Origin of the sequence: Brunnivagina elsteri CCALA 953 (assembly GCF_002289455.1) — a bacterium.
GTDB lineage: Bacteria > Cyanobacteriota > Cyanobacteriia > Cyanobacteriales > Nostocaceae > Brunnivagina > Brunnivagina elsteri.
Genome location: NZ_NTFS01000001.1, coordinates 1 through 57,671, shown reverse-complemented (window position 1 = coordinate 57,671; position 57,671 = coordinate 1). Strand labels below are relative to the sequence as shown.

Below are 57,671 nucleotides of genomic sequence, written 5' to 3'. Positions count from 1 at the left end.
GACCAAAAAACCTATCAGATGACCCACTTGGCGGATTATTTGCGGGCAGAACCAAATCAGCAAGTTTGTCGTCCATCCCAATCAAGTTGGGGTTACAAGGGATTTCATGAGTATTGGTTAAACGATACAAATGCGTGGATTTACCCACACTTGCATAAAGCTGCGGAACGAATGATTGAGATTTCGACCATTGAAGCGGCTGATGAATTGGAATTGCGAGGATTGAATCAAGCGGCACGGGAGTTACTTTTAGCACAATCTTCCGACTGGGCTTTTATTATGCGGACGGGGACAATGGTACCTTATGCAGTGCGAAGAACGCGATCGCATTTGATGCGGTTTAATAAGCTTTATGAAGATATCAAAATTGGTAAAATCGATAGCGGTTGGTTGGAAAAGGTTGAACTGATGGATAATATTTTCCCGAATGTCAACTATCGTTCTTATCGTCCTTTATAGGGAATTAAACAAGGACAAATAATAAGGGCAAACAACCGTTTGCCCCTACGATTTGGCTTCAGAATATTACTCGGTAATTTAAAATTTTAATTGGCGTTACGAATTTCATCGTATTTGGCGCGTACAGCTTGTATATCTTGCCACATCAGCCATTTTGGACCACCGCGATCGCGTGTGGGATTTCGTAACAAATAGGAAGGGTGAAAAATTGGCATACATAATTTACCTTCCCACTCGATCCATTTACCACGAATACTTGTCATCGAACCGCGATCGCCAATTAAACCTTTTACTGCTGTTGCCCCTGTCAAAAGGATTATTTTTGGGTTCACAAGACGAATTTGTTCAAATATGTAAGGTTTGCAAGCTGCCATTTCCTTAGCTGTGGGGGTGCGGTTTTCCGGTGGTCGGCATTTCGCAATATTACCGATATAGACATCATTCTCTGTATTTAATCGAACTGATGCCAAGATTTTCTCTAGAAGTTGACCAGAACGACCAACAAAAGGTAAACCAGTTTGGTCTTCGTGCTGTCCTGGAGCTTCTCCAACAACCATAATGAGAGCTTTTGGATTTCCGCGTCCGATGACAGCGTGGGTACGGGTTTCTCCCAATCCACAACGGTGACACTGATTACAATGTTGTGTTAATTCCATCATACTGGGATAAGTTCCCAAAGGAATGGGAATTTTTGCATCTGTGGGAATCAGTTCGTTTAATTGTGGTTTGAGACTGGGTTCGTTTAAATCAAACAAATCGAGTTGACTATCGCTACTCATGAAACTTTTTTATTAATTAGAAGCATCAGGTATCAAAATTTTCGTTACATAACTTGTGATTTAAGCAAGTGTTCACTAATATATTCTGCTGCGTTCTATTTTGGTTTTACTAGTATTTATACTTTCACTATTTTAGCAGGGAGCTGAAAAATAAATTACCCAAAATTAGCGAATACGATTACTTATCACTCTTCTATCAGTGATTTATACTCTCATTCTGGTAAGTTTTAATGGCAAAACTTACCTCAGTAATCTAGCTATACTTAGTTTTTTGCTTCGACATCAAACCGTACCTGCCGATATAACTTATCTACAGCAATAGAAAACCCAATACTTTCCAAATTCAAAGTATCCCCACTACCATAGGTATGTAATACCCACAAACCTTCATCATTCCGACGAAAACATTCCACCCCAACTTCATCAGATTCAATTAAAACATATTCTTTCAAACTACTTAATTGTCGGTAGCGAGTAAATTTTTTACCTCGGTCGAATGCTTCAGTTGAAGGTGATAAAACCTCAACAATCAAACAAGGAAATCGGACTAAATCAATTGATTCCTTATCTCTCTCGTCGCAAGTGACCACCACATCCGGATAATGATAAGGTCCTGATGGAAATAATTCTACTTTCACATCGTTCATATATATATCACAGCCTTTTTCCCCCAGGAAACCATCTACGGCTGTGGTAAAGTTTATCGCAATGCGGTTATGGGGTTTGGTTCCCCCTGTCATTGCGAATACTTCTCCATCAATGTACTCATAGCGTAGTTCCTGGGTTTTTTCCCATACCAGGAATTCTTCAGGTGTCATGTATTTAAATTGAGGATTGGCAACCATAAGATGAGTTTGTGTTGTTGGTATTAGTAAGTTTAAAATTATAAAATTTATAAAGTATTGTTCTTTTTAGTTCTGACTCCTATAAGTTCATAGGCATTTTACTATAAAAAAGGTGAGCAATGCCCACCCTAATATTATCTCATCCTCTCTGCGCCTCCCCGTCTCTGCGTGAGGAAATTATTCTAATTAATTCTAATCAATTTGGAGGGTCAATTTTATTCACAAATGCAGCCCAAATAATCATCGGGGAACCAACACCTAAACAAAATAACCACTGCTGAAAACTTAATGGAGCAGTCTCAAACACCTGATTAATCAACGGTACATGAGCAAAGACAATCTGTAATAATATTGCCCCAATTATCCCAAATCCAATAGCAGGAACATCAACATTTTCTTCAATTGTGCCATCTAACTTGGCAATCAAATTTGGAATTAATTGACTAATACTCAACATGTAGAAAATCCGTCCAGCAATCAAAGCATTTATCGCCATTGTTCTGGCAAGGGCAATATTCCCTGTGGAAACGCGAATATATTCAAATACTCCAAATATCACAATCCAATTAAACAGAGAAATTGCTAATATTCGCTTCATTCGACTTCCCGAAATTAATGGTTCATTCGGGTCACGTGGCACTTGCTTCATCACATCTAATCCCTTTGGTTCAAAAGCTAAAGGAACAGTCATCGTGATGGAATTCAACATATTCAACCACAGTACTTGTAGTGATAAAATCGGCAAATCATTTCCTAACAAAGTGCTTAATAAAATCGTCATTGATTCCCCACCATTTACGGGAAGAATAAAACAAATTGCTTTCAAAAGATTTTTATAAACTGCTCGTCCTTCCTCCACAGCAGCTTCAATTGAAGCAAAATTATCATCAGTAAGCAACATATCAGATGCTTCTTTCGCTACTTCTGTACCAGCACCACCCATTGCAATACCGATGTCAGCTTGTTTAAGTGCAGGGGCATCATTGACACCATCCCCCGTCATCGCGACAACTTCACCCTCCGACTGTAGCGCTTCCACCAAACGCAGCTTTTGTTCCGGGGCAACACGGGCAAATACCACACCTTCTTCAGCCACATGGGCAAGTTCAGTTTTATCCATCTTGGCTAATTCCGTACCCGTAAATGCCAGTACAGAACCATTTTTATTTATACCCATACGTCGCGCGATCGCTTGCGCTGTAACAGCATGGTCGCCTGTAATCATTTTTACTTGGATTCCCGCATCTTGACAGGCTTTGACAGCTGCGATCGCACTTTCGCGGGGTGGATCGATCATTCCCTGTAAACCCAGGAAAATCAAGTCTTTCTCAATATCCGTATGGTCTACGGTAGTTTGGTTATCAGGTACGGCTTTTTTTGCCAATGCCAATACCCGCAAACCTTGTCGTGCCATGATATTGACTTCGCGCTCGATGGTTGTCTGACGCAGGGTTTCCACACAATCGATAGGGCGTGAGTCACCTTTAGTATTCAACAGCAACTGGCAGCGTTTGAGAATCGATTCAGCAGAACCTTTGACATAGATAATTTTGCCTCTGGATGTTTGATGCAGGGTTGCCATGTATTGATAGTCAGACTCGAAGGGAATCACATCAAGTCGAGGCATTTGTCTAGAAATAACCTTTTGATTAAAGCCTGCTTTGGCTGCTGAAGCTATTAAAGCACCTTCCGTGGGGTCCCCCAATACAGTCCATCGACCATCTTTATGCTCCAGTTGGGAATCGTTACATAACACACCAGCTAATAGACACTCTTGCAAACCTTTATCGCTGTTTAAGTCAATTGCTCGTTCGTCGCGAATCACATCACCTTCGGGTATGTATCCAACTCCCGTCAATGCATACTGATGTCCACTAGCATAGATTGCCTGAACAGTCATCTGGTTTTCAGTCAAAGTTCCTGTCTTATCAGAACAGATGACTGTGGCACTTCCGAGGGTTTCGACAGCAGGTAATTTACGAATAATCGCATTCCTCTTTGCCATTCGAGAAACACCAATTGCTAGAGTTACAGTTACGACTGCTGGCAAACCTTCGGGAATGGCACTTACTGTTAGGGTTACAGCAGCTTCGAGAGCATCATTGAAGTCTCTAGTACTCAATCCCACAACAAAGGTGAGAGTGGCTAATCCGAGAACTATTCGCAACCAATTCTGACTGAATTTATCGAATTTCCGAGTTAGTGGTGTAGCTAGATGGGAATGCTGTTGCATTAACTGAGAAATCTTCCCAGTTTCGGTTTCATTTCCCGTCGCAACGACAATTCCCGTACCTTGTCCAAAGGTGACAAAACCACCCGCATATGCCATGTTTTTGCGATCGCCAATTGAAGTGTCTGGATGCAGTATCTTGAGATTCTTTTCCACTGCCACCGATTCACCTGTCAATCCCGATTCATCAACTTGAAAATTTTTGACTTGTATCAACCGTAAATCTGCTGGGACTTTATCACCGGAAATTAGAAATACCAAATCTCCTGGCACTAACTCACGGGAGGGAATGCGAACTTTTTGACCATCGCGAATGACTGTAGTCTCAGTAGTGATTGCCTGTGCGAGTGCCGCGATCGCACCTTCTGCTTTTGACTCTTGGATAAATCCAATGATGGCATTGGTAGTCGTAACACCCCAAATTACCCCCGCATTCACAAAACTACCTGAGAGCGCTTTCACCAAACCCGCACACAACAAAATAATTAGTAACGGTTGGTTAAATTGCAACAGAAACTTTAACCACCAAGATTGTCCTTTCTTTGCTGTCAGTTCGTTTGCACCATACCTACTGACTCGCTCCTTCACTTCAAAGCCATTTAAACCCTTGTCAGAATTAGTTTGCAGTAATGCGATCGCTTCCCCAATTTCCATTGAATGCCAAACCTGACTTTGCTTACTCGGCAAATCTACGGTTGATACAACCTGCACCATAATTATTTCCCTGCGAACAAATATTCAACGAATAGTCAAAACTCTGTGTTAAATAATTAATAGCACGACTTATTAGTGCTGTAATCTAGATGACACTTCTTAATTCTGATAATTTGCATAAATTATCTCAATGGTTATTGCAGATAAACTAGTGGAGTTAGTATGCTTTGCGTTACAACTTGGGTGAAATTAAAAGGCAAAAGGCTGGTGTACTTAGACTTGTCAACTCCATTAGAATTAATTGGGCGATCGCGGGAATTTCAAGAAATAGTTGAAGTTTTGGCAAAGGATGGTGACTTGCTAATTGCAGGAGTACCTGGTAGCGGTAGACGTACCCTAGTACGTGCAGCAGCCAAAGAAGTAAATGCTGTAGTGATGGAAATAGACTGTATTCGCGCTACCGATGGTGAGCGGTTTGTGCAATTACTGGCAGAAACGATTAGTCAAAACTTTGACAATCAACCAATTCAAAATTGGGTGACAACAAGCACTAGTGAATATTTTGTTTTTGAAAATGAAGCCAGCAGCAAGTTGAAATTACTACGGGGTTTAAATCAAAAACAACTATGGCAAGCGTTTGAATTTTTGCTCAAGCTACCGCAACGACTAGCCGAAGATGACGACAAGCGGGGAGTATTGATTTTGTATGCATTTCCACATATTCGTTCGTGGGATCGTGGTGGATTATGGGAAGCGACATTTAGGCGGGAAATTAAAGTACAAACTCGTATCAGCTATGTTTTAATTGCAACTATTGCCGAGACAAATAACCATGTCGAAGAAAGCAATTATCCCCTGGAAGTTTTGGAATTAGCACCTTTAGCAAAAGATATCATCGCAGTTTGGGCAAGGGGAATTTTACATACTCAAGGATTAACATTTGACCCCCGTTCCAAAGCATTACAGCTATTTTTAGACGCAGTACAAGGGCACATTGGCGATGCAATGGCATTAATTCGCCGCTTGCAGGGGATACATCGTCCCAATGATTTAATCACCGAGCAGGCAGTTCAAGAGGCGATCGACGGATTGCTCAAAGATTTATCGATGACCTTTGAATCACTTTTAATGCTGCTACCACCCAACCAAGTACACTTGCTAGAATCATTAGCCTGCGACCCTACGGAAAAACCGCAGAGTCGTGAGTATATTCAAAAACATGTGTTGTCTCGTGGTGGCAGTTTACAGGGAGCGTTGATAGGACTCCAACACAAAGGTTTAATTTATAGTGCCGAACAGCGATATCAACTAGCATTACCCTTGCTGGCACTGTGGTTGAGGCAACGCTTGGTTTAAGTTTTATTTTATCCTTCAATTTAGCTGCATCAAATTGATTTATGAACAATTAGAAACAAAATGCGGACTTTTTTCAAACTTGGTATAAAATGCTTGTACTCTATTATTTGGCAGTAAATTTTATTCAATGACTAATTAATTAGCAATTCATCATAAAAAAAATAATGTGATAAAAGTTAAAGAAATAAGTGGTGTTGCAACTAAAAGCATGGTTTTATCGTCTTCAAAGCAAAAATGCATATTTTTCAGAGGATAGTTAGAGATACAATAATCCCATTCTTGCCTTATCATTACTATCTAGATCGTAAAATACTCGCTTCCCACATGTATCTACTTCTACCAAAAATTATAAAAAGCAAACTAAATTTTGACTTTTAGTGCTGAATGATTAGGTGAATCGTCTAGACTCATCTAGAATCAAATAAATTAGACTGCTCGAACCGAAACAAACTCAAAAAGCAAACCTCGAACCAAAAATTATTATGGTAGCTGCTGGTACAACATTACAGGGTGGCAAATATACTCTAGACCGCGAAATCGGTCGGGGAGGCTTTGGTATTACATTCAAAGCGAATCATCACTTTTTGCATCAGGTAGTGGTGATTAAAACCCTGAATGAAAAGCTGCGGCAACATGCTGATTTTGCCAAATTTGAGCGTCAATTTCAGGATGAAGCGCGACGTTTAGCTACTTGCGTACACCCAAATATTGTCAGAGTTAGCGACTTTTTTATTGAAGATGGCTTGCCATACATGGTAATGGAGTACATCCCTGGGGAAACCTTGGGAGAAGCTTATGTGATGGCAGGGATACCCCTGACTGAAGCTACAGCCATTCACTACATTCGCCAAATTGGAGCGGCTTTAGAGGTAGTCCACAAAAACGGGTTATTGCACCGCGATATCAAACCCGATAATATTATCCTCCGTCGAGGCACTCAAGAAGTAGTACTGATTGACTTTGGCATTGCCCGCGAATTTAATGGTGGAGTTCGCCAAACCCATACAGGGATGGTTTCCGAGGGCTATTCACCAATCGAGCAATATCTCTCGCAAGCACCTCGCACTCCAGCAACTGACATTTATGGTTTAGCAGCGACGCTATATACGCTGCTAACAGGACAATTACCGATGCCAGCATTGTTACGCGATCGCGAAAAAATGCCATCTCCCCGCGAACTACAACCCCATCTCAGTGCCGCAGTTAACCAAGCTATTATGCGTGGGATGGCTGTTGATGCCAGATTTCGCCCGACAACAGTAGCAGAATGGTTAAAACTGCTACCGAGTCCCCTAACCGTAGCAGCACCACAACCCATTCGCACCAACGCAGTTCAAACCATAGATTTATCAACCCAAGAACCTCCAAAAGTGGAAGCAGCAGTTGCAGCAACCCACATCGGCAACCATATCGGTAGCAGAGTCAAAAACAAACCTCCATCGGCACTTCCAAAAGGAACAAACGTCAAAGCCATTGCTAGTAAAATTTTGACACCTAAGGTTTTTATTGCTACGGGAATATCAATGCTCGCAGCTGCCGCAGGTTTTAGCGCTATACGAGCTGGTTCAAACTCCGTAACCAAAGCTCCATCACCAGCAGTAGTCGAACAACCAAGCAATATTATTCCCACTCCTTTTGCTGGTGCTTCAACTGTACCCGAAACTACATCTTCACCAACCAAAGAAACCACAACCTCAGAAGCTAATAATTCGGCAAATAAATCTTCGACAACTTCTCGTGTCGAATCATCCACAACACCAACCTCACCACGACGTAAACGTCGTCGAGTTGACAGTGATGAGAATTCAACTAACAATAGCTCAAGGAAAAATAGAACTTACCAGCGTAATTCCGAAAATTCTGATAATTCCGACACAAAGCTGAGAAATTCCAATAACAACGATAGCAATAACAGCAACGGCAACGAAGAAACACCAAAAAATTCTAATTCAACAACGCGTCGCAATAGTTCAGATGATTCAAGCGGTTCCTCCTCAAATACTCCCAAAACACCTGCCTCTCCCTCTTTAGTGGACAGGTTACGAGGTGTACGTGATTCGCGCACCACACCAGTCGAAAAGAAAAAATCATCAGAAACGTCACGTCCTGCTAATTCCGTCGTTGTACCTACAGAACCATCATCTAATTCTTCCAAGCGATCGGGTTCTGATGTTGTTGTTCCTACTCAGGAAGTGCAGGAACGCAGTTCTGTAGATAGTAATTAAATGAGTTAGGAATTAGGAATTAGGAGTTAGGAATTAGGAATTAGGAATCAGGAATCAGGAGTTGAATAAAATACTGACTCCTGCCCACTGCACTACTGACTCCTTCCTGCCCAATCCCCTATTCCCTAATTTTCCAATCAATTTCTGGTTGATTATGTTTAAGCAATGCTGAATTAATTGCTGAAAATGGTTTGCTACCAAAAAAACCATTCCTTGCCGAAAGCGGTGATGGATGTGCGGATTGAATTACTGCGTGCTTAGTCGTATCAATTAATTTGAGCTTTTTTTGTGCATACCCACCCCACAATACAAATATGACTGGGTGGGATTTGTCATTAACTTTACTAATTACTGCATCAGTAAATATTTCCCAACCTTTATTTTTATGGGAATTTGCCTCATGCGATCGCACTGTTAAAACTGCGTTAAGCATCAGTATTCCTTGCTTTGCCCAGTTAACTAAATAACCGCTCTCAGGAATCTCTAAGCCAATATCATCCTTGAGTTCTTTGTATATATTCCCAAGCGACCGAGGTAGTTTTATCCCTGGTTTTACTGAGAAACACAAACCATGTGCTTGATTGCGATCGTGATATGGGTCTTGTCCAAGTAGTAAAACTCTCACTTTGTCGTAAGATGTTAATTCAAATGCTGAAAATACATCGGTTTCTGGTGGATAAATAGTTTGGGTTTGCCGTTCTTCAATCAGAAAATCTTCGAGTTGACGAAAATAGGGTTTATCCAATTCCTCTGCAAGTACTGAATGCCAAGAAGCAGGAAGTTTTAAATGCAACATTGAGATTTTGGATTTTAGATTGTTGTAGGGGTGGGGTCTCCCCACCCTTTCAGATAATATGGTGATACGTAGGGTCTGCTGAAAAACTCCACAAAGGGAATCTAGATGCCACACAGCTTGAATAATGGTGGTTTTGGAGGTCAAATCCAAAATTCACCCCGCGATTTTCCGCCAAAGTGCATGGATTTTGAGCCTTTAAATCCCATAACCTTGCACTTGTTTACCTTCAAAATGGTTAAAACTCATATTTGGCAAAGGTTATAGCTTTATTCAGCAAGCCCTACGTAGGTGATTAGGATATTTTATTTTCTGGAAATCCCCAATTACCCAAATTAACAGCGATCGCAAATTCCTTTTACTGTCACCTCGTAGCTTTCTGCTTTCAACCCCTCACGCAAAACACTTAAATCAAGATAGGGAAAGGCATTCCAAGAAATATCCTCTATAGCTCCACAACAAGTACAACGAAAATGATGATGCTGGGATATATTGGCATCGTAACGACAAATACCTTCATCTAACAACACTTCTCTCACCAAACCCACATCCCGCAATGCCTGAAGTGCAGCATATACAGTTGCCTGGGAAGAAGTCGGTACATCCCTATTCAAATCTGTCAAAATTTGCTCAACGGTAGGATGATCTGTTCTTGCAAGTAAATTTGCATACACAGCAAACCTTTGCGGAGTTACTCGCAGTTGTTTACTTTTTAGAACTTGAATAATCTCATTCACTTGTTGCTGCATACCAATACTATGTGTTTGGCTTGAAGTATAGAATTAATCGTACAAACGTTCTACTGAAGCATCTCTACTGAGAAAAACATCATAACACATATTGTTTAGGAGCTTATCTTAACTAAGAGTACATTAATTATCATGATAACTACTAGTATTGACACATTCTTAAATCAGAACTATTCTGATTTAGATGCGATAAGCAAAGGTTAATACAAAAGCTTAACGGCAAGGGCATATCGCATCCGAGAATCAACCCTTCAAAAATATTATGAGGTATCTATGACAGCTATTTCCCGTGTTCCTGATGTCGTCTTCAAAACTCGTGTTCGTGATGAATCTGTCACTCCTAATCCATTTCGTTGGCAAGATCGCACAACCCAAGAGATTTTTGCAGGTAAAAGAATAGTTTTGTTTGCACTTCCTGGTGCATTTACCCCGACTTGTTCTTCAACACACCTACCACGTTATGAAGAATTGTACGATCAATTTAAAGCCCAAGGTATCGATCAGATTATTTGTTTGTCAGTAAATGATGCCTTTGTAATGTTTCAATGGGGCAAGCAAGTAGGGGCAAACAATGTCTTTTTACTGCCAGATGGAAGCGGAGAATTTACCCGTAAAATGGGAATGTTGGTAGACAAATCCAATATTGGTTTTGGGATGCGTTCTTGGCGATATGCAATGGTTGTTAACGATTGCAATATTGAAAAAATCTTTGCAGAAGCAGGATATGAAGATAACTGTGCGATCGACCCATTTGAAGTATCTGATGCAGACACTGTACTAGCTTATCTTAAAGGTGTAGAACGTTCCCAAGAAGTTGCTCCTCGCATGTCATTTATTGGCTAATCCCTCGGATTCGGACTATTTACAACAAACCATACCAACATCCCCGATTTTTTTCAGTCGGGGATATTAGTATGTGTCTATAAATTTATCTTATTTTTATACAAACACTAAATCTTCTCTTTCTCCGCAAAGATGTATCTAAAAGAACATCGCTACCATCTTCTTCTTGAGATTCACCGTTAAATGCTAGCGCGATACTTGTACCATAAGTATCTGCCGAGCGAGTTAAGATACAACCAGGAAACGGCTTTGGAGTGGAAGAGGTAATTTTTTCATTGCGATCGCGAATATAGCGGTTCTCAGTTGATTTAAATACAGTTTGTGATTAAGAGTGTTGTAGGGGAACCGACGGTTGTTTGCCCTGGATTGTATTTCATTCAAACAAGAAGCGCTATAAATTTTTTTAATCCCACAACCAAAAAATAACACGAATAATTTTCCGCAAAATCTCCTAAAAACCAACAACATTTTCCAGAGAAAATAAGTTTAGCACACGGTATGAGGGGCAGGGAGACCCTGCCCCTACGACTAACCTAAATTCAAACGAAAAAATAAGACTTCCAGATTTTTCTATAAAGAATGAAACAGCCCTGCCGCAAGCGGGATAGGAGGTAGGGGGTGGGGTTCTTTCTATGCGTCTTCATATTAAATTGGTATTAGGCTTTGTCTGGTTCAAGTTAAATAATTTGAATATTATTTTCTCCAACTAAAGTTAAAAATAGTTTAAAAGCAAATAAACAAAACTATCTTTTAATTCTACATACTTGTACTAACTTGATATTTGCTACTTATTCCATATTATCGAAATAAAGAATAATGTTTACGGCGATAAAAAGAATTATCCGGAAAGTTTATCCAATAATTATATGAATTATGAAAATTTGAATAAGCAGAAGTGAAACTTTGTAAAGATTGCAATAATTTTTACATAAAAGAAAGGTGAAGAAGGAGATTTTTATTAGTAAAGTTACTTACAATAGTATATAAATTATAGTACTCATAGAAAACTCGTAGAAGAATTAAAGATGGGTAATCTCGTAAAGCAAACAAGTAACAAAATATTGAAGCGTATCTACAGGATACCGCCTTTACAACGGCAAGTGGAGTTGAGTTATCAAGCTGCTGTAAAGCAACATGTAGAACATTTGCCAATGCTTTCTCCAAAAGATTTAAATTTAGTAGAAACAGTTAAGCGTGAAGGGGTAGCAATCACTTCATTAGATGCATTGTCAATTCCTTCATCAAAGAAAATGTTTGAGGTGTCACAAAATTTGATGTCGCAAATACCAAAGAGTATTCCAGGCACAAAAAATGAATATGTGGTTCATGCCAGTTCTCGGCAAATGATGGAAAATTCCGAGATTTGCCTTTGGGGACTCGATCAACGTATACTCAACATTGCGGAAAATTATTTGGGTTTACCTGTTGCTTTTCATGGAGCTTATTTTCGTCGGGATATTGCCAATAATATTGAGGATATGTCTAGGTTATGGCATATCGATATCGAAGATTTGAGGGTTTTCAAAGTAATTATTTATCTCCAAGATGTGAATGAGGAAAATGGTCCATTTGAGTACATACCCTTATCTTTAAGCAAACAGGTAGCAGAAAAACTTAAATACAGACATGGATATGTCAAAAGTCAAAGAATGGAACAGGCTTTATCAGACTCCCATTATCAATCTTGTACGGGGAAAGCTGGTACAGTAGTGATTGCGGCAACTGGCAGTGTTTTCCATCGGGGAAAAAAACCTATCGCATCAGATAGATTTGCATTATTTTTTGATTACACATCACGCTTGCCGAAATTATCGTTTTTAAATCAATATTCAATGACGCAAGAAAATTTACATTTGCTTTCAAGTAAAGTTTCTGAATCCCAGCGTCAAAGTTTGTTATGGCAAGAAAATGGATTTTATCCCGAATCTAACTGAGATTTTAGGTTTGGATTTTAGATTTGGATTTTAGGCTTGCAACTTGCAATCTGCGTCAAATATTTTTTAACATGTATTTTTTAACTTGTGTTTCCGAATTTATGATGCTGAATTTGTGCTTTTTAACTTGTGAATAATGATACTGGTATATCAGGTGTGCGTTAACCGTTGATAATCTATGAAAATATTCAGTTCTATATCCTCAGCTTCTTCTCAAGTTGCGGTTACTTCAGATAGAACAGTAATGCAATCCCTGCGATCGCAACCAAAACCCCTGCGATCGCTCTCAAACTAACCTTCTCCCCCATCCACATCGACAAGGGTAGTATAAACACTGGACTCGTTTGCAATAAAGTCGAAGCAATCCCCACCGCAGTAAGTTTAATTGCCACTTGTTGGAACCAAATACCTAAGTAGGTTCCGCAGAAGGCAGCAAAGCAAGTTGCCATAATGACTTTTCTCGATTTCCAATAGGCAAAAACAGGAGTTGTTCTTGATTGCTGCTGCCAAATAATCCAAGGTAGCAGTAAAAATATGGCAGCACCTAACCTAATTAAAGCTGCCCATAACGGGTTAATATTAGTCCCAGCAAGCGCCGCCCTTGAGAGAACAGCCCCCGAAGCATTAGCAACAGCAGCAAGCAGCGCAAACCCAATTCCACGCCATCTGGGAGCCAATCTTTCGTCTCTCTTCCCATCCACCTCCGCAGTGCGTTCGCTAATTACCCAAGCAACACCCAAAATAGTTAATAGAACACCACACCAAGCGCTGATATTTAAGCTTTCTTGGAGAAATATCAAAGCCAGCAAAGCCGTTATTGGTGGTGCTAGGGTTTCCATTAATAATACCCGTCTAGCACCCATACTATTGATGGCAGCCAAAAATGCCGTATCTCCCAATCCAATGCCAATAACACCGCTTAACAGCAGCAAACAGAAGGGAATTGGAGGTAGTACGGGGAAAAAGTCTCCTGTAATTGCGATTGTCACCAGTAGGAATGCGATCGCAACTATTCCTTTAATCAAATTTAGGTGCAATGGTGGAATCGTAGCTCCGACACGTCCATAAACCACTGATGATACACACCATAAAATTGCTGCAACTAAAGCGGCAATCTCACCAGCAAATTTTGTCTCTAATGGCACAAATAATAAGTTTGTTCAAAATAATATATTAAAAATAATACATCCAAAATAATATATTAAAAATAGTACATATCTATTTGCAATCTTTGAAAATATTGATTAATCTAAGAGAAAGACAGGAATAACTATTAGCACTCTCATCTATTAACTGCTAATTTACTATTTACTATTTTTAGCACTCGCAGTCATCAACTGCTAATCGGTGAAGCTAATTATCGGTAGTTATTCTTTTTTTGAGAGGTTTATAGCTATCAAAAAAAGAATAACTATTGATGGGGTCATATAGAGATACAGATTATTTTTTGCTAATACCAAAACCAACCGATTAACTAATTGGAGGATTGGAATGAAATATGCATTCGATATTATAGGGGTATCTCCAGTTTTGCACTTTTTTAATCAGCAGTTGCAAAGTGGTCAAAGTCAGCCAAATCAAGGTGTAGAATACTTGGGAACCCACACTTGTACTCTTGATGCTTTCCTGGAGACAGCAGAATCTGTAACACCAAAAATGTCTTGGAATAGCGATGAAGTAGTTGAAACTGTAATTAGTTTTTGGATGAATAATTCTGATAGTATTTGCTACTGGAAATCTCGCTTAAAAGATGCAGGGAAAGATAACTTAATTGTTGCCAGATTAGCTGATATAAAAGCTCTGCAATCTGAGTTTGAATTATTGCTGAATCAAGATTTTTAAGTAAAATTCAGTTAGCCTTATTACTGGGGGTTTTAAGAGATGTTGTACTTGAACGTCTTTACGGTTCCAAAAATATCATTCTTACAAAAATTGTGTGATAGATTTTAGGTTAATTTGCCACAAAATTAACACCTTACCAAGTTGGATCGCTAAACAAATGAATAATTAACTCATTCCGTCCAGGGGGAACTGCGGAAATACAAGCACGGACAACATCTCCATGTTCGTATTCCACTGTACAAGCGTGACAAGAACCCATTAAACAACCTGTAGGAATAGATACCCCAGCGCGATCGGCTACATCAAGCAGGGGTTCGCCAATTATGGCATCGACGGTAATATCGTCGGGTAAAAAGCGGATACGAACACTCATTTGATTTTGGATTTATTAATATGCGATTTTACAATTTTAATTGCTATTTGGACGACCCATCGGGTCGTCTCTACGGGGGAATGTTACAAAAATGTCGATAAATCTAGGTGACGTTCGACTTCGGTGGCAAGGGAATCTAAGAGATTTTCCCGTTGTTCGCGATAATTCGCAACACCCGTAGGTAATGACTTTAAACCGCGTTGTTGACGTAGGCGATTTAACCAAGCACGTCTCCAGGGTCCATTATCAAAAATACCATGTAAATAAGTACCCCAAACCGATTGACAACCATCGACTAAACCTAAATTGGGGTCATCGAATAATGTTTGGAAACCTTGAGTATCATTCGGTGGAATTTCAGTACGCGATCGCCCTTGGTGAATCTCAAATCCGGTTACGGGTAAACCAGCTTGGGGGAAGTTGGAACTGACTTGACGCTGACGGGCAATTTTTTGTCCAGTAATTACAGTTTTTATTGGTAATAATCCTAACCCTTGGAATCTACCCGCTTGACCTTCGACACCTTCTGGATCGGCAATCATATGTCCCAAGATTTGATACCCACCACAAATCCCTAAAACCGTGCCACCAGAAGCTGCATAATGCTGAATTGCCTCAGCCATCCCTGTTTTTTGCATCATCAATAGGTCAGGAATTGTCGTCTTTGTACCGGGAATAATTACGGCATCAGGATGTCCCAAATCTTGCTTGGGACTGAGGAATTTGATGTTAACACTGGGTTCGGATTCGAGGGGGTCAAAATCAGTAAAGTTGGAAATACGAGGTAATCTAATTACCGCAATATTCAATTCACTACCTTGCTTGTGGGATTTGCGCTCTAATAAATCAAGGGAATCCTCCGCCGGAAATACTTGATCGAGGTAAGGAATTACACCTATTACCGGGATACCAGTACGTTCTTCGAGCCATTTAATCCCGGAATCGAGGAGCGATCGCTGTCCTCGAAATTTATTAATCACAATACCTTTAATTAAAGCGCGTTCGTCGGGTTCCAGTAATTCCAGTGTTCCGATAACATGGGCAAAAGCACCACCTCTATCAATGTCAACGACTAATATTGTCGATGCATTCAGATGTTTTGCGACTCGCATATTCGTCAAGTCGCGGTGTTTGAGATTGATTTCTGCTGGACTTCCCGCACCTTCACAAATCAACAAATCAAATTCGGTTTGCAAATGCTGTAGGGATTCTTCAATCGCTTTCCAACCGATATCAAAATATTGTTCGTAATAATCAGATGCCGTAACTTTACCAACAGGTTTACCCTTAATAATCACCTGGGAAGTCATATCACCTTGAGGTTTGAGCAAAATCGGGTTCATTTCCACCCAAGGAACGACTCCAGCAGCCCAAGCTTGAACTGCTTGAGCATAGCCCATTTCGCCACCACTCGCAGTCACATAGGCATTATTAGCCATATTTTGACCTTTAAAGGGAGCAACTCGCCAGCCTCTACGGGACAAAATTCGACAAATCGCTGCTGTTATCAGTGATTTTCCCGCGCTGGATGTAGTTCCCACCACCATAATTGCTTTCATAATTTTTCTATTTTTAGATTGAGTCGGAGTCTTAGGGAAAAATCGGATGTAGTAAATGTGATATGAATGGTCAAAACTTAGTAGTTATATTTGACTGGTTTATAGCTAGTAGTTACGGAAAACACAAGCACAAACCAATCACCACTAAGCAAAAACCCCTAATCATTAACCAACACTACATTAAAGTTTTCATAAATGGGATTGACGTTTCCGTATTTATTGTTCCCTTTTATCCTTTATTGATAACTCATTACCATCTAATTCTAGAAGGGTAGTCTCAACCAGCGAGTTATAGTTTCGTAAATGCGATCGCTCCATGAGGGATTTCGCCAAGATTTGGTTTGATATGTTTCGACTATTTTACGACCAAGGGGTGTGAGGCGAAAACTATCTGTAATCCCCTGTCCATCGACTTCGCGACGTAATATCCCCACCTGAATTAACCACACAAGTTCGTTATCGGTGACTAATTCTGACAAAGAACGCTTGGTATAACTCTTAACAACGCCAACATTACCAGCAATTTCTGCGATCGCAACTCTGTTTTTACCCATTGTCTCAAATAAGGCATATTTAAATGGCGAACAAATCAGCGAGCGATCGGCACGTGTCAGGGTTTGAGTTGAATATATAAAAGGTGTGGGATTAGAAAAATTTGCAGCAGACATAGTTTATTTGGGGAATTGGGCAATGGGGATTGGGGATTGGGGATATTAATGAATTTTTCTGCTTTCCCTTTTTTCCCTTCTCTTGTCTTAACTATTGTAAATTATTGTAAAATTACGGTGCATTAACATTCGCCACACAGGGAGAGTTAATTATGGCTTTAACAATTGGTTCTGATGCACCTGCATTTACTGTCAAAGATACAAACGGTAACACCGTTTCATTATCCGATTTCCAGGGTAAAACTGTAGTCCTATATTTTTACCCCAAAGATGACACTCCAGGTTGCACCAAGCAAGCTTGTAGTTTTCGAGATGCTCAACCCAATTATCAAAACAAAGATGTGGTTGTGTTGGGAGTCAGCGCTGATAATGAAGCTTCTCACCAAGCGTTTACCCAAAAGTACAATTTAAATTTTCCACTTTTGGCAGACACTAATCAAAGCTTGATTAAAGCCTACGATGTTGATGGTGGTGGTTATGCCAAGCGTGTCACCTATGTCATCGATGGTAACGGCAAAATTATTCACGTTGATGGAACTGTGAATACTACTACTCACGCAAGTGATGTTTTGGCAGCGCTAGGGTTGTAATTTTTTACACATGGCTTAGATAGGGGTGTTAATGCAAGCTATCTTTAGTAGTGCAATTATACTACTAAAACAGAAGCGAACTACACCCCTACTTGAAAACAATCACTTATAACGAAAAATTTAAATTCTTTTTCTATCCAGTTGGATTTTTTAGGTGCGATTTTGGTAAGCTGTTCCGCATTTAAATCATATAATCTAAATTATTATAATTATTGTGGGGTGGGCATCCCTGCCTGCCCTAATATATGATTTAGGTGCTTTTTAGCTTATTAAGCTTCGCGATCGTGATCGTCCATTAAATACGCCACTTACCAATAATTGCAGTACATAGTACAAATACACTAAGTAAAGTGGTCGATTTAACGTTCCGGTTGAGCGGCTGTTAGTGACCTTTGGTACAACACGACCAACTTTGCCAGTCCGCTCCAACCGGTTTGTTAGACAGCAGGGACGCATTACTATACATTAGTATATCAGATATGATATAAATGCAGGATGGGTGATCAAAGCAAACCTTTGGCTTGGCTGCATGGTGAGGTTAAAACTCCACCTTTCAGTTTAGAAGCACGGATAGAGGCAGGTGTCTTACTCAGAAAACTACAGGAAGGCGAAACCCTTGGTTTACCACATTCGCGTCCTATGCCAAGTATAGGATATCATTGTCATTCATGAGCTACGTATTAGAGACGTGGATAAAAATTGGAGGATTATTTATCGAATCGATGAAGATGCAATCTTGATTATTGAGGTATTTAATAAGACAACAAGAGCAACACCTAAAAGTGTAATTGAGGTTTGTAAGAAACGCTTGAGTAAATACGATACTGACCAGCAGGAATAAGATGATGGAGCAGACGAAACAAGAGCTTTTGGAATCAAAAGGCTGGAAAATTGGAACTGTTTCAGACTTTTTAGAATTAACACCTGAAGAGATTATCTTTGTTGAAATCAAGCTAGCTCTTAGCAAGAGTTTGAAAAGTCAGCGGCAGAAGATAATGACTCAAAGTGAACTTGCCACTAAAATTGGCTCTAGCCAACCTCGGATTGCCAAAGCTGAAAATGGCGATCCATCAGTTTCACTTGAATTGCTGATCCGAGCAATGTTGGCAACAGGTGCGACTCCCCAAGACATCGGACAAATCATTGCTGGTGTAGGCTAGCTATGACTTAGCCTACAAAGGAAGCCTAAATGAAAATCGCAAATATTGCGTCCAAATCGTAGTTGAAAGACTTCGCATACTCTTCGCGAATGCGGTGGATTTCTTCGACAATTTTATCTATCCACATGACCTAATCTCCCATTAGTTCGTTGGGCGTACAAAGGATAGGCAGCACATAGCCGAAGTCGAGACTTATCTCCGCCAACTTCCCCTGGATTTGAACTGTATCTCCTTTAGTCTGACTTAACTGAAATATCTACGCTATCTGAATCAATTGAGAGCGATCGCAGTTTTTCCTTTTTATAACGCGATCGCATTTGGTATTAAATTTATAACGCTCCCAATCACCCGCCGCTAGCGACCTTGAATACTCACAGATAACCTTGTGTACGGTCTGTGTGCATTGGGGTTGTTATGCGGCGATCGCATATGGACTGTTACTACAGCAATGGGATCTCACTCTCCATTCTTATGAATTTGATCGCCCTAGATCGAACGAGAACATAACATGGTCAGTTGGTGATTCTGGATTGCCAACAACTGAGTAAAGGCTAATCGCGGCTGTATTTTCGCGATCTGTCAACACCCAAGCAGACTCACAATCCAACTCCCGCCCCACCGCAAATATCGCATTCATCAATTGCTTCCCTATGCCTTGCCGCTGATGGCTTGCTGCGACACCAATTTCATTAATCCACAGTTCTGGACAAGGCTTATCAGGATGAACGTAATGAACGGCTGAGACAAATCCGACGACAAGATCGCCATCAATCGCAACACCTAAGTGATGGCGAGGATCGCCGAGGAACTCAATAGCTCGTGCGATATTAATGGGATCATCGAATACATCTGGATCGACATTTTTGAGAATATCCAAGTCGCCGTGGTTGAGAATTTTGATTTCGATCGCCATAATATCTTCTCTGTAAATTCACCTCACTCTAATGGACTATTGCTAATTCTCTGGCTCAGTCATCTATTCCATTGGACGAGCCGCATAACTATTTATTATACCGAAAGTTTCCATATAATCTCCTTCCACAAGGTACTTATACCGAACTATTCTGTTTAATCCCCCCAATCACTGTATTATTCCGAATCTTTCCTCATAAGTAACCTTTTTAAGCGGGTTATACGGAAAATATTCCGTATAAATCCCCATGCAGGGTTATTCAAAAGAACTATTCCGTATAAACCCCCCATTTGCTTGGTTAAACAGAATTTTCAGTGTAAGTATCGGGGTTATCCCAATGTTGTCCGGATAACATGATTTATCGGGATACAAGAAGCTATATCTACCAACAAATGTACTATGGAACAACGTCCAAAAAAGCTAATGGAGCAGGTACAAGATGCCATTCGAGTGAAACATTATTCATATCAAACAGAGAAAACTTATGTTTACTGGATTCGACGGTACATATTTTTTCATGATAAAAAACACCCCAAGGAGATGGGGAGTGCTGAGATTGAAGCGTTTTTGACAGATTTGGCTGTTAATCAGAAAGTTGCTGCATCTACTCAAAATCAAGCACTTCATGCAGTTCTATTTCTCTACAAGCATGTATTAAAACAAGATTTAGATTTAAAAGTAGATGCAGTTAGAGCAAAAAAATCTAAATATTTACCAACTGTCCTGGTAAAAGAAGAAGTCTTAGAGGGTGTTTGAAAAGTCTCCTTCTATGTCATGCTGAGGAACGTTCGCGTAGCGTGTCCCCTTGGGACTCAGCATCTCAGTACGTAGGCTAAACTCTAGATTCTAGCCTGCGGCAACGCGTAGCGCGTACGTTCCGCAAAGCTCCACTCAGAATGACAATTTATACATCCTAAAACTTTTCAAACATGCTCTTAGCAATTATTGATAATTTATCAGGAGTACACAAGCTTCTAATCAAATTACTATACGGTACTGGTTTAAGGTTAACTGAAGGACTAAGTTTACGGGTTAAAGATATTGATTTTGAGCAAAATCAAATTACAGTACGCGATACAAAGGGTAATGAAAGTAGGGTGACAATGTTACCTGAAAGCATCGCAGAAGAGTTAAAAATGCATTTACAGGGTGTTAAGCTGCTGCACCTACAAGACTTAGAAAAAGGCTACGGCTCGGTTTATTTAGCCTATGCCTTGGAAAGAAAATATGTGAGGCAAAATACGATTGGATTTGGCAATTTGTCTTTCCTTCCGGTAGTATATCCAAAGACCCCCGTAGCGGCGAAATGCGTAGCCATCACTTACACGAAAGTAGCCTACAAAAAGCCTTAAAACAAGCTGTTCGATCCGCAAATATTCAAAAAAAGGTGGGTTGTCATACGTTTCGCCATAGTTTTGCTACACATTTGCTCCAAAATGGTTACGATATCCGTACGGTGCAGGAATTACTCGGACACAAAGATGTCAAAACCACCATGATTTATACCCATGTACTTAACCGTGGTGGAAAAGGTGTCCGTAGTCCCCTGGATTAATCAAAAAAAGTTAATAAAATGGGCGGACAAGAAATGCCCATCCATAAGATGAAATCAACAAAATACTACTTGTTTGATGCAGGTTCTAACTTAAAAATTGTCGAACCTGGTTGATTACTGGGTTGCACATTTCCTTGTTGCATTCGCTGCCGTTGTCTGGCAAAAAATGATGTTGCTGCTTCGTCAAGTTGCTGACGCTGTTCGTTTGCTGCATCTGGATTGTAACTACCAATGCCTAGTTGGGCATTGTGCAGTAGTTGAAACATGTTGAACCCATTTTGTTGACCACCTTGGTTATTAAATGGATCGTTGGCGTTGGGTTGGTCGTAGTTTTGCGAGTTTGTCAGTTGTGCCATGCTTTTTTGTGGCACTACAGCAGTTGCTAAACTCAACCCGATAATACTTGCTAATGCTAATGCACGGATTTTCATACAGTTTGCCCCTCAAATATTCTAAATTGAAATTGTTTACTATTCTAAGTAATAATGATTGTTTCTAGTCTAAGAAAGTGTCTTGCGTAAGCGTGGTTGAATACTAATTAATGCTACAGCAGCAAAACCAACCAGCACTAATAACGCACCACCAAAGCTGACATCACCCCAAAACGATCGCATGACAATACTATTCAAATTCCAATCGCTGTGGGTATATAAGTAGCGAATCGGTTCGATCGCATAGCTAAGGGGGTTAATTGTGGCGATGACTTGCAACCAATCGGGCATAAATGCTAAAGGTGCTAATGCGGTACTGGCAAAGAGCATTGGTAAGGTACTCACGAAAATCACGGCAATGAGTTCGATATGTCCCGGTAAGGTAAAGGCTAAACCCAAGCTCAAGGCTGTTACACCTAAAGCTAGTGTAAACACAATCAGGGTAATAGTAGCCAATCCAGCGACATCGGGTAAACCTGCACCAAGGAATGCGGCAGCACCGACGATTACGGCAGCTTGTAGTAAACTTTGGCTAATAATAAAGATTGCTGAGGCAAATACAATCGAAAACCGTGATGCTAAGGGTGCGACTAATAGTCGATTGAGGAAACCAAATTCGCGATCGAACATGATCGGTAATCCAGCGTTTAATGCTCCGGCAAAGGCTGTAAATACTATTACACCAGCCGCTAAGAATTGTCCGTAATTTGTGGTATTGCCAAAAATACCTTTTGGTGCATTCTGGAATAAAGCCCCGAATAATACTAACCACATTACAGGTTGAATTATTCCCGCAAGTAAACTTGAAGGACGACGCTGTAACTGGATGAAAAGCCGTTTTGTGAGTGCTAGGGTTTCTTGAATGGTTTCACTCAAAAAATTAGATGGTGCAGCATTTTTGTAAAGCTGTGGGGATGCTACTTGTTGCCAGTTTGGGTCTGATTTGGGAGGTGTTAAGGTATTACTCATAGTTATTTTTAGGTTAATGGGGATTGAGGATTGAAAATATACTGAAAAGGCTTTGGGGTTTGGCTTTTAAACGCGGAGAGAAGTTGGCGGTGTCGGTTTCCGTCCCGCCAAACTTCGGTGGGTACGCAGTGGTAAGCGCAGAGTTACGCGGAGAATATTTGCAATTTTGTACTGAGGTCAAAGTTTAATTATTAGCCTTATCTCATATTCTGCTTTTTCTCGGCTTTGGTGTCGCGGTTTGCGACTGCTGCCATTTCTGCATCCATGAGAGTGCTTCCTGTGGCTGCTAAATATACATCATCTAGACTTGGACGGGATTGGGCAATGCCAAACATCGGTAAACCAGCGTTATTTAAGGCTTGCTGAATGGTAATTAAGGTGTCATTTTGTGGTGTGACAACTAAGTTGAGGGAGTTTCCTTGAGCGCTATTAATAATTACTTCTTGCACGAATGGCAAGGATTTCAGCAAATCTTTAGCTTTTTCGGCTTCGTCTGGAGGAGAAAATTCGCGAATCCGAAGTGTAACGCGATCGCCCCCAACTCTATCCTTTAATTGGGATGGTGTACCTGCTGCGATGACTACACCACGGTCAATTATGGCAACGCGATCGGCAAGTGCGTCCACTTCTTCTAAATAATGGCTGGTAATTAATACTGTGGTTCCAGCTTCCCGCAGTTTTCGCAAAAATTCCCAAACTACAAACCGACTCTCAATATCAAGTCCAACTGTTGGTTCGTCGAGAACTAATACATCCGGTGCGTGGAGCAATCCCGCAGCTAAATCTAAACGCTTGCGTATCCCACCTGAATAAGTTCCTGTTTTTATATCGGCATATTCCTGCAACCCCAGTAACTCGATTACTGTATTAATGCGTTGCTTTGTCACTGCCGCAGGTAAATGATATAGTGCTGCTTGCAATTGCAGCATCTCCCTACCTGTAAGTATTTTATCTAGAGCGACTTCCTGCGCCACATAACCCAAGCGTTGTCTTGCTGCTTTGGGATTTTCGACTACAGAAATACCAGATACTTCGATTTTGCCTGCGTCAGGTGTAGTTAGAGTACACAAAGCACGCAAAGTTGTTGTTTTCCCCGCACCATTGGGACCAAGTAAACCAAAAATTTCTCCTGGTTCTATCTCAAAAGAGACATCCTTGACAGCCTCAACCGTCCCATAGCGCTTTTTTAGATTTTGAATCGAAACTGCGGCAGCCATGACAACGTAATCCTAACTATACAAATCTAAACACAGACTATCTTTATCTTAGCGGTGATGTCCCAAGTGCGATCGCGCTTTTTTGGGTAATTCGGCTTTTTCGATAATGTATTCGTCTGTCCTAGATATATCAGCTTATTTTGTATAAATTAATATATGAAAACTATCAAATTACTGAGGTAGCCCTTGATAGATAGAAGCCGTCTCCGGGCATATATGTCCCTAATTCGGGAACTGCTACGTTGTCCGAGTGGAGATGAGTTGGCTCTCCTGCAAGCAAATTTGGAATTGGTAGATACAAATTTAGTCCAATTGATGGAACAGGTAGCAACTAGAGCAACAGAAAAGGGTGCAAATGCCACAGCCGATTTTTTGCGGGATTTGGCAGAGCAACTCAAGGAAATACTCTCACCAGAAGGGATTGAATATTCTCAGGATGGGGAAATATTCTCGGCACATCTGGAATTGATTGAGGCACTGTTAAATTGTCCTAGTGGTGCGGAGACAGGAATTTTACGGGCAAATCAAGAATTAATCGATGCTGGATTTGTATTGTCTTTGCAGCGATTTGCCAAGATGCTGACTGAAATTGGAGAAGAGCGGGCTGCTGAGTTTTTGCAAAATATTGCAGAACCATTGACTCAAGCGTTAAGTGGTGATTCTGTTGCCATATCTAGAGATTACTTAGATTTGCTTGGTGATATTTTGCGGGTAGTTGCTAGTGGTGACATACAAGCTCTTTATCTTTTACTTGAGGATAATTTAGACAACCTAGATACTGGTTTTGCTGAAGCTTTAGAGGATTGGGCTACAAGTACCCTGGCTGTGGTTAAGCCTGATATTGCCCACAACATTGCCGCAGATATTGTTAAATTTGCTACTTTAATTCAAGACTTTTCATATGGGGAAGCAACAGATAATTTAGAAATTGCGATCGCAGGTTATGAAGTCGCACTCAGAGCATATCGACGCGATCGCTTTCCCCAACAATGGGCAGAGGTTCAAAATTTTCTCGGCAATGCTTACTTAAAGCGCATTATTGGTGAAAAAGCGACAAATATTGAAGTTGCAATTGAATGTCACAAGGCAGCATTAGAGATATTTCAACGCGATCAATTTCCCGAAAAATGGGCTAATACTCAATATTATCTGGGTACTGCTTACCAAAAGCGTATTTACGGAAATAAGACGGAAAACTCGCAAATATCCTCAGATTATTTTCAAGCTGCATCGGAGATATCAGAAGAAGAAAATCCTGAGTAATTTATATTGTCCAAACATTGTAGGGGCAAACGGCTGTTTGCCCTTATTTTTACTGGTATTTAGAGTTTTATCGTTGTGGGAGAAACCGGGTTTCTGAATTATACTAAAAACGGTTAGAAAATAGACTTTGACTAGTATACAAATTCAATTTCTTAAGCCTCTCCCCTTGGTAAGGGGAGAGGTTGGAGAGGGGTTCTATATTAGTAAAGTTTTAAGCCGTTCGCAGTATAACTATTAACTATTAACCAAATCTGGGAATACCTCTTGTACTGCGGGATGTACCAAACGATGATTCTGTACATTGACACCTTTAGCGAGAGAAGGGTTAATTTCCAAAGCTTTCAAGCCAGAATTAGCCAACTGCTGTACAAAAGGTAAAGTACTATTATTTAATGCTTGCGTCGCTGTCCAAGGTACTGCACCAGGCATATTCGGCACACCATAATGAACCACACCTTCTTCGATATAAACTGGATTTGTATGCGATGTTGGATGTAAAGTTTCCACACATCCACCTTGGTCAACAGCAACGTCAACAATTACCGAACCTGGATGCATTGTTGCTACCAATTCACGAGATACTAATATTGGTGCCCTTCTTCCCAACAGTAATACCGCACCAATCAGCAAATCGGCTTCTTTAACAGCAGCTTCAATATGAACGGAGTTGCTGTAAAGTAGTTCGACACGGGAACCAAACAAAGTCTCCAAATAACTCAAGCGATCGACATTAACATCTAATATCTGTACCGCAGCACCCATTCCCACAGCAATCCTGGCTGCTTCCGTTCCGACAACTCCACCACCTAAAATTACGACTTTGCCCGGTTTGACACCAGGTATACCACCTAATAATACACCTCTACCACCTTGCTGACTTTCTAAATACCTTGCCCCAAACTGTACCGATAAGCGTCCAGCGATAATACTCATTGGTGTTAGCAACGGTAAGCGATTTGTTCCCGGTTGTTCGACTGTTTCGTATGCAACTGCTGTAACACCAGAGTCAATCAAATGCTCGGTTAATTTTCTATCGGCAGCTAAATGTAAATATGTAAATAAAATTTGACCTTTCTGCAATAAATTATACTCAGATACCAGAGGCTCTTTGACCTTAACAACCAACTCGCGATTCCATGCTAATTCTGCTGTTGAAACAATTTCCGCACCAGAAATACGGTAATCATCATCGTTAAATCCAGCACCATTACCAGCTTGTGTTTCCACGAAAACTTGATGACCACTTTCCTTTAACACACGCACACTAGAAGGACTCAACCCCACTCGAAACTCTTGGTCTTTCGATTCCTTGGGAACACCAATTTCCATTGACTGCCTCTGATTTATTTTTACTTAGTCTATTTTTGGTAGTCGCTCAATAAATCGGGGCGGACTACCAGTTCAGGAACGATTTTACGCCATTTGAGGCTTGTCACTGAGCGATTTACCCCGGATTATTGAGCGGTTACTATTTTTGCTTAAGTTTAGTGTCTCTTAGACGAGCTTGCCAATTTGAAATTAAAGATACTTAATTGGAAAATAGGCAATGGGTAATCAATTGGTTACTCCCAATACCAGATTTTCCAAATTTTTTATTGACTATTGCCCAAGTATTACTAAAATATATAAAGAAAAATAACTTTTCATAACTTGAGCGATCGCATTATATTTTGCCGATCGCACCAACGAATTAAAGGTTTTATGCGTTAGCTTTCAATAGCAGTAGGATTTTTAGTAATGATTCCCTGCCACAAAGAGCTTTAAGTTTAAGTGTTTTAAGTTTAAGTTTGCCAAAAAGAGGTTTGAAAATCATGACTCAACCACAGCCCAGTGTTAACCCAAAGTTGGAAGAACCGAAGCTTGGATTTAATGGATATGCAGAACGTTTAAATGGTCGAGCGGCAATGGTAGGCTTTCTCCTAATCGTGGTGATTGAATATGTCACCAATAAAGGAGTACTATCGTGGTTAGGTTTACGGTAAGATTGCCGGAAATTACAATCTTTAAGTTGTAATCTAGTAATTAGAGGCTCTAGAATCATCTAGATTTTTTAGATGATTCTGGGCTATATTGCGATTATTATCAAGGCTTAAAGGGTAATAATGGATTAATTTCTATCACCTAGATTCTTCCACAAACCCCAAAGTCTACTTATATACAGCCTGAATCCATATATAAAAATTATAATAATAGATGTTGATAGAGTTTCATCTGAAACATCACAAGTCAGTTTATTCAAGTCAGTCAAGTCAGTTTATTCAAAAGGTTAAAAGAACCAACTGTGATGAATGTTGCGTTACCTCGTTTATTAAAATCAGCATACCGTAAAGACCCCATTGTGAGCTTACTAATTACGGTAGGTATCATTGATGCATTGATTGGTGGATTTGATGATAGTTGGTCTTTGTTCGCATTTGGTTTGGGAACGGCAGGTTTGACTTTAGCATGGAGATTTTGGAAAATCCAACAAAATCGTCCTTTACCAAAAGAGGAAAAAGCGACAACACAGCTTTATCTACCCTCACGTTCTTCAAGTTCTGCATTGCCAATGTTAAGCATTCAAAAGAAACAACCCCCCCAATAGTCATATTTAGACGACCAGATGGGTCTAAAATCCGAACATGCTTTTTCTCATCGAGGTGAATATGGGAAATATGCTTGTATAGTATGTTGCCCTGATTTAATTGAGTGAGGAGCGATCGCAATGAGAATGAGCAAAGTGAGGGTCAATATTTTGGTGAGTATGAATAATATTTTAATTCGCTCGTCTTTTCTGTTGACTTGTTTAACAGTTTTCAACCTATGCATAATGGAATACCCTGGGTTAGCTGTTCCTAAGTCTGTTCCAAAGATAAGTGCCGCGAAAAATGGGGATATACCCGACACAAGCCAACCCGCTACAAGAAGCAGATTTTCCAACCCACAATTACTTTACAGCCTCAAGGGACATTTGGGTACTATCAAATCCCTTGCTTTTAGTCCAGATGGTTTAACTGTGGCAAGTGGTGGTTCTGACAATGATGGTTATATTCTGTTGTGGGATGTGGTCAAAGGTCGAAAAAAAGGCATTATTAATAGAGCGCAAAAAACTGCGGTACAGTCGTTATTAATTTCACCAGATGGGCAAAACCTGATTAGTTGTGGCAGTGACAGCACTATTAATATTTGGAACCTGAAGGATAATAGCTTTTTACGTTCTTTAGTCACCCATAGCAGTAATGTGATGTCTTTAGCGGTGACTCCCGATAGTAAAATACTCGTTAGTGGTGCTGTTGATGGCATTAGGATGTGGGATTTGCTCCAACGTCGTCCGCTTGCGACTTTAGCAAAGTTCGATAACTTAGTTTACACTGTGGCGATTAGTCCTGACGGTCAAATTTTGGCGAGTGGTGATAGTTCCGGCACCATTAAGTTGTGGAATTTGTCAAGTGGTAAAATAATTCGTACATTTGTAGCCCATTCAAGTACGGTTAGTAGCCTTAATTTTACCCGTAATGGTGACACCTTAATTAGTGCAAGTCGCGATCGCACAATCAAGCTGTGGAATCTCAACAGTGGAAAAGTTGAACGCACTTTAACAGGACATACTGATTGGGTAAATGCGATCGCGCTACATCCCGATGGTGATATTTTAGCTAGTGCTGGACGTGATGGTGTCAGACTTTGGAATATTAATACTGGTGAATTAATTACTAGTTTGTACGCTCATAGTGATTGGGTAAGTGCGATCGCATTTAGTCCAGATGGTCAAACCCTTGCTACAGGTGGCTTTGATAAGAGAGTTTATCTTTGGCGTAGTATGTAATAGAAGAGAACAGTAATTATACTAAAATTAATTACTTTTTAATTACTTTTTAATCACATCAGATATTCAAATATACTTATTTCCAAATAATTAGGAGATAAGTATCTTTTAGTATATAAACGAACTTAATCGGTGTATGACATGCCATATCCGACTTCTAGTAATTACAATTTTACAAGATTAAAAAAATATGAACCAAAATAACCACAAATAGAAAATACACTTTCTTAATAGTGAAATTTTCAGTTCTAATTGAGGCAATTTAAATTACTACGTTTTTTTTACTTAATTTTCAAATCTCCATCAATTATCTTGTTACTTCTTTGTAATTAAATACTGAAAAATAAGGGCATGATATTAATTACTTTTTAACTAATATCATGCCCCTACGAATATTTACAATTCACTAGTACAGCTTGGCATAAATAAATCCACTACTTCAAAGCTTCTATTACAAGTAATATTCCTTCTGCCTTCTGCTTTCTGAATCCTTACAACAAATACAGTAGACCAAATAGAATAATCCAAACAACATCGACGAAGTGCCAGTATAATTCAGCAGCTTCGATACCAAAATGATGCTCGTTACTGTAATGGTTAGAAGTACGCGATCGCCACAAAACGGATAAAATTGCCAAGACTCCAATTGTGACGTGCAAACCGTGAAATCCTGTCAACACGTAGAATGCACTGGCAAATAGATTAGTGGTTAAACCAAATTCGAGGTGTGTATACTCGTAAACCTGACCACATAGGAATAAAATTCCCATTGCAGCTGTAATTGCAAACCAAAATTGCATTCCCCGGACATTATTCTTCTTAATTGCAGTGTCAGCATTGTGAATCACAAAACTGCTAGAAATGAGGATAAAAGTATTAACCCCAGGTAATAATAATTCTAATTCTGGAGTACCTTCAGGGGGGAAAACAGGTAAGGTTGCCCGGAATACTAAAAAAGCACCGAACAAACCCATAAAAATCATCCCTTCCGCAACCAAGAATAAAACCAACCCAAACATCCGATGATCGGGATGTTCTTCATGATGTGCGGTTTCGGCAATGTGGTGATGGTTGAGTTCAGTTTTTGCTGAGTCGATTGTTGGACTTTGCATGAAGCTACATTAGATAAATTGAAGATTTGCAATTTTTAGATTTTGTAAAGGATTTGAGATTTTATGCTCAATATCAAATCAGTAAAAAACCTTAATGATAGAAATTGGGAAACGCGATCGCAGAGCAGATTGTAGGTAAATGAAATACATAACGACAATCTGAAACCCCTTGTAGAGAAGCGATACATCACGTCTCTCTGTATTCAATAAAAACGCACGCTGCTGTATCGCGATCGCATTACCTACCCAACGACATCAACAAAAATCAACCAACAGGAGTCAATGTTGGTTCTGGTTGAGATGGTGGTGGGGCTTCAGTCGTATTATGTACACCATATGCGTATGGACCAGTCACCAATACTGGTAAAGGATCGAAATTCTCAATTGCAGGTGGTGAGGTTGTCATCCACTCCAGGGTTAAAGCTTTCCAGGGATTATCACCAGCTTTTTCACCGTAAAACCAACTCCAAACCATATTGATGATAAATGGGAAGGTAGAAACGGCGAGAATGTAAGAACCGTAAGTACAAATTTCATTGATGAGTGTAAATTTGGGGTCATACTGAGCAATGCGTCGATTCATCCCCATCAAACCTAGCTTGTGCATTGGTAAGAAGGTCATATTCAAACCCACAACTGTGAGTATGCAGTGAAATCGCCCCCAAAATTCGCTGTACATCCTTCCCGTCATCTTCGGGAACCAGTGGTAAATTGCAGCAAAAATACCGAGAACACTACCACCAAATAATACATAATGCAGGTGAGCGACAACAAAATAGGTATCATGAACATGGATATCAAATGGTACAGCCGCCAACATGACACCACTGATACCACCGATAACAAATGTTCCCAAAAAACTTACAGCAAAAAGCATCGGACTATTGAGGCTAATCTTTCCACCCCACATAGTTGCCAGCCATCCAAAAATTTTAATCCCAGTAGGCACGGCAATAATCATGGTGGTAATCATGAAAAACATCCGTAACCAGCCAGGAACACCACTGGTAAACATGTGATGTGCCCATACAATTAGTCCCAGAAAACTAATCGCTAAAGAAGAGTATGCGATCGCTTTATAACCAAAAATTGGTTTGCGGGAATGAATCGGTAATATTTCGGAAATACAACCAAAAAACGGCAGAATCATAATATAAACCGCCGGATGGGAGTAAAACCAAAACATGTGTTGGTAAACTACCGGATCACCACCTCCAGAGGGGTTAAAAAATGCCGTTCCCGCAATCAAATCAAACGACAGCAAAATCAAACCTGCTGCCAATACTGGAGTTGAGACTAAAGCTAATGCGGAAGTTGCTAGCATTGCCCAACAAAACAGAGGCATATCGTGAATACCCATGCTAGGAACACGCATTTTCAGGATAGTGGTGAGAAAGTTAATTGCTCCCAAAATCGACGATGTACCCAGCAGAAGGACACTCATAATCCAGATGCCTTCCCCAACTTTACCCGTAACTAAACTCAAAGGTGGGTAAGAAGTCCAACCAGCATCAGGTGCATCCCCTATAGCCAAACTCGCAATCAACAATATACCTGCTGGGGGAATCATCCAAAAAGCCACAGCATTCAGTTTCGGGAAAGCCATATCCCTTGCCCCAATCATCAAGGGAATCAGGTAATTGGCAAAACCCGCACCAGTAGGTACAATCCACAAAAAAATCATGATTGTGGCATGGAGCGTAAACAAGCTGTTATATACTTCCGGGGTGACAAAATCGGTTTCTGGTGTCCGCAACTCGGTACGCACCAATTCAGCCATCAACCCACCGATACAGTAGAAGATGAAACTGGTGACAAGATATTGAATCCCAATTACTTTATGGTCGGTGCTAAAGGTGAAAAAATGCCACCATTTTCTCTCACCATGACCGTGAATTTGCGCTGAAGTCTCAGATATTTGTTGAGTTGGTGTTTGTGTCATAGGATTTTTTTGTTATTGGTTATTAGTTATTAGTTGGTTACTAGCTATTAGTTTCTGATTGAAAATTATTAATTCCCAACCACTAACCACTAACAATTGACCATTAACCATTGACAATTAGCAAATAATTACTAACTACTTGTGAACTTGATGTAATACTTCCGGCTGAATCCCCATTTCTCGAACGTAGGGAGTAAGAAATTCATCTGTAGATTTATTTACGGGATTATAAGCAACCGCTTGATTTAAAGTTTCAGCTTGTGCAACTAATTGCTCCTGCGTCCATTTGTCGTATGCTTCTTGAGGTTCCACAATCACATGGGTTCGCATTGCCCCGTGGTATGGTCCGCATAACTCAGCACAAATCAGGGCATAATCACCCTCGACTTTTGGTGTGAAACTGAGTTTTGTTTCCCTTCCAGGAATTATATCTTGCTTAATTCGGAACTCAGGAACCCAAAATGCATGAATGACATCACTTCCAGTCATTGTCACCTCAGTTTTCTTGCCTATGGGTACATGCAACTCACCAGAGGAAACCCCAGTGTCTGGATAGCTAAAAATAAAAGCATATTGGATACCCATGATATTTACATGCACATCGGCTGGTTTTACTTTGGTGTCCGCTTCTATCCCAGTATCATTTAATTGGGCAATTTGCTTACCCATTTGATGTCCCATTTTACTATGGTCATCTGCCAAGGTCGCAGCAAATGCAATTCCTTTGGGGTTGACTTTTGAGCTAACGCTGGAGCTAACGTTTACCAAGGGTGCATCATGACCACCATGAGGGTCAAAGCCGCCAATGTCATTGTATACCTCAAAACTGTATACAGATATACCAAGAACGATAATTGCTGGGACTGCTGTCCAGAGAATTTCTAATGGCACGTTACCATGCACTGGAGGTCCATCGGTGTCATCACCAGCACGACGACGGTATTTGATGATGCTGTAGATTAAAACACCTTGTACTAGTAGGAAAATGCCTACGGAGATGACCATCATTGTGTTGAACAAGCCGTCTATTAAAGAGGCTTCATCAGTGGCTGCTACTGGTAACAAGCCATTATTTTGACCATACCAGAGGCTGACTAGGGTCAGCACGATGCCAATGAGTAAGGTCCAGATTGAACTTGGAATTTTCACGGGTCAATAAATGTAAACGACATTACTACTTTGGATAAAACTACTTACTTACTAAGTTAGTCGAGCCTATCAGAGATAGCTGGAAACAAGTTGAATAAATTATTAATTTTTTAGATGCTGATACCCATCTTGAGTAGAGAGGATTAGCTAGATATGTCAAGGGATAGATGTCAATTAAGGTAAACATTGTAATGGGATAGGATTAGAGCCGTTACTCCCTAACTAATTAAAAATCTGTAAAGCTTTAGGCTGGTAGATATGACATCAAGTCAAAGTATAACTGAGACCGAACATTAATGAAGGAATCTATGAGCTAGGGTGGAATAGGAAAAGAGTAAAAAAGAAAGGGAAAGGAATAATTTTTGATTCCCAATGACCAATAACCAATCCCCAATACCCAAATGACTATTTTAAAAATTGTTCGTGACAGACCAGGCAAAAGGTATCTTGAAACATGAGCGAATTTATTCTTATTCAACAGAATAGTGAAGCCGAAACACAACCAAAGGATAAAATTCGTCGCTTGGTTTGGAAGATGTGTATTGCCACATTGATTTTGATGGCGATTGGCAGTGCTACCCGCGTGATGAATGCTGGACTCGCTTGTCCTGACTGGCCTTTGTGTTACGGTGAACTTATACCAACGAAACAAATGAACCTCCAAGTGTTTTTGGAATGGTTCCATCGGCTAGATGCTTCGTTAATTGGAATCAGCGCGATCGCACTTGCTTCCATTAGTCTCTGGTATCGTCGTCATTTACCCGCTTGGGTACCTTGGGCATGTGCTTTTGCTTTATCTTTGATTGTTTTCCAAGGTATACTCGGTGGCTTGACCGTAACTCAACTGTTACGTTTTGATATCGTCACGGCTCACTTGGGAACGGCATTATTGTTCTTTACAACCCTGTTAATTATTGGAACAGCGTTGACTCCCTATCAAGGAACTGGAACGGCAGGGAAACTACCTTGGATTGGTTTAAGTGCCGCTATTCTGGTATACATACAAAGTCTTCTAGGTGCGGTAGTTGGTTCCCGTTGGGCACTTCACCAATGTTTTGCCGGATATCAACTCTGTGCTGTTATGTACAGTCATATTTTTGGACTAGTACCTCCCACCGTAGCAACTCTAACAGTCGCCTTCATCGCATGGCGAACTCCCGCTTTACACCCAGCGCTACGAAGATTAGCAAATATGGCATTTAGTTTGCTAATTCTTCAGATTTTCTTAGGAATTGCAACTTTTAGATTGCACTTACAAGTCGAGCTATTAACTGTTTCCCATCAAGCAATTGGAGCAACCCTGCTGGGAATATTGACTGTGTTTACCGTTCTCGCTATCCGAGACTCAAGTCTAAAGAGCGACGTGTATAGTAATGAGAATATACGTTCTGGTGACACCTTGTTAAATTCGACAAGTTCGCAGCCAGCAGAATCAAATTAATGAAAAGGGTTAGGAATTAGGTAGAGACGACTCGTCAGGTCGTCTCTACAGGAGTTAGAAGTTAATGATTTCTAAAATGACTTTTCTCTTGGACATACCTTGCCTAACTCGTAAAACATAACTGTATAAAAAGGAACCAGTGCCAAAATGATTGAGACTAATGTCTCTCGCCACCACCAAACTTTTCTGGAAGTGGTTCAGAGCTACTACCAACTTACGAAACCTCGAATTATTCCATTACTGCTAATCACAACCGCAGGTAGCATGTGGATTGCTGCTAAAGGAGAAGTTGACCCTTTATTGTTGTTAGTAACTCTAACTGGTGGTACTTTGGCGGCTGCTAGTGCCCAGACAATTAATTGTGTCTACGATCGCGATATTGATTATGATATGGAGCGAACCCGTCACCGTCCTTTGCCTTCGGGTAAAGTTCAACCTCGCGATGCTCTGGTTTTTGCCGTTGTCCTTGCTGTTCTTTCTTTTGCCCTTTTATCTATCTTTGCCAATTTGTTAGCCGCTTCTCTAGCAATGTCTGGCATCGTATTTTACGTCCTAATTTATACTCATCTTCTCAAGCGTCATAGTACCCAAAATATTGTAATTGGTGGCGCTGCTGGGGCTGTTCCCGCTTTAGTGGGTTGGGCTGCGGTGACTGGTGGTTTAAGCTGGGCTGCTTGGTTGATTTTTGCGATCGTCTTTGTTTGGACTCCTCCCCATTTCTGGGCTTTGGCGTTGATGATTCGGGATGATTACGCAAAAGTTGGGATACCAATGTTACCAGTGATTGCTGGAGCAAAGGCAACAGTATGGCAAATTTGGTGGTATACCTTAATAACTGTATTGACCAGCTTTTTGTTGATTTACCCGTTACATGAAAGCGGTTTTTTGTATGGTGCGATCGCATTGCCTCTGGGTATTGTTTTTATTCGCAAAGCATGGCAATTGTTGCAAAATCCAGAGGATAAACCGACAGCTAAAGGTTTGTTTCTCTATTCGATTTCCTACATGATGCTGTTGTGTTTGGGTATGGTGGTTGATAGTCTGCCTTTTACCCATAATGTTGTTAATCTTGCAGTTGCTCAAATTCATCTATTCCTAGCTGCTCTGTAAGTTGAAATTTGGCTGGACAATTAAGCTGGAAAATTAAGCTGGGAAATAAAATGGTAATACAGTTCCTCCGCAGATAATATCAGGTTTGCGGAGGAATAATGTCTTGATTGGATATAATACAGTTAACAAAGATATAGCTGTCAATAACTCAGCCCTAAAGGGACTGAGCTTGTAATTAACAAAGATTACGTGTTTGACTAGCTCACTGAGACTAATCCTGATACGCACTTCCAAATACTTCCCCAGTTTGGATTATCTGCAAGACTGTTTGTTCAGTCGTTGGTTAAAGACAAGACATTTTGGATTAGTTGAGCGAGGGGACTTAAACTTTACTCCAAGGATTATCTCTTTATGCGAGTACCAGTAATTTTAGCAGACAATACACCATTAATGCCAACAAAGCCTAGCCGCGCTAGACGTTGGATTAAAGAAGGGAAGGCAATTGGTAATTTCAATAAGTTAGGTATTTTTTATGTTCAGTTAGTCAATAAAGCATCTGATACTCAAACACAAGAGATTGTAATTGGATTAGACCCAGGTAAAATGTTTTCTGGTGTAGCGGTTCAATCTCAAAAATACACACTACAAATGTTGCACTTAGCCCTTCCATTTAAAACAGTTAAAGACAGAATGAAACAACGGTCTATGATGCGCGGTGGTAGACGTGGTAGACGAATTAACCGAAAATTATCTTTCAGTAAACGTAGCCATCGACAAGCTAGATTTGATAATCGTCGTAGCTGCAAACTACCTCCAAGTATTCAAGCTAACAAAGATTTGGAATACCGCACAATCTCTTTATTGTGTGAAATTTACCCAGTAAAAACAATTGTTGTTGAAGAGGTTGAAGCACGAGGAAGTAAGAGTTTTAGCCCTGTCATGGTTGGACAAAGATATCAAATTAACCGACTATCAAACCTAGCTAATGTGGAATTAAAAAAAGGTTGGGAAACATCAAATCTTCGTAAATACTTGGGATTACATAAAGAAAAATCTGACAAGTCTTTGCAAATCCCAGAGACACATGCAGTAGATGCTGTTACACTTGCTTGTTCTAAATTTGTTCAATACAAAACATGGGAAGGAATTAAAAATCATGGTGCATCATGGGAAGGTAATGTAACTATTACTAATTCTCAATTTACGATTTTAAGTCGTCCTCCAATTAGTCGTAGGCAACTACATTTAATGGCTCCGTCTAAGGGTGGAAACAGACGCGAATGTGCCGGGACAGAATCTTCTGTCCGGCAACTTCGCCGTAAATACGGTGGAACGGTTACGAGGCATGGTTTTAGAAAAGGTGATTATGTTGAAGCCACCCAAGGCAATAAAACATATAGAGGTTGGGTAAGTGGTGATACCGAAAAACAAGTTTCTGTCTCCGACCAAAACTGGAAAAGATTAGGTCAATTCAGTAAAAACAAAGTCCGACTAATTAGACGCTCTATTGGACTAATTACCACTGCGGTTAAAACCGCACGCGTCGCTTCCCTCTCAGGTTTAAAAACCTGAGTTTCCCGCATACCGAGTATTTTTATGAAAGCCATTAATATTAATTAATATAAATGTATGAATTCCATCACTCTAAAAATTCCTAATCTCAGTCATGAAGGGTTTCAAGAATTATGTAAAGAAAATAACCATTTACAACTCGAACGCTCATCTACCGGAGAAATTATAGTTATGCCACCTACGTTTCCCTGGACGGGTAAAAAGAACTTTAGTTTAATTGGTCAACTGTTTGCCTGGATTGAGAAAACAGATTTGGGAATTGGTTTTGATTCTTCTACGGGGTTTACTCTGGATAATGGTGCTGTTTATTCCCCTGATGCTTCTTGGATCAAAACCGAACGCTGGAATGCATTGACACCAACCCAACAGCAAAAAGAATTTTCCGCGATCGCACCCGATTTTGTTGTGGAGTTACGTTCTAATAGCGATTCTCTGAAAAAATTACAACAAAAAATGCAGGAGTATATCGATAATGGGGTGTTGCTGGGGTGGTTAATTGATACTAAAAATCAAAATGTGGAAATTTATCGTTTTGGTAAAGAAGTTGAAGTTTTAGATTCTCCTATGACTGTTTCGGGAGAAGACATATTACCTGGGTTTGAGTTGAATTTGCAAAAGATTTGGTAACTGGTCGATTTTATACCCCGAGCTATTAGCTATTAGCCATTTGAGAAGTTCAATTTCTAACCGTTTTTAGTATAGTTCCCACATCATATACAAAAATGTGTGGAGTGGGTGGAAACCGTTTAAATGTTAGTTTGCTGTTGCTTTTGGTGATGGTTGTCGCCATAACATGTGTAATTTAGTGGCTGGCATAGTTAAATATAATACATCGCCTGGGCATAAATAAGTAGCTAATAAATCCCATCCATGTAAGCTTGTATTATTTGTTTCTACATACAATGGTACAAAATCTGCTAACATTGCAGCCTCTTCGACTTTGAGACAATAAAAAGGATGGGTGACAGTAATTAACGTCGCGATCGCAACCCAAAGACTATCAGCAGTAATCCCATTCCCCAGAACACGACCACCTAATGCGGCGGCTGCAAACGCTGGTGCAGCAAGCTCTGCTGGACTTAGCACTGCGTCGAAATCGAATACTTGCTGTGCGATACGGGCAAAATCTGGATCGGCATAACGGACGATAATTGGGACTTTTGGGGTGATTCCTTTGGCATTAAGGGCTATTTCCAGGTTGGTAGCATCGTTTCCGCAGACGGCAATCAGTGCTGCTGCTGTTTCGACATTTGCAGCTTGGAGCATGGCTGGAAAGCTGGCATCGCCGTTAATTACGGGTATTCCCAAGCCCCGTGCAGTGTTAATAAAACGGTTGTTGATGTCTGCTTCCAGGACAACTACTTCATGTCCGCTTGTGTGGAGATGCTGCACAATTTTTATACCAGTGCCGCTCAAGCCGCAAACGATGTAATGATTTTTGACGGGAACACGAGATGCATCTAAAAATTGCCGGAAACGGCTACCGAGAACGAAATCGTTGAGTATTGCATAAAGCAAACCAATCACAGATGCACCAATTAGCATCATGACTACTGTAAATAATTTGATACTAACTGGGGCATTTTCGATTACTTTATCATTTCCACCTGCCCCAGTAATCATCCCAACAGCAAAATATAAAGCATCGACAACAGAGACATTGGTATTAGCGGAAGTGTAGATTAGGGTTGCGATCGCAATTACAAAAAATAGGGTGACAGCCATTGCCACAAGGGAACGAGCATGTTCTTGGAACTGACGTAAATTTGTGAGGATTTTGAAAAACTTGAGAACTAAAGACTTGCGAACGGAGCGAACACGAGGTTTACTACCAACTATAATGCGATCGCCTTCCCGCAATCTCTGTCTTTTGTGAATTGCCGAAATTAAATCTATATCGCCTTCAACTGGCAGATAATAAATTAACATTCGCGATCGATTATCCCACAAATCGTCTAGTTGCCGACCGTGCCAAGGGTGCTTGTTATCGATATACTCTTCATGAATGGGCCATGTTTCGTTAAATAATTTAATATGTCCAATTGCTTTATTACCAAGTGCAGCGAATGCAAATACGGGTGCTGCTAAACCAGCTACACTCATACTCATGTGGTCGTGTAAAGTTTGGTCAAGGCGATCGCCCAAGTTAGTATTGAAAAATCGGTTAATAATCCGAATCCGAGGATTGAGTACGCGGGCTTGCATTGTCACAGACAAGTTAGCTGCATCATCGGAACTGGCAATAACTAAAGTATTTGCCCATTCAATCCCAGCTGCTTTCAGAGTCGCTGCTCCATGTAAATTTCCGACAATTACGTCTTCTCCGGTTTCACCTGGAATGGAGCGATTATGAATACCGACTACCAATGCTCCTTGTTGACGCAGCAGACGAAATATCTTATAACCAGTACGTCCTAAGCCACAAACAATAATACGAGGTTTCATATATTGGCAGCATTACAAATATAGAAGCTGCATTGTTAAATAATTATTATTCTTGCTCCTATATATTGATTGGAACTGTAACTAAACCAACGAAATATGGGAAAAAGAAAAATTACAAAATTTATATTAAAAATTCCGATACATCAAAAAATATAACTTTAAGTGATTTAACTGAGTTTTATTTTTGTATGTTGCATAAGTTGAATTATGCGATCGCGATTTAAATCTATCGAGATATATTGATTAGGTTTAATTTTGTATAGAAAGACTTCTAGGCTTTGAAGAACAAATTACTGAATTTACATCTACACAATAATAGCCCACATACTAACTCCTAAAATAATTATTGCTAGATGCTGTAATAATAAACTCCGCAAAGATTGACGAGCAATTTTTTGAGTTAATATCACCGAACATAAAACAGCAAAAACCAAAGTTATTCCCTGCAAAAAACTAATCACAGCAGGATGTGCTACCAATATAGGCAGAGAACTCCCATTCAAACCAAAAGTAGTAAAAGCCACAGGTAAAATTTTTCCACCTTCTCCCAATGCTAAACGTAAATAATGGGCTAAATTACCACCCAATACTAATGGTAAATAGCCATAAGACAATTCCACAAATTTTCTAGGTTTAATTAAATTATCCTTAACAACAGCAATAGAAATAGATGTTCCATCTGCGTTCATCCGCGTTAATCTGCGGTTTTGATTGTTTATGTTCTTATTTATTTTATTCTTCAACCAACAAAACCCCAACATTAAACCGTAAGCAATAAAAGGTACAGTAACTGGAATCATCAAAGCCAATAAAGATAAAACTAAATGTTGCCAAAAATTAGTTAAATCAAAACTTAAATCAAAACTTAAATTAAAATTAAAATTCAACCAAACTTTCATTTCCGGTAAGCGATGGAGAAATATCCCACCCAAAAGTAAAAATAATAATGCAACTTCATAACTTCGAGCTACATGAGTTGTCCACAATTCAATTCCCGGAGGACGCAAATTAAACTCAACCGAACGATGGGGACATGCTTTCAAACAAGTCATACACAAAACACAATCGCGGTTATCTTGCAACTGTGCGGGATGGGAATATAAAGGACAACCATTTGTTTCCATTCCCTCACCTTTTGCAACACCACCTTTATAACATTGATAGGTAGTACAAGTTGCCGAACAAATACCTTGCTGCGCCCTTAATTCAGTCATCGATAACTTAGCAAATAACCCATTCATCCCACCAATTGGACATAAATAACGACACCAAAACCGCCGTTCAAACAGGACAGAAAATAGAACCGCACCAGCAGTAATTAATAGCAGCAAACAACCCGAAAGATAAGCCGTATCTTCCAGATTCCAAAGTTCTTCCCACAAAAAAATTAAAGAAAAGAAACCAAAAAGAAACCATCCACCCCACTTTTCTGCTTTCTCCCTTTGCCACTTTTTCAAATGGCGAGGAAACAATTTTAAAGATAACTTCTGGGTAATTTCACCATAAATCATAAACGGACAAAATGCACACCAAATTCGTCCTAAAAAGGGAAATAGAAACAGGAATCCAGCCCACCACCAATCCCAAAATATATTCAAAACAAAGTTTTTATCCCTTGTTTGTGGTCCTAAAAATAACACTACAAGAATAAAAGCAAATCCAATTGTCGTAATTCCATAATTAATTTTGTCAGGATACCAATCACTGCGTAAAAATCTCCGTAAACCTGGATAAATATTCAGCAAATTAACGCGAAACCGTTTTTTCTTCGTTTCTACAGCCCAAAAAATCTCCTCAGTGAGTTCTCGATTATTTTCAGCTTGAACGATCGCACGCTCGACAAGACTTTCTAATTCCTTCAAATTGCCAGGGAAATCATAGGATTGTAAGCGACGTAAGGCTTCTGGTGTCACAGCAGGTTTTGTCAAACCCCTAGAACGGGCATACAAACTAATGTAATATTCGATTTGTGAGCGAATGTCAGCCTTTCGCACCCTTAAAGGTGGTACTTTGATTGCATATTCAATCCTGCGTTTAATTGCTGAAATCGTCTTTTCCGATACAATAATTATGCGGACATTACTAATGCGAGATTCTGCAACTGTTTCACCAGAACGGCTAACAGGTGTAAAAGTGTTTGTTTGCAGTAAATTTGTCACTGCGGGTAATAACTCTTTTGGCAATTCTTGAATATTATTCAGAATTAAAGTCCCATTTCCCAAATACTCCAACAATCCCGGTTTACCACCAACCCTACCAAATAAATCGGCTCCACTTACTTGTAAAATTCCACAATTAATTTTAATAATTGGTTCGCGACGGGAAGCTGAACCATAATGAATTAAAGCCGCAATATTATCTTTTTCTAAACCAGGTTCACCAAAAACTAACACCGATTTGCGATTATTTGCAGCTTCACGAATTTGTTCGCGTAACTTTACTGCATAACGACTCGAACCGACTATACCCCGTTGCGCTTTCGTAACAAGATAAGGACGCAATTCCAAAGAACGTTCCTGCTCATATGTGAACGCTGAAGCTAATTGTGCCAGTTCTGCTGCCAGCAAACGAGATACAAATTGAGCAATTTCTGGATATTGATTCGTGATTTCAGCGAATTTTGCCGCAGAAACAACCCATAAGTGGCATTCAGTCAGGGTTTTAATTGTACTTGGGGCAATTTCATTTAAAAGTAATTCCTTGAGGTTAATTGCCGTACCAGGAAGCAAACCACAGCACAAAGCTGGATTTTTGGAGTTATTGCTAGTTGCTTCAATTCGTCCTTGTTTAATTATGTAAAGAGCTTCCGGTAAAGTACCCTCAATTACTATTTCTGTATCAGAAGGAACGATTTTTTCAGTCATCTCAGATGCGATCGCACCTAACACCTCATCCGCTAAAATCCCTAAAGGTGTGCGTTCCTGTAACCAAATTACGATGTCTGGAGATGTCACAATACTTTCCCCTACTCAGCACTGCTGTATAGGAAAATTATCTCGCAAATTGAGACTTTGGCAGCGCAATAAAATAATAAAAAACCATTCTAAAATTAATCAGAATGGCTACTTTATATTTGAAATACGGAGACAAAAATTAATAATAATTAACAGGCAGGTTCAAAACTTGCAAGTATATTTTGAATAGCATCCCAAGTCATCGATCCAACAATACCGTCAGCTTCCAAACCTTGGGCAGACTGGAAATCCTCAACAGCCTCTTGAGTGTCATCACCAAAAATGCCATCAACGTCTAAATCATAACCAAAACTATTTAAACATTCTTGCAGGTAGACAACATTATCTCCATCACAACCATGACTTAAATAAGTTTCCATAAAACTCTATACTCTCCACTGTGTAATTAAATTCAACCAGTCAATAATTGTTTATAAACTTGGCTGGTATCCTTACATGATGGCGGCAAATAAATATAAGTCGCTTGAGTGAATACACGTAATTTAATATTCACTAATTGCATGAATTACTAATCTCAGCATTATCGCTAAAATCAAACAAATTACCACGAATACCCAAAAATGAATCCTTCCGATTTACCCAATCTCTGGGTTCCCTTAACCTTGTCTAGTCTAATAGTTCTCGCGGCAATCTTCTTCACCCGCAGTAATTAAGCTACATTCAACAACAGTAGTATAAAATTTAGAATATAAAATCACCAAACAACTATAAATTCGGCATTTTGGCAATTTTTCCTTAGTTAGGGATTTTTGCCAGTCAAAACCAGGGATTTACAGATAAATACAATACTTATGCGATCGCATTTTTCCCTTATCCTACTTTGACCCACCACTACAAAAACCACCTTTTCCATTAATTCAATCACCTCAACTGACAAAATCCACCGCTTGAGCGGTACAATAAATGCCGATTGTCTTCAAAAAGAAAGAAAGTTTCATGATTTCCAGCAACGACTTTCGACCTGGTGTTTCGATTGTAATAGACGGCTCCGTATGGCGGGTTACAGAATTCCTTCATGTTAAACCTGGTAAAGGCGCAGCATTTGTCCGCACAAAGCTGAAAAACGTTCAAACCGGGAATACTATTGAAAAAACCTTCCGTGCCGGCGAAACCTTACCTCAAGCTAATCTCGAAAAAAGCGTCATGCAACACACCTACAAAGAAGGTGAGGAATACGTTTTTATGGATATGGAAAGCTATGAGGAAGGACGACTTACCACTGCACAAATTGGCGATAAAGTCAAGTATCTTAAGGAAGGTATGGAAGCTAGCGTCATTCGCTGGGGCGAACAAGTCTTGGAAGTTGAACTTCCGAACTCAGTAGTTCTCGAAATTATTGAGACAGACCCAGGTGTAAAAGGTGATACAGCAACGGGTGGCAGTAAGCCAGCAAAGCTGGAAACTGGGGCGATGGTAATGGTACCTTTGTTTATCACCCAAGGCGAACGCATCCGTGTTGATACACGCGACGATAAATATATGGGTAGGGAGTAGCTTAGTTGACACTCCCTACTGAGTAGGCAGTAAAAGAGCAAATCCCGATTTCCTCTTTCAAAATAGGAAACTCCCAGCCCCGACTGCGATTCTATTTTATGAATATGTCTTTGAATCGTACTAATTGCATGAGGTAATAAAAACTGTGCCATTGGACTTTAATGAAATCCGCCAATTATTGACAACTATTGCACAAACAGATATTGCAGAAGTAACCCTCAAAAGCGGTGACTTTGAGATAACAGTACGTAAAGCTGTTAGCGTTCCTCATCAACTATTGTCCGTGGGGCAAGCGGGGTTAGGGGGCGTGGAAGGGTCGGGATTGGCTATCAATGCTCTGACACCACCTATTGTGGTGTCACCTCCCCTTACAGAGGCATCAGCTAATCGTAGCGTGGATGTTTCGCCTTCCCCCCATCCTCCAAGCGCCATTGAATCAAAATATGTTGAGGTGCCATCACCAATGGTAGGGACATTTTATCGCTCCTCTGCACCGGGAGAAGCCCCATTTATTGAGGTAGGTGGTCGAGTTCGTAAAGGTGATACGGTTTGTATCATCGAAGCAATGAAGCTAATGAACGAAATCGAAACTGAAATATCTGGTCAAGTTGTAGAAATTTTGGTGCAGAATGGCGAACCAGTGGAGTACGGACAACCGTTGGTAAGAATAAATCCTGATTAGGTAGCCGAAAATTCGCGCAATATCTCCACAAGAGATTAATTAAATTGGTAGACAAAACCAGGATTTTAATTAATTGCGCCAAGTTTGCTGCCATATCAAACAAACATTTTTCAGACTAGCAACCTTGTTTTTACACCACATCGAACAAGAATATGCGGTCTGAAAAAATAATTATAATTCGCCAATATCATATATAAACACAGCTTTAGAGCTTATTTGCTCATACATAGATTGTACATAAGCAAAAATGGTACTATTTTAAACGCCGATGCGGATTAGCATTGCTCGATATTTAACATACAAAGGTTTTCCTCAAGTATTAACAGCTTGAGGAAGTAGGGTTTTGGTAGTTTACTCAGCAAGGTTGCTTGCAAACTGAAATTAATGGTATAAGTATCAATTGTTTTAGGAACTATCAATGTATGTAAACTCAATAGCTAACCGTTTAAATTTCTAATAGTTTCAGTTTAGTTCTTGCGGGTCAATTAATAATGAAGCAAATGTTGCCTATGCCGCCAGAAGTTGTGCAACAAATAGCTGAGTACTTCAGCTTACTGAGCGAGCCTATGCGCTTGCGACTGTTGCATTTACTGCGGGATGATGAAAAGTGCGTACAAGAATTGGTGGAGGCAACACAGACTTCTCAAGCGAACGTGTCCAAACATTTAAAGGTAATGTGGCAAGCTGGGATTTTGAGTCGTCGCAGTGAAGGCACTTGTGCTTATTACCGAGTTGAGGATGACATGATTTTTGATTTGTGTAATCGAGTGTGCGATCGCCTCGCAACTAGACTTGAGCAACAAGCCCAGAATTTTCGCATATTAAATACAAAATAGGGTATTGGTTATGAGTTATGAGTTACTAAGTTATGAGTTATTAGTTATTCCCTACTAACAATTACCCATTACCCATTAATCATGAATCATTAACCGCTAACCATTACCCCATCAACTAAAGCTGATAATTTTTCTTAAAACTTTCACGAGTTAAGGGTTGTTCTAATTCCAATCCTTCTCCACCTAATACATCAAGTTCCTTACCATTGACATTAATGTAAACCTTCGCATTATTATTCAGGCTAGTAGCAGTATAAACAACTTGTCCCACACGTCCAGTCATAGAGGCACTACCACCACCACTTGTAAATTCATTTGATAAATCGACGCGAATAGCGTCGTTTTCAACTTTTACATCTAAAATTTTGGTTCCAGATGGAATGACGCTACTAGTATCACCATCATTTTTTGCTGTGAGCAAACTGCCAAAAGCAGCTTCTAAAAATTCATTTGGTTTATCTTTGGTTGCTGCAACTTCCACTGGTAAAGCAACTAATTCAAATTTTTTTCCTGTATCCTTAAGCAAATAAATTTCTGCTGTGCGTTCGTTCGCAATATTTCTCTTCGGAGGATTAGCAGGATTTACTTTTACAGGATTGTTAACGGTTGAATTTTGACTATTAATCGTGTTCCAAGTAAACCAAGCAACTCCTCCACTCACAGCTACAACCGCAGCCGATACAGCAGCAATTACACCTGAAGAGATACGATTATTTCTCTGCTCATCTCTCATATTACCAGACCTTCCTTGTAGCTAAATCAATGTATGTGTGAGGGGTAAACCTGACTTACGACAGAACTTAAAATCTGATAGTTTCTAAGAATTTTGAAGACGGTTCAATTCTGACAAAAGTACCAATTTCTAGTTTGCCCGGTTTCATTTTTAATTTTATAATTCGCATTAATAAACCTTCAGTTTCTAAGTTACGCAAATCCAAGCATTGATTGAGGTTGCTTACTATAGCATTTAAGAATCGAGGAGGTACTTCTTCCTCGTTCACTTTTGCAATTGGTTGAACTAGCTGTAATTTTCGTCCTGCAACTATATCTAATCCTGTTTCCAGATTTACAACTACCGATTCACTATTACCATCCTCCTGTATTTCTACTTGTAAATTGACACGTTGATTGGTTAAAAATTTTACTCTAGGATTGACAAAACGGTATACGGGGTTAGAGTCCTTATTTGTGAGATTTGCAGAAATTATATTCAGTTTTCGCAGACGGGATAAAAATTCCGGAGACTGTAAAACTTTATTTACATCTGCTTCAGTTAAAACCAAGCGTAAACCCGCTTGTAAAGGTCGTTTGAACTTCGGTCGTTTTTTACCAATAGTACGAGTATCGAGTTCAATTCTGTCGGTTTCTAGCTCAAAAACGGCGATGCGAATATGGGAATGCTTTAATTGTAGCGAACGTCCGGCAATTCGCACCCGATCTATTTTCCCTTGTAGTAATTGATGCGTTGGGGCATTGTCTACACGTACTTGTAACTGTTCGGCTTTGGCGAATTGGGAACGAATAGCATCTTCAGCAGTGCGATCGACAACAAGTCCAACAGAAGAAATTAAACCCAGCAGACTGGATAGAAGTATAGTTAAGAATTCCATATGCTAGGTTATCCCATTTCTGGCGATCGCCCGTCAATTACTTTTGTAGCTGGAAGTTGGGTAGAAGTCTGTGCAAAGCAAACGAAAAATCAAAATTTTAACTTGAGAACCCTGTAATCAAAGACAATAAGGGCAAATAGCCGTACTAGCAAGAAACAAACTCTATGCCCTTACAGTCTTTAATATTTTGATCTTAACCCAAAATTTCTATTTTGACCGATGCGACACCACTACCAATCATCCCTAATTGTCTAGCAGCACCATAAGAAACATCAACGATTCTACCGCGAATAAAAGGACCGCGATCGTTAACTCGTAGAATTACAGAACGACCATTCCAGAGATTGGTAACGCGAATTCTTGTACCAAATGGAAGTGTTCGATGTGCTGCGGTAAGAGCGTAAGGATTGAATCTTTCCCCTGTTGCGGTGCGAGAACCACTTTCTGAACCATAATAAGAAGCCATCCCACTTGACGAAAAACGGGTTTTTTCCCGATTCCCTTGGGTTACTTGCTTACGTCGTAGTGATTTAGGGATACGTTGCGGTTTTGTAGTCGGTTCTTGTGGCTTTGACTGTTGCTGCGATATTTTACGCTTTATTTTAGGCTTGATTGGTTTTTCAATTGATAATTTTGGTTCAATAATACTAACTTCCTGCGTTTTTTTTGGAATAGAAGCAACACCATCTATTTGGTTTAGAGGATTAGCACCACCAATAAGTCTTCGCAAGCGATTTGTGGCTTGTAATGCGTCTTGTGCGAGATTTTTAGTGGTGTCAGGTAATCGAGTATAATTATTGATTTCTACCAGTTCTTCACCGTCAATTGTAATGATATAGCGGTTTTCTTTCACGCTTACTTTGATTTGATTTGCGTCAACTTTGTTAAAGGCTAACTGATTTATTTTAGATGCAATAATATTTGCCCTTTCAGTAGGATTTTTATTATCTACATTTGCAGCCTTTTCAGCAATAAAGGTAAGAAAGGGAATATTTCGGATATACAAAGTTGTTGCTGGAAAGCCTGTTAATTCATGGGAATGAACTTGAGTAATGACAGGTTTTAGAGTGATATTTTTACTGACATCCTGAGGATTTTCAGTATTAACAGTATTCTCAAATGATATTCTTTGAGAAGATGTAGCTTTGGGAACTGTTGCGTTACTAGCAGTTGAAGATATTCCTAAAAAAGTTGTTAACAAAACAACAACAGAGCATAATTTTTTCTGGTTCATGTGTTCCATATTTGAGTGATTGAAGAACTACGATTTTGTTTTTTAAATGCACAAAAATTCGGACTTAGTTTCCACTTTTGCTCAATCAATGCAACATACAAACACCTTGATTTTTAAGTTGTTAAAGCCAAGGTTTTAAATTCCAACTTTATCAAGTTATCAAAATTAAATTACTATTTCCAAGTGAAGAGCGTCACAAACTAGCTTTAATTTGGCATAATCTTAATATTTCTCTAACTATATGTAGTTGCTTTGTTCGCTGCTATACTAAAATATTTATATATTTATAGCAATTCTCATTTGGATAAAATATAAATCAGGGCAAACAACCGTGAGTTCACCTACAGTATCCTCAAACTGTATTTCAACTCAATTGAGAACTGCTGTATCTTATTTATATTCCTAACTTTGATAAATAACTATTTATGACTTTGTAGGTAAACAGACTTGGAGATTATTCAACCTTTCCAAAGCTTTCTGCATATCATTTAATGCACCTAATTCCTTATATATTTTTGCAGCTTTTTGATAATCTTGATTTGCGGCTTTTTGTTCTCCCAATGTGCATTTAACTACGGCACGATTCATATAAGCGATCGCAGACTCGGAAGGCATGTTTATTACTTGCGTATAATCTTGAATAGCTGCTTGGTAATCTTTGAGATAGGAGAGAGCATTTCCACGTCCAATATAGGCATCAATATTTTGAGGCTGACTTTTAATTGCTTGTGTAAAATCTGTTACTGCTCCTTGATAATCGGCTTTTTTAAACTTACTTTCTGCTTGTGCGATAAATCTCTGAGCTTGATTATTTGCATTTAGTCTGAGAAAAAATGTGATTGATGCAGCACTGGCAATTATCAGCGCAATCGCAAAAATTTTCAGAGCAGATTGGGATGCGATCGCAAACAAATTTTTGATGTCTTTTGTCGCTTTTGTTTCCAAAACTGATTGTTCAATTTTGATGACATCTTCATCATTTAATCCCAGATATTCTTGAATCAGTTTTAAATTTCTCCTGTCTTCTGCTACTATTTTTTTTTGATTTTTTCGATTACCTAAAAAATGAATTAGTTCTTGTCGATATTGTTGTATTTTATAATCATGCTCTTGTCTAATCTGGGCAGTTATTTCTGTTTCAACTAATTGTAAGTCTGAATTTTTTAGCAGTAATTTTTTCTGGATATCATTTAAATTCTTCACAGCTTGATTGCTCAGTGGGAATTTTTCCCTAATGGCATTTGCAAAACTATATCTATATTCTTGCAAACGTTCGTTATATTCTCTGATTTCTTCCACGACTGCCTCTATATCTTGAAAAATATCGGTAAAGGCAGCATCAGGATTCTGCCAATTTTGAACAGGCATTCCATTTTTTGGTAAAGGGGTAAAATTACCTAATAATTTCTGCCAACCTTGAGTCTTGTCTACAAGTATTGGAATTGCAACAATTTCTCCTAGTTGGTGTTTTTCTCTGAGTTTACTTATTTCGCTATTCCAATCAATCTCATTTTGAATTAAAGTCAAAAAATCGCCACTAACCAACAACACAATCACATCAGCAGTCTGTAATTGATAAAAATTTTCATACAGCAAAAAATCGGACAACTCCTCTGAAGTATCGCAACCTAATGCATCCTCAGGAATATTTCCCGAATTATCTAAACTTTCATTTTTTTGATGATGATACCAGTAAATCACTACATTTTTATCTTGCAGTGTCTTTAATTGCTTTTCTAAAAGTTGTTTTAATTGCTTATCTTGATTTGAAGGAGAGTAAGCAACAAAAATTTTAATAGTTTTAGCTGACTCTGGCATTAAGAACATGGCGAAAAATAACCCCAATAGGACAAGATAAAAGTAAAAAAGCAAAAGAATGAAAGCTTATATAATCATCTTTTCAGGTATTATCAATAATAGTTAATTAATATTTTACTTTAGTTATTGACTTGAGCTTAAATACTCGAACTTAAAATTTATTTTATCCAATGTTTGGCGATAAAATCTCTTGTAATTTGGCTACCATTTCCGCCCTTGCTGATACCTCCAATTTACGAAACATCCGCTTTAACGCTTGTTTCACAGAATTTTGCGTAATCCAAAGTTTTTCTCCAATTTCAGCGTTTGTTAACCCTTGAGCAACCAATTCCGCGATTTCTAATTCCCGTTTCGTTAATCGACTTGCTAAAGCTGAATTATTTAATGTGACTTGCGATTTCGCTCTTAAAGATGCTAACTTTGCCGACAAATGTAAGCACAAAGCGCTCAAATCCGCTAAATCATTCGCTGTAAAAGCCGGATTTCCCGTAGCTCGTGCTAAATTTAACGTACCCACAAGACAACCATCAGCGACAATAGGACCACTCATAACATGCGCGTGGTCATCTCGCGAACAAAAATCCTTCCAATCCCCACCAGGTAATATTAACTGCTCGTGGGCTGGTGCATGACGCTCGACAACATACTTTCCCACAGGATTGCCCCGCAAGCAAATTTCCGGAATACTGTTAGCAATATCGGGAAAACCTTGGGCATTTACCCTAACTTGCGGTTGTTCATCGAAAAGGTAAATCCCCCAGCGTTGCACGTAAAAATACTCACCAACCGTCTCCACGATCGCAATTTGTAATTCTTGTTCATTTGTGGAAGATGCGATCGCACTTAACAGGTTTTGCAGGGAATTTGCCATATGTGTACCCAGTTGGGGTCTAGGCTATTTGAGTCATTACTTCTATGCTAATGAGAGAAGCAAGTAAAAAGCTACCACAAAGAACCGTCTATAGGAGAATTGACATGACAGCAACACAAGTATCTGCCCAAGAACTATTCCGTGCTGCATACGACAATCGCTACACCTGGGACAAAGAATTTCCTGGATATACTGCGGATATTAAGTATAAATATGACGGGAAAGAATATAAAGGGCAGGTAAAAATTAGTACTAACCTCAAAGCAGAAGTGTTAAACGTGGAAGATGAAGAAGCACAAAAAGCCATCCACGGACAAGCTTGGGAAATCGCAGTTCACCGCGTTCGTCGTGCTTTTGAACAAACCCACGGTGAAAACATTTTCCGCTATGGTGCTACCGATGCGGATGGTGCTGTAGAGATTTTAATGGGTGGCAAAGCTGAAGGTGATAAATATAAACTTCGCAACAATGAAGTCTGTTTGGTTCATCGTCATATTCACGGCGTAGTTGTCACAATCAACACCTTTAGCAGCCATGAAACTGGTGAAGGTTATTTATCTCATACTTATGACTCCGTGTATCATGACCCCAAAACTGGCGAACAAAAGGGTGGAAAAAGCGATTTCGTTGACGAATATGAAAAAGTAGGTAAATACTCCATCCTCAATCGTCGTGAAATTACTACCGATATTGATGGCAAACCATCGGTTCAAGAATTTATTTTCTCCAACATCAAGTTGATGGAAAACAATTAATATTCCGTTTATTTAATTAACGTAGGGGTGGGGTCTTCCCACCCTCACTCATGCAATAATACAACTGAATAAATTTATAGTTGGAATATTTTATTTTCTGGAAGTCTCCTAAAGTGGATATTGGGTTGGTATACCGATCGCACGGGGATATTCTGCGGGAGTGTGTGCTATTTTTCGTACATGTAAACAATGACGAGTACTATTAGTTAAAGGTGTTTCAAATTTATCGATACATTCAATTTTTCCACCTAATCCCGATATAGCATTTTCCAAAGCAGAATTTTCCTCATCCGTCCAAGTTCCGCGATAAATAATTGCCAAACCGCCTTTTTTGAGCAAAGGTAAAGAATATTCAGCGCAAACTGTAGCAGAAGCTACAGCACGAATTAAAGCTACATTGTACTGCTGACGAAATGAACGCAATTGTCCAACCTCTTCTGCCCTACCAATAACAGTTTTCACATTATCTAACTTGAGTTCCCCTATCACTTGATCGATAAAAGTAAGTTTTTTCTGAGTTGAATCAAGTAAATCAACTTGACTATAGGGAATTACTATCGCAGCAGGAATACCAGGAAAACCAGCACCAGTACCAATATCAATCATAGATAAGGAACTTGGAGAAGAGGTCATTTTGCTCAATCCCTCTAAACAAACTTTAAATCCCCGTATAGAATCCCACAAATGCTTTTCCCAAAAATCATTTACCTCGGTAATGCGGGTAAGGTTAAGCTTTTGATTCCCGACGAGAACCAATTCATAGAGTCGTTGGAATAATGCTTGCTGTGCATTGCTCGGTTGCCAATTCAAAGTATCTTGCCAGATATCAAGCATTTCTGGCAGCAAAACAGAATTTAAATCGTTCACTGGGATTTGAAACTAGTAAATGCAGTATTTCCACAAATATTGTAGGGGCAAACGGTTGTTTGCCCTTTTATTTATTAGGGACTTCCAAAAAATAAAATTTCCAAATCGTATACTTACCAACGCTATCATGGGAAGGGTGGGGAGACCCTTCGGATTCGCCACTTTGACGAAGAGAAGTTGCGTGCGCGGGTTCCCCGCGTTGAGCAAACTTCGGGGACGGAAACCGACACCGCCAAGTGGACTCACCCCATCCCTACAATTGTGAAGAATTTATTTCTTGGTGTTCGCTTATTTGCCCTGATTTATATTGCATCCAAACGAGAAGCACTATAACTATTATCTATAGAAATGCAATAAGCCAAGCTTAACACCAAGGGCGATCGCAATCCAAATATCCCACGTACCTCATCTCCACATTTTTTGGTTAATCTTTTTTTGTTAAAAACTGCCGCAAACTCAATAAACTCAAACTTTGCCCCAAAGAAAGAGGGAAAATAGTCACACCTTCAACTCGTGACTGTACCCAACCTTCACCCCAATACCACTCATGAAAACCATCAATTCCCTGACTTAATAGCAAACGCAGAGAATTGGAAGTGGCAATATCTACTTGATGTTGAATCGCAAATGGTCCAATTTGTTTGGTAAATTGCAACCCTGGATGCAGTTCTTCAGGCATTCCTGTGCTAAAACCACCAGAAGGAAGCCATTTTTCCAGTTGTGCAGGACGCATTAAACTATTACGGATTGCGTCTGCGGTTGCTTCTACTTCGATACGTAATTGGCTTTGTTGGAAATTTCCGAGCATGTTAATTGGTAATAGTTCAGTTCTGTATGTAATTGTAACTATCTAGTTGGGCATTGGGTATTGGGAAATGAGTATTAACCACTAAGAGTGTTCCAAGTAAAAAAGTGCCCAATTGTCATGCTGAATGGAGCGAAGCGCAATGAAGCATCTCTGTCTATTACATAGCGACTCAGGATCAACAGTTGGATCATTTATTTCTTGGATTACTCTAACACACTAAAATATAAAGAAATGTGTATGAAGCAGTGTAAGGGGTTTCATGGCGGATCAATTAATTCGTGCTACGGCTGCTGATGGAGGTATCAGAGTTGTTGGTGCTATCACCACAAGGTTAACAGAAGAAGCACGACAACGACACAAGCTTTCCCCCGATGCCACAGCTGCATTAGGAAGGACAATGACTTGCGGGTTATTAATGGCTTCCGGGATGAAAAAACCTGGTTCGCGGGTCAATCTCCGCATCAAAGGCGACGGTCCTCTGGGTGGTATATTGGTAGATGCGGGTTTAGATGGAACTGTGCGCGGTTACGTTGGTAATCCACTCGCAGAACTACCAAAGAATGCCAGAGGCAAATTAGACGTTGGTGGGATAGTTGGTAAAGGCTTTCTCTACGTCGTCCGCGATATCGGTTATGGTTATCCTTATTCCAGTACTGTAGAGCTTGTTTCGGGTGAAATTGGTGAAGATGTAGCCTATTATTTAGCAACTTCCGAACAAACTCCCTCTGGTTTAATTGTGGGTGTATTTGTAGAAGAAAGTGGAGTTACAGCCGCAGGTGGTTTGTTGGTACAGGTTTTACCGAAAGCTGCTCGTGATGAAATTCTTGTGGAAACCTTGGAGTCGCGGATGGCTGCTTTGGCAGACTTTACCCCATTAATGCAAGCTGGCAAAACCTTGAGCGAAATTTTTCAGGAAATTTTGGGTGATATGGGACTTCACATTTTCCCAGAAACCCAAATGTTACGCTTTCATTGTGCTTGCTCGTTCGATGGAGTTTTGAGAGCTTTGAAATTGTTTGGAGAGTCTGAACTACAAGATATGATTGTCACTGACAATGGGGCTGAAGCAACATGTGAGTTTTGTGGCTCAGTATATCAAGCCAGTAGCGACCATTTAGAGCAGTTAATCAATGAATTACAAGCTGATTCTTTAGCTTATAAAGAGGTATAAAAATAAACTATATGAAATTTTGATTAATGGTATTTGTGGAGATATGATAGTGCGGGTGCTAGCTTTTTGCAAACGAGAAAGTTACGATGGCAACGAAGTAATTTTTAATCGCAAATAAAAAAGATCGTTATAAAATCATTTGGTGTGAGTGATGACAGAGCGGGATATTCCAGAAAGTTGGTCAAAAGCCACGGTCAATAAGTCAAATGATTTGACCCAACTATCCCGGAAACAACAACTTAATGGAAGAAATATGTCTGCTGCCCCTGGTACAGATTCAAGTGATAAATCCAATGATAAGTCCAATGATAAGTCCAATAACAAGCCCAATGCGAAGTCAACGGCTAAGTCTGTGAAGCAGGAAAAAACAAATATATCTGGAAAAACATTGCTACAAACCGAAGTGCAAGGTAAGCAGTCGGCAACAGGTAAAATTTCTGGAAAGTTGCCACGTTGGACGAAAAGTTGGGTGTTGTGGACTGTGTTGTTGGCTTTTGTGCCAGGAACGATCGCATTTATTTCGATGGCAATGTTGTTTAAGTTACCATCTGCTCCCAACTGTCCGGCAATTTTCTGGCCGCTTGCTAGTGCTTCCGTGCGGATGCATTGCGCTCAGTTAGCAGCTTCCAAGCAAACCGTTAACGATTTGTTGCAGGCAATGGAATTGGTGAAGGGATTGCCAGAAAATCACCCGTTACGGGCGGAAGTTGACCGTTTTTTAGAAGAATGGTCAAAAGATGTTTTAAAGCTAGCTTCAGAGAGTTTTCAAGCGGGGAAACTAGATGAAGCGATCGCAACCGCAAAGCGCATTCCTAACGACATGCCTGCATATAAACTGGTGGAAGAACAAATCCAGAAATGGCAGTCGCTTTGGGCAAAAGGCGAAAGTATTTATCAAGAAACTGAAGAGGCAATGCGTAATGCTCGCTGGCAGCAAGCGTTTATGACCGCATCGAAATTGCTACGTTTAGATAATAAGTATTGGGAAACGACTAAGTACCAGCAATTAAGTGACTTAATTACCAAGTCTCGCGAAGACGGTGATAAGCTGGCAAAAGCTGAAGACTTAGCAAAAACAGGAGTTGTTGAGAAAATTATTGAAGCAATTAAGCTAGCTCAGTCGGTAACGACTGACAGCTATATGTACCAAAAAGCAACGGAGGCAATTCCAGTTTTTGGTCGTCAGATGCTCGATATCGCTGAGAAAAAACTTGACAAACGCGATGCCGATGAGGCAATTTCCATTGCCCAGCAAATCCCAGTCAATGGAGGTTTGCAAACCGAAACTGAAGATTTCATCGCCATTGCCGAGGCAAAGCGTAACGCTTGGATTGGCACCATATCCGGATTAGAATCCGCAATCGCCCAAGCACAGCAAATCAAACCCGAACGGGCTGTGTATCAAAAAGCCCAGGAGTTAATTGCTGGCTGGCAAGTCGAAATCGGTGATGTTGCCAGGTTGGATCGAGCCAGAACATTGGCAAGTCAGGGTAGCATAGCAGACTTATCAGCAGCGATTACCGAAGCCCAGTTAGTGCCCGCAAACAATCCTCGTTCCAGAGAAGCCCGTCAAGAAATTGGTCGTTGGTTAGCGCAGATACAAACCGTCCAAGACCGTCCTTTCTTAGACCGTGCCGAACAACTAGCATATTCTCAAGATGGTACTTCCTTACAATCTGCGATCGCAGAAGCAAGTCAAATTCGCCGTGGTCGAGCATTGTATCCGGAAGCACGTAAAAGAATCAACGAATGGACAGCAACAATTCAACGTGCCCAAGACCAACCTTACTTAGATAGAGCTAGGGAACTAGCAAGTAGTGGAGATTTACCCGCAGCCATCCAAACCGCAAACCAAATTACTGGTAATAGACCACTTGCAGGTGAAGCCCAATCCGCCATTAATAATTGGCAAGGACAAGTAGACTCCCGTAATAATTGGGGCAAAGCGCGGGAAATTGCATTACGGGGAACCCCTGATGCATTATCGGAAGCCATCCGTTTGGCAAACAAAGTCTCCGATAGCAGTGCCTTACGTAACGATGTCAACCCAGCAATTGACCAATGGAGTCAACAATTGTTAGATATCGCGCGATCGCAATCTGAATCTGATGTCGAAAAGGCAATTGAGACAGCGCGATTAATTCCACGGGATACGGCAGCATATAGCGAAGCAAGGCAGCAAATTCGTACTTGGCGTGCATCTCTCATCCCCGAACCGCAACCAACCCAAGAGCCCCAAAACCAAGAGTCTACAACAACCACCACAACTGGACAGTAACATTTGAATTGTCAGAAATCACACGAAAAATACCGTAGGGGTTAACGGCTGTTAACCCTTTTTTATTAACCCTCTTTATTGTGAATTACAAGGGCAAATTGTTAATCAAAGAGGGCGAATAACCATTCGCCCCTACAACTTTAACCACGATTGATGCGTACAGAACCATTGGTGTTCCAGAAGTATGGATTTACGACAGTGGTAAATTAATTATTTATCTACTACAGGATGGGGAATACATCGAACTCAGGTGATACCAGTGTCACCTTCCCGGATATGTCAATTACACAAATTATCCCCGCAGCAGTGGAACGCAGTTGGCAAGTAGGCTGTCTGCAAGCGCTTGAAG

General features: G+C 40.0%; 56 protein-coding genes (1 of these 56 running past the window's edge). 29 read left to right on the top strand and 27 right to left on the bottom strand.

From position 1 onward, the window contains the following. Positions 1-459, top strand: partial view of a glycoside hydrolase family 57 protein gene (locus CK510_RS00275; RefSeq protein WP_095719759.1) — the 3' end only. The gene continues 1,131 nt to the left of window position 1, outside the view; the window shows 459 of its 1,590 coding nt (coding positions 1,132-1,590); the start codon falls outside the window, past its left edge; the stop codon is at positions 457-459. Between the two features lie 86 nt (positions 460-545). On the opposite strand, the gene CK510_RS00270 is transcribed toward CK510_RS00275, so the two are convergent. The 3 genes from CK510_RS00270 to CK510_RS00260 form a co-directional block, all read right to left on the bottom strand. Then, complete coding sequence (locus tag CK510_RS00270; RefSeq protein ID WP_095719758.1) at positions 546-1,238, bottom strand: uracil-DNA glycosylase; 693 nt, start codon at positions 1,236-1,238, stop codon at positions 546-548. Positions 1,239-1,501: 263 nt separating this feature from the next. Then, positions 1,502-2,083, bottom strand: coding sequence for a Uma2 family endonuclease (locus tag CK510_RS00265; protein WP_095719757.1), 582 nt, complete (start codon positions 2,081-2,083; stop codon positions 1,502-1,504). 196 nt (positions 2,084-2,279) lie between these two features. Then, positions 2,280-5,027: a cation-transporting P-type ATPase gene (locus CK510_RS00260; protein WP_095719756.1), complete on the bottom strand. Its 2,748-nt coding sequence runs from the start codon at positions 5,025-5,027 to the stop codon at positions 2,280-2,282. Positions 5,028-5,189: 162 nt separating this feature from the next. On the opposite strand from CK510_RS00260, the gene CK510_RS00255 reads away from it, so the two are divergent. Both CK510_RS00255 and CK510_RS00250 read left to right on the top strand, forming a co-directional pair. Further along, the gene (locus tag CK510_RS00255) at positions 5,190-6,323 is read left to right on the top strand and encodes a DNA polymerase III subunit delta (RefSeq protein ID WP_095719755.1); all 1,134 of its coding nucleotides are present in this window, start codon (positions 5,190-5,192) and stop codon (positions 6,321-6,323) included. 482 nt (positions 6,324-6,805) lie between these two features. Continuing rightward, positions 6,806-8,548: a serine/threonine protein kinase gene (locus CK510_RS00250; protein ID WP_095719754.1), complete on the top strand. Its 1,743-nt coding sequence runs from the start codon at positions 6,806-6,808 to the stop codon at positions 8,546-8,548. 118 nt (positions 8,549-8,666) lie between these two features. Here the strand turns inward: CK510_RS00250 and CK510_RS00245 are convergent, their stop codons facing one another. Beyond that, a complete protein-coding gene (locus tag CK510_RS00245; RefSeq protein ID WP_095719753.1) occupies positions 8,667-9,344 on the bottom strand; it encodes a uracil-DNA glycosylase in 678 nt (225 codons plus the stop codon). A gap of 105 nt (positions 9,345-9,449) precedes the next feature. Here CK510_RS00245 and CK510_RS32505 point away from each other — a divergent pair, with 105 nt between their 5' ends. Beyond that, complete coding sequence (locus CK510_RS32505; RefSeq protein ID WP_211293056.1) at positions 9,450-9,608, top strand: hypothetical protein; 159 nt, start codon at positions 9,450-9,452, stop codon at positions 9,606-9,608. A 68-nt stretch (positions 9,609-9,676) separates the two neighbouring features. Here the strand turns inward: CK510_RS32505 and CK510_RS00240 are convergent, their stop codons facing one another. Further along, positions 9,677-10,090, bottom strand: a complete 414-nt coding sequence (locus tag CK510_RS00240; protein ID WP_095719752.1) for a Fur family transcriptional regulator — start codon at positions 10,088-10,090, stop codon at positions 9,677-9,679. A 273-nt stretch (positions 10,091-10,363) separates the two neighbouring features. Here CK510_RS00240 and CK510_RS00235 point away from each other — a divergent pair, with 273 nt between their 5' ends. Continuing rightward, on the top strand, positions 10,364-10,933 hold the full coding sequence (locus tag CK510_RS00235; RefSeq protein ID WP_095719751.1) for a peroxiredoxin: 570 nt from the start codon (positions 10,364-10,366) through the stop codon (positions 10,931-10,933). 1,025 nt (positions 10,934-11,958) lie between these two features. Beyond that, complete coding sequence (locus tag CK510_RS00230; RefSeq protein ID WP_095719750.1) at positions 11,959-12,867, top strand: phytanoyl-CoA dioxygenase family protein; 909 nt, start codon at positions 11,959-11,961, stop codon at positions 12,865-12,867. Between the two features lie 224 nt (positions 12,868-13,091). Here CK510_RS00230 and CK510_RS00225 read toward each other — a convergent pair whose 3' ends face one another. Then, positions 13,092-14,012 carry a DMT family transporter gene (locus CK510_RS00225; RefSeq protein ID WP_095719749.1) on the bottom strand — a complete coding sequence of 307 codons (921 nt, stop codon included), beginning with the start codon at positions 14,010-14,012 and terminating at the stop codon, positions 13,092-13,094. A gap of 346 nt (positions 14,013-14,358) precedes the next feature. On the opposite strand from CK510_RS00225, the gene CK510_RS00220 reads away from it, so the two are divergent. After that, entirely contained in the window at positions 14,359-14,709 is a 351-nt protein-coding gene (locus tag CK510_RS00220) for a hypothetical protein (RefSeq protein WP_095719748.1), read from the top strand. A 133-nt stretch (positions 14,710-14,842) separates the two neighbouring features. Here CK510_RS00220 and CK510_RS00215 read toward each other — a convergent pair whose 3' ends face one another. From CK510_RS00215 to CK510_RS00200, 3 genes are all read right to left on the bottom strand, one after another. Then, on the bottom strand, positions 14,843-15,082 hold the full coding sequence (locus tag CK510_RS00215; protein WP_095719747.1) for a 2Fe-2S iron-sulfur cluster-binding protein: 240 nt from the start codon (positions 15,080-15,082) through the stop codon (positions 14,843-14,845). Positions 15,083-15,165: 83 nt separating this feature from the next. Further along, positions 15,166-16,641: a cobyric acid synthase CobQ gene (gene cobQ / locus CK510_RS00210; RefSeq protein ID WP_095719746.1), complete on the bottom strand. Its 1,476-nt coding sequence runs from the start codon at positions 16,639-16,641 to the stop codon at positions 15,166-15,168. 263 nt (positions 16,642-16,904) lie between these two features. Further along, a complete protein-coding gene (locus CK510_RS00200; RefSeq protein WP_095719744.1) occupies positions 16,905-17,309 on the bottom strand; it encodes an Npun_F0494 family protein in 405 nt (134 codons plus the stop codon). Positions 17,310-17,461: 152 nt separating this feature from the next. Here CK510_RS00200 and CK510_RS00195 point away from each other — a divergent pair, with 152 nt between their 5' ends. The 4 genes from CK510_RS00195 to CK510_RS00185 all read left to right on the top strand — a co-directional run bounded on the left by CK510_RS00195 (position 17,462) and on the right by CK510_RS00185 (position 19,059). After that, positions 17,462-17,899, top strand: coding sequence for a peroxiredoxin (locus CK510_RS00195; RefSeq protein ID WP_095719743.1), 438 nt, complete (start codon positions 17,462-17,464; stop codon positions 17,897-17,899). Between the two features lie 495 nt (positions 17,900-18,394). Next, on the top strand, positions 18,395-18,571 hold the full coding sequence (locus CK510_RS33185) for a hypothetical protein (protein ID WP_245911790.1): 177 nt from the start codon (positions 18,395-18,397) through the stop codon (positions 18,569-18,571). A gap of 16 nt (positions 18,572-18,587) precedes the next feature. Further along, positions 18,588-18,740: a type II toxin-antitoxin system RelE/ParE family toxin gene (locus CK510_RS33180; protein ID WP_245911789.1), complete on the top strand. Its 153-nt coding sequence runs from the start codon at positions 18,588-18,590 to the stop codon at positions 18,738-18,740. Between the two features lies 1 nt (position 18,741). Then, positions 18,742-19,059, top strand: coding sequence for a helix-turn-helix domain-containing protein (locus CK510_RS00185; RefSeq protein ID WP_245911788.1), 318 nt, complete (start codon positions 18,742-18,744; stop codon positions 19,057-19,059). Positions 19,060-19,528: 469 nt separating this feature from the next. Here the strand turns inward: CK510_RS00185 and CK510_RS00175 are convergent, their stop codons facing one another. After that, positions 19,529-19,972, bottom strand: a complete 444-nt coding sequence (locus CK510_RS00175) for a GNAT family N-acetyltransferase (protein WP_095719742.1) — start codon at positions 19,970-19,972, stop codon at positions 19,529-19,531. 399 nt (positions 19,973-20,371) lie between these two features. On the opposite strand from CK510_RS00175, the gene CK510_RS00170 reads away from it, so the two are divergent. The 3 genes from CK510_RS00170 (at position 20,372) to CK510_RS33825 (ending at position 21,527) form a co-directional block, all read left to right on the top strand. Beyond that, positions 20,372-20,728, top strand: coding sequence for a phage integrase N-terminal SAM-like domain-containing protein (locus CK510_RS00170; protein ID WP_095719741.1), 357 nt, complete (start codon positions 20,372-20,374; stop codon positions 20,726-20,728). Positions 20,729-20,901: 173 nt separating this feature from the next. After that, complete coding sequence (locus tag CK510_RS32500; RefSeq protein WP_211293055.1) at positions 20,902-21,324, top strand: tyrosine-type recombinase/integrase; 423 nt, start codon at positions 20,902-20,904, stop codon at positions 21,322-21,324. Then, complete coding sequence (locus tag CK510_RS33825) at positions 21,279-21,527, top strand: tyrosine-type recombinase/integrase (protein ID WP_211293054.1); 249 nt, start codon at positions 21,279-21,281, stop codon at positions 21,525-21,527. Before CK510_RS32500 ends, CK510_RS33825 begins: the two co-directional genes overlap by 46 nt. 65 nt (positions 21,528-21,592) lie before the next feature. On the opposite strand, the gene CK510_RS00160 is transcribed toward CK510_RS33825, so the two are convergent. The 3 genes from CK510_RS00160 to CK510_RS00150 form a co-directional block, all read right to left on the bottom strand. Then, on the bottom strand, positions 21,593-21,958 hold the full coding sequence (locus tag CK510_RS00160; RefSeq protein WP_095719740.1) for a hypothetical protein: 366 nt from the start codon (positions 21,956-21,958) through the stop codon (positions 21,593-21,595). Between the two features lie 69 nt (positions 21,959-22,027). Continuing rightward, a complete protein-coding gene (locus CK510_RS00155; RefSeq protein WP_095719739.1) occupies positions 22,028-22,927 on the bottom strand; it encodes an ABC transporter permease in 900 nt (299 codons plus the stop codon). Positions 22,928-23,124: 197 nt separating this feature from the next. Then, positions 23,125-24,144, bottom strand: coding sequence for an ABC transporter ATP-binding protein (locus CK510_RS00150; RefSeq protein ID WP_095719738.1), 1,020 nt, complete (start codon positions 24,142-24,144; stop codon positions 23,125-23,127). 186 nt (positions 24,145-24,330) lie between these two features. On the opposite strand from CK510_RS00150, the gene CK510_RS00145 reads away from it, so the two are divergent. Then, complete coding sequence (locus CK510_RS00145) at positions 24,331-25,407, top strand: hypothetical protein (protein WP_143289178.1); 1,077 nt, start codon at positions 24,331-24,333, stop codon at positions 25,405-25,407. 234 nt (positions 25,408-25,641) lie between these two features. Here the strand turns inward: CK510_RS00145 and ald are convergent, their stop codons facing one another. Then, entirely contained in the window at positions 25,642-26,736 is a 1,095-nt protein-coding gene (gene ald, locus CK510_RS00140) for an alanine dehydrogenase (RefSeq protein ID WP_095719736.1), read from the bottom strand. A gap of 482 nt (positions 26,737-27,218) precedes the next feature. Between ald and CK510_RS32255 the strand changes: the two genes are divergently transcribed. The 3 genes from CK510_RS32255 (at position 27,219) to CK510_RS00125 (ending at position 29,212) form a co-directional block, all read left to right on the top strand. Next, on the top strand, positions 27,219-27,389 hold the full coding sequence (locus CK510_RS32255) for a CAB/ELIP/HLIP family chlorophyll-binding protein (protein WP_095719735.1): 171 nt from the start codon (positions 27,219-27,221) through the stop codon (positions 27,387-27,389). A 302-nt stretch (positions 27,390-27,691) separates the two neighbouring features. Then, positions 27,692-27,991 carry a hypothetical protein gene (locus tag CK510_RS00130; RefSeq protein ID WP_095719734.1) on the top strand — a complete coding sequence of 100 codons (300 nt, stop codon included), beginning with the start codon at positions 27,692-27,694 and terminating at the stop codon, positions 27,989-27,991. Positions 27,992-28,216: 225 nt separating this feature from the next. Further along, positions 28,217-29,212 carry a WD40 repeat domain-containing protein gene (locus CK510_RS00125; RefSeq protein WP_211293053.1) on the top strand — a complete coding sequence of 332 codons (996 nt, stop codon included), beginning with the start codon at positions 28,217-28,219 and terminating at the stop codon, positions 29,210-29,212. 491 nt (positions 29,213-29,703) lie between these two features. Here CK510_RS00125 and CK510_RS00120 read toward each other — a convergent pair whose 3' ends face one another. From CK510_RS00120 to CK510_RS00110, 3 genes are all read right to left on the bottom strand, one after another. Further along, positions 29,704-30,324: a cytochrome c oxidase subunit 3 gene (locus CK510_RS00120; protein WP_095719732.1), complete on the bottom strand. Its 621-nt coding sequence runs from the start codon at positions 30,322-30,324 to the stop codon at positions 29,704-29,706. 265 nt (positions 30,325-30,589) lie between these two features. Beyond that, the gene (gene ctaD / locus CK510_RS00115) at positions 30,590-32,266 is read right to left on the bottom strand and encodes a cytochrome c oxidase subunit I (RefSeq protein ID WP_245911787.1); all 1,677 of its coding nucleotides are present in this window, start codon (positions 32,264-32,266) and stop codon (positions 30,590-30,592) included. A gap of 135 nt (positions 32,267-32,401) precedes the next feature. Further along, a complete protein-coding gene (locus CK510_RS00110) occupies positions 32,402-33,415 on the bottom strand; it encodes a cytochrome c oxidase subunit II (protein ID WP_095719731.1) in 1,014 nt (337 codons plus the stop codon). A 454-nt stretch (positions 33,416-33,869) separates the two neighbouring features. Between CK510_RS00110 and CK510_RS00105 the strand changes: the two genes are divergently transcribed. The 4 genes from CK510_RS00105 (at position 33,870) to CK510_RS00090 (ending at position 38,105) form a co-directional block, all read left to right on the top strand. Further along, entirely contained in the window at positions 33,870-34,856 is a 987-nt protein-coding gene (locus CK510_RS00105) for a COX15/CtaA family protein (protein ID WP_095719730.1), read from the top strand. 147 nt (positions 34,857-35,003) lie between these two features. Beyond that, positions 35,004-35,966: a heme o synthase gene (locus CK510_RS00100; protein WP_095719729.1), complete on the top strand. Its 963-nt coding sequence runs from the start codon at positions 35,004-35,006 to the stop codon at positions 35,964-35,966. Between the two features lie 351 nt (positions 35,967-36,317). After that, positions 36,318-37,478, top strand: coding sequence for an RRXRR domain-containing protein (locus tag CK510_RS00095; protein ID WP_095719728.1), 1,161 nt, complete (start codon positions 36,318-36,320; stop codon positions 37,476-37,478). Between the two features lie 57 nt (positions 37,479-37,535). Beyond that, positions 37,536-38,105, top strand: a complete 570-nt coding sequence (locus CK510_RS00090; RefSeq protein WP_095719727.1) for a Uma2 family endonuclease — start codon at positions 37,536-37,538, stop codon at positions 38,103-38,105. Between the two features lie 126 nt (positions 38,106-38,231). Here the strand turns inward: CK510_RS00090 and CK510_RS00085 are convergent, their stop codons facing one another. From CK510_RS00085 to CK510_RS00075, 3 genes are all read right to left on the bottom strand, one after another. Continuing rightward, positions 38,232-39,923, bottom strand: coding sequence for a potassium channel family protein (locus CK510_RS00085; protein WP_095719726.1), 1,692 nt, complete (start codon positions 39,921-39,923; stop codon positions 38,232-38,234). 305 nt (positions 39,924-40,228) lie between these two features. Next, positions 40,229-42,877, bottom strand: a complete 2,649-nt coding sequence (locus CK510_RS00080; protein WP_211293052.1) for a sigma 54-interacting transcriptional regulator — start codon at positions 42,875-42,877, stop codon at positions 40,229-40,231. A 149-nt stretch (positions 42,878-43,026) separates the two neighbouring features. Then, positions 43,027-43,257, bottom strand: a complete 231-nt coding sequence (locus CK510_RS00075) for a peptidoglycan-binding domain-containing protein (protein ID WP_095719725.1) — start codon at positions 43,255-43,257, stop codon at positions 43,027-43,029. 577 nt (positions 43,258-43,834) lie between these two features. Here CK510_RS00075 and efp point away from each other — a divergent pair. The 3 genes from efp to CK510_RS00060 all read left to right on the top strand — a co-directional run bounded on the left by efp (position 43,835) and on the right by CK510_RS00060 (position 45,910). Next, positions 43,835-44,392 (top strand): elongation factor P, encoded by a 558-nt coding sequence (gene efp, locus CK510_RS00070; protein WP_095719760.1) that lies wholly within the window; start codon positions 43,835-43,837, stop codon positions 44,390-44,392. 145 nt (positions 44,393-44,537) lie between these two features. After that, complete coding sequence (gene accB / locus CK510_RS00065; protein WP_095719724.1) at positions 44,538-45,074, top strand: acetyl-CoA carboxylase biotin carboxyl carrier protein; 537 nt, start codon at positions 44,538-44,540, stop codon at positions 45,072-45,074. 491 nt (positions 45,075-45,565) lie between these two features. Continuing rightward, positions 45,566-45,910, top strand: coding sequence for an ArsR/SmtB family transcription factor (locus tag CK510_RS00060; protein WP_095719723.1), 345 nt, complete (start codon positions 45,566-45,568; stop codon positions 45,908-45,910). A gap of 115 nt (positions 45,911-46,025) precedes the next feature. Here the strand turns inward: CK510_RS00060 and CK510_RS00055 are convergent, their stop codons facing one another. From CK510_RS00055 to CK510_RS00035, 5 genes are all read right to left on the bottom strand, one after another. Beyond that, complete coding sequence (locus CK510_RS00055; RefSeq protein WP_095719722.1) at positions 46,026-46,643, bottom strand: GerMN domain-containing protein; 618 nt, start codon at positions 46,641-46,643, stop codon at positions 46,026-46,028. A gap of 67 nt (positions 46,644-46,710) precedes the next feature. Further along, entirely contained in the window at positions 46,711-47,520 is an 810-nt protein-coding gene (locus CK510_RS00050) for an LmeA family phospholipid-binding protein (RefSeq protein WP_095719721.1), read from the bottom strand. 193 nt (positions 47,521-47,713) lie between these two features. Next, the gene (locus tag CK510_RS00045; RefSeq protein ID WP_095719720.1) at positions 47,714-48,754 is read right to left on the bottom strand and encodes a septal ring lytic transglycosylase RlpA family protein; all 1,041 of its coding nucleotides are present in this window, start codon (positions 48,752-48,754) and stop codon (positions 47,714-47,716) included. A gap of 423 nt (positions 48,755-49,177) precedes the next feature. After that, positions 49,178-50,572 carry a tetratricopeptide repeat protein gene (locus CK510_RS00040; protein WP_095719719.1) on the bottom strand — a complete coding sequence of 465 codons (1,395 nt, stop codon included), beginning with the start codon at positions 50,570-50,572 and terminating at the stop codon, positions 49,178-49,180. A 163-nt stretch (positions 50,573-50,735) separates the two neighbouring features. Next, positions 50,736-51,443, bottom strand: coding sequence for a LuxR C-terminal-related transcriptional regulator (locus CK510_RS00035; protein WP_095719718.1), 708 nt, complete (start codon positions 51,441-51,443; stop codon positions 50,736-50,738). Positions 51,444-51,547: 104 nt separating this feature from the next. On the opposite strand from CK510_RS00035, the gene CK510_RS00030 reads away from it, so the two are divergent. After that, complete coding sequence (locus tag CK510_RS00030; protein WP_095719717.1) at positions 51,548-52,198, top strand: DUF3386 domain-containing protein; 651 nt, start codon at positions 51,548-51,550, stop codon at positions 52,196-52,198. Positions 52,199-52,306: 108 nt separating this feature from the next. On the opposite strand, the gene rsmG is transcribed toward CK510_RS00030, so the two are convergent. Next, positions 52,307-53,032, bottom strand: coding sequence for a 16S rRNA (guanine(527)-N(7))-methyltransferase RsmG (rsmG, locus tag CK510_RS00025; protein WP_211293057.1), 726 nt, complete (start codon positions 53,030-53,032; stop codon positions 52,307-52,309). A gap of 210 nt (positions 53,033-53,242) precedes the next feature. Between rsmG and CK510_RS32490 the strand changes: the two genes are divergently transcribed. Beyond that, positions 53,243-53,398 carry a hypothetical protein gene (locus CK510_RS32490; protein WP_211293051.1) on the top strand — a complete coding sequence of 52 codons (156 nt, stop codon included), beginning with the start codon at positions 53,243-53,245 and terminating at the stop codon, positions 53,396-53,398. A 91-nt stretch (positions 53,399-53,489) separates the two neighbouring features. Here CK510_RS32490 and CK510_RS00020 read toward each other — a convergent pair whose 3' ends face one another. Further along, complete coding sequence (locus CK510_RS00020) at positions 53,490-53,873, bottom strand: hypothetical protein (protein ID WP_095719715.1); 384 nt, start codon at positions 53,871-53,873, stop codon at positions 53,490-53,492. Between the two features lie 259 nt (positions 53,874-54,132). Between CK510_RS00020 and hslO the strand changes: the two genes are divergently transcribed. Both hslO and CK510_RS00010 read left to right on the top strand, forming a co-directional pair. Next, a complete protein-coding gene (gene hslO, locus CK510_RS00015; protein ID WP_095719714.1) occupies positions 54,133-55,044 on the top strand; it encodes an Hsp33 family molecular chaperone HslO in 912 nt (303 codons plus the stop codon). A 151-nt stretch (positions 55,045-55,195) separates the two neighbouring features. After that, complete coding sequence (locus CK510_RS00010; protein ID WP_095719713.1) at positions 55,196-57,322, top strand: chromosome segregation ATPase; 2,127 nt, start codon at positions 55,196-55,198, stop codon at positions 57,320-57,322. Positions 57,323-57,671: the final 349 nt, after the last annotated feature.

What these genes read in the sequence shown, in the direction of transcription:
- CK510_RS00270 (WP_095719758.1), bottom strand. Translation starts at nt 1,238, where the DNA reads ATGAGTAGCGATAGTCAACTCGATTTGTTTGATTTAAACGAACCCAGT.
- CK510_RS00265 (WP_095719757.1), bottom strand. Translation starts at nt 2,083, where the DNA reads ATGGTTGCCAATCCTCAATTTAAATACATGACACCTGAAGAATTCCTG.
- CK510_RS00260 (WP_095719756.1), bottom strand. Translation starts at nt 5,027, where the DNA reads ATGGTGCAGGTTGTATCAACCGTAGATTTGCCGAGTAAGCAAAGTCAG.
- CK510_RS00255 (WP_095719755.1), top strand. Translation starts at nt 5,190, where the DNA reads ATGCTTTGCGTTACAACTTGGGTGAAATTAAAAGGCAAAAGGCTGGTG.
- CK510_RS00250 (WP_095719754.1), top strand. Translation starts at nt 6,806, where the DNA reads ATGGTAGCTGCTGGTACAACATTACAGGGTGGCAAATATACTCTAGAC.
- CK510_RS00245 (WP_095719753.1), bottom strand. Translation starts at nt 9,344, where the DNA reads ATGTTGCATTTAAAACTTCCTGCTTCTTGGCATTCAGTACTTGCAGAG.
- CK510_RS32505 (WP_211293056.1), top strand. Translation starts at nt 9,450, where the DNA reads ATGCCACACAGCTTGAATAATGGTGGTTTTGGAGGTCAAATCCAAAAT.
- CK510_RS00240 (WP_095719752.1), bottom strand. Translation starts at nt 10,090, where the DNA reads ATGCAGCAACAAGTGAATGAGATTATTCAAGTTCTAAAAAGTAAACAA.
- CK510_RS00235 (WP_095719751.1), top strand. Translation starts at nt 10,364, where the DNA reads ATGACAGCTATTTCCCGTGTTCCTGATGTCGTCTTCAAAACTCGTGTT.
- CK510_RS00230 (WP_095719750.1), top strand. Translation starts at nt 11,959, where the DNA reads ATGGGTAATCTCGTAAAGCAAACAAGTAACAAAATATTGAAGCGTATC.
- CK510_RS00220 (WP_095719748.1), top strand. Translation starts at nt 14,359, where the DNA reads ATGAAATATGCATTCGATATTATAGGGGTATCTCCAGTTTTGCACTTT.
- CK510_RS00215 (WP_095719747.1), bottom strand. Translation starts at nt 15,082, where the DNA reads ATGAGTGTTCGTATCCGCTTTTTACCCGACGATATTACCGTCGATGCC.
- cobQ (WP_095719746.1), bottom strand. Translation starts at nt 16,641, where the DNA reads ATGAAAGCAATTATGGTGGTGGGAACTACATCCAGCGCGGGAAAATCA.
- CK510_RS00200 (WP_095719744.1), bottom strand. Translation starts at nt 17,309, where the DNA reads ATGTCTGCTGCAAATTTTTCTAATCCCACACCTTTTATATATTCAACT.
- CK510_RS00195 (WP_095719743.1), top strand. Translation starts at nt 17,462, where the DNA reads ATGGCTTTAACAATTGGTTCTGATGCACCTGCATTTACTGTCAAAGAT.
- CK510_RS33185 (WP_245911790.1), top strand. Translation starts at nt 18,395, where the DNA reads ATGGGTGATCAAAGCAAACCTTTGGCTTGGCTGCATGGTGAGGTTAAA.
- CK510_RS00185 (WP_245911788.1), top strand. Translation starts at nt 18,742, where the DNA reads ATGATGGAGCAGACGAAACAAGAGCTTTTGGAATCAAAAGGCTGGAAA.
- CK510_RS00175 (WP_095719742.1), bottom strand. Translation starts at nt 19,972, where the DNA reads ATGGCGATCGAAATCAAAATTCTCAACCACGGCGACTTGGATATTCTC.
- CK510_RS00170 (WP_095719741.1), top strand. Translation starts at nt 20,372, where the DNA reads ATGGAACAACGTCCAAAAAAGCTAATGGAGCAGGTACAAGATGCCATT.
- CK510_RS32500 (WP_211293055.1), top strand. Translation starts at nt 20,902, where the DNA reads ATGCTCTTAGCAATTATTGATAATTTATCAGGAGTACACAAGCTTCTA.
- CK510_RS33825 (WP_211293054.1), top strand. Translation starts at nt 21,279, where the DNA reads ATGCGTAGCCATCACTTACACGAAAGTAGCCTACAAAAAGCCTTAAAA.
- CK510_RS00160 (WP_095719740.1), bottom strand. Translation starts at nt 21,958, where the DNA reads ATGAAAATCCGTGCATTAGCATTAGCAAGTATTATCGGGTTGAGTTTA.
- CK510_RS00155 (WP_095719739.1), bottom strand. Translation starts at nt 22,927, where the DNA reads ATGAGTAATACCTTAACACCTCCCAAATCAGACCCAAACTGGCAACAA.
- CK510_RS00150 (WP_095719738.1), bottom strand. Translation starts at nt 24,144, where the DNA reads ATGGCTGCCGCAGTTTCGATTCAAAATCTAAAAAAGCGCTATGGGACG.
- ald (WP_095719736.1), bottom strand. Translation starts at nt 26,736, where the DNA reads ATGGAAATTGGTGTTCCCAAGGAATCGAAAGACCAAGAGTTTCGAGTG.
- CK510_RS32255 (WP_095719735.1), top strand. Translation starts at nt 27,219, where the DNA reads ATGACTCAACCACAGCCCAGTGTTAACCCAAAGTTGGAAGAACCGAAG.
- CK510_RS00130 (WP_095719734.1), top strand. Translation starts at nt 27,692, where the DNA reads ATGAATGTTGCGTTACCTCGTTTATTAAAATCAGCATACCGTAAAGAC.
- CK510_RS00125 (WP_211293053.1), top strand. Translation starts at nt 28,217, where the DNA reads ATGGAATACCCTGGGTTAGCTGTTCCTAAGTCTGTTCCAAAGATAAGT.
- CK510_RS00120 (WP_095719732.1), bottom strand. Translation starts at nt 30,324, where the DNA reads ATGCAAAGTCCAACAATCGACTCAGCAAAAACTGAACTCAACCATCAC.
- ctaD (WP_245911787.1), bottom strand. Translation starts at nt 32,266, where the DNA reads ATGACACAAACACCAACTCAACAAATATCTGAGACTTCAGCGCAAATT.
- CK510_RS00105 (WP_095719730.1), top strand. Translation starts at nt 33,870, where the DNA reads ATGAGCGAATTTATTCTTATTCAACAGAATAGTGAAGCCGAAACACAA.
- CK510_RS00100 (WP_095719729.1), top strand. Translation starts at nt 35,004, where the DNA reads ATGATTGAGACTAATGTCTCTCGCCACCACCAAACTTTTCTGGAAGTG.
- CK510_RS00095 (WP_095719728.1), top strand. Translation starts at nt 36,318, where the DNA reads ATGCGAGTACCAGTAATTTTAGCAGACAATACACCATTAATGCCAACA.
- CK510_RS00090 (WP_095719727.1), top strand. Translation starts at nt 37,536, where the DNA reads ATGAATTCCATCACTCTAAAAATTCCTAATCTCAGTCATGAAGGGTTT.
- CK510_RS00085 (WP_095719726.1), bottom strand. Translation starts at nt 39,923, where the DNA reads ATGAAACCTCGTATTATTGTTTGTGGCTTAGGACGTACTGGTTATAAG.
- CK510_RS00075 (WP_095719725.1), bottom strand. Translation starts at nt 43,257, where the DNA reads ATGGAAACTTATTTAAGTCATGGTTGTGATGGAGATAATGTTGTCTAC.
- efp (WP_095719760.1), top strand. Translation starts at nt 43,835, where the DNA reads ATGATTTCCAGCAACGACTTTCGACCTGGTGTTTCGATTGTAATAGAC.
- CK510_RS00060 (WP_095719723.1), top strand. Translation starts at nt 45,566, where the DNA reads ATGAAGCAAATGTTGCCTATGCCGCCAGAAGTTGTGCAACAAATAGCT.
- CK510_RS00055 (WP_095719722.1), bottom strand. Translation starts at nt 46,643, where the DNA reads ATGAGAGATGAGCAGAGAAATAATCGTATCTCTTCAGGTGTAATTGCT.
- CK510_RS00050 (WP_095719721.1), bottom strand. Translation starts at nt 47,520, where the DNA reads ATGGAATTCTTAACTATACTTCTATCCAGTCTGCTGGGTTTAATTTCT.
- CK510_RS00045 (WP_095719720.1), bottom strand. Translation starts at nt 48,754, where the DNA reads ATGAACCAGAAAAAATTATGCTCTGTTGTTGTTTTGTTAACAACTTTT.
- CK510_RS00040 (WP_095719719.1), bottom strand. Translation starts at nt 50,572, where the DNA reads ATGCCAGAGTCAGCTAAAACTATTAAAATTTTTGTTGCTTACTCTCCT.
- CK510_RS00035 (WP_095719718.1), bottom strand. Translation starts at nt 51,443, where the DNA reads ATGGCAAATTCCCTGCAAAACCTGTTAAGTGCGATCGCATCTTCCACA.
- CK510_RS00030 (WP_095719717.1), top strand. Translation starts at nt 51,548, where the DNA reads ATGACAGCAACACAAGTATCTGCCCAAGAACTATTCCGTGCTGCATAC.
- rsmG (WP_211293057.1), bottom strand. Translation starts at nt 53,032, where the DNA reads ATGCTTGATATCTGGCAAGATACTTTGAATTGGCAACCGAGCAATGCA.
- CK510_RS00020 (WP_095719715.1), bottom strand. Translation starts at nt 53,873, where the DNA reads ATGCTCGGAAATTTCCAACAAAGCCAATTACGTATCGAAGTAGAAGCA.
- hslO (WP_095719714.1), top strand. Translation starts at nt 54,133, where the DNA reads ATGGCGGATCAATTAATTCGTGCTACGGCTGCTGATGGAGGTATCAGA.
- CK510_RS00010 (WP_095719713.1), top strand. Translation starts at nt 55,196, where the DNA reads ATGACAGAGCGGGATATTCCAGAAAGTTGGTCAAAAGCCACGGTCAAT.